The organism is Streptomyces sp. NPDC032721 (assembly GCF_055579625.1).
The window spans coordinates 900,843-958,513 of sequence record NZ_JBVIMX010000001.1 but is presented as its reverse complement, the minus strand read 5'-3'; the positions used below and the strand labels follow the sequence as shown (position 1 = coordinate 958,513).

Here is a 57,671-nt window from a genome sequence, read left to right as displayed (position 1 = left end):
CTCACCGCCCACTGCGAGGAGGTCCTGCGCGACGGCGACCGGCGGATCTGGCGGACCGGCGCGGTCAACCGCGACTGGGACGGCACCTGGACCCTGCTCGGCTTCTCGCTCCCCGAGGCCTGGCAGCGGCAGCGGCACGACCTGCGCTCGCGGCTGGTGTGGAACGGCTTCGGACCGCTGTTCAGCGGGCTGTGGATCGCCCCCGGCGAGGTCGACGTCGCCTCCCTCGTCGCCGAGCTCGGTCTGTCCGCCCACGTCAAGGTCTTCCGGGCGCACGCCGACGCCGGCACCGACATCGGCGCGATGATCGAGGAGGCCTGGCAGCTCTCCGAACTCGCCGCGCGTTACGAGGAGTTCGTACGCCGATGGCAGCCGTCGGGGCAACCGTCAGGGCGAGCGCCGGGGGAGGCGCCCACCCCGCCCGCCGACGGCGACGACGCGCTGGTGCGGCGGCTGCGGATGTCCACCGAGTGGCTGCGGATCATCCGCAGCGACCCGAGACTGCCGGTGAAGCACCTGCCCGACGACTGGCCGGCCGAGCGGGCCGAGCGGACGTACCGCACGGTGCACGCCCAACTCGACGCAGCGGCAACGGAGTCGGCGGCCATACTGCTCGACCTGGTACCGGTCCGCCCGGACCCGGACCCGGACCCGGAGGCCGAGCCGGACCCCGCCCCCAGTGCATGAAAGCCGCTACGCGTAAAAGCGCGACACGCTCTCCAGCACGCACGCCGGCTTCGCGCCGCCCTCGATCTCTATCGTGCCGCCCACGGTGATCTGTACACCGCCCGCGATGTCCGCGACCTCGGTCAGCCTCGCGACGAGCCGCAGCCGGGACCCCGCCGGGACGGGCGCGGGGAAACGCACCTTGTTCAGGCCGTAGTTGACCTTCGTGGCGACGCCCTCGACGTCGAGCAGCTCGGTGAAGAGCGGGATGAAGAGGGAGAGCGTCAGATAGCCGTGCGCGATGGGCGCCCCGAACGGGCCGTCCTTCGCGCGTTCCGGGTCCACGTGGATCCACTGGTGGTCGCCGGTCGCGTCCGCGAAGCCGTTGATGCGCTCCTGCGAGACGGTGATCCACTCACTGGCGCCGAGATCGCTGCCCGCGAGCTTCTTGAGGGCGTCGATGCCGGGAACGGTGTTCGTCATGAACGTGCCTTTCTCTTAAGTCTCTTGAGGTGAGTCGGGTTCCCGCACGGTGCCGGCCTGCGGTGTGCCGTACAGGGTCCGTACGCGAGGCTTGATGAGCTTTCCGGAGGCGGTGCGCGGCAGCTCCTCGGCCACCACCACCGACTTGGGGATCTTGTACTTGGCGAGCCGCCCGCCGAGCGAGCCGAGGATCTCCTCGGGCCCCGCCGTCGCCCCCTCCCGTACGACGACGACCGCGCGCGGCACCTCGCCCCACCGCTCGTCGGGGACCCCGATCACCGCGCACTCGACGACATCGGGATGGGCGAGCAGGGCGTCCTCGACCTCGGCGGGATAGACGTTCTCGCCGCCGGAGATGATCATGTCCTTGAGCCGGTCCACGATGGTGACGAAGCCGTCCTCGTCCACCCAGGCCATGTCCCCGGTACGGAACCAGCCGTCGTGGAACGCCTCCGCGCTCTCCTTGGGCAGCCCCCAGTAGCCGGGCATGACGTGCGGCCCGCACACATGGATCTCGCCCGCCTCGCCGACGCCGACCGGCGTGAGGTCCGGCCCGACCACGGCGACATCGCTGAAGAAGTGCGGGACCCCCGCCGAGCCCGCCTTCCCGACAGCGTGCTCCGCGTCGAGGAAGAGCGTGCCGGGCGCCGCCTCCGTCATCCCGTACCCCTGCTGGAAGCCGAGGCCCCGCTCCTGGTACGCGGCGATGAGCCCGGTCGGCACCGGGGCGCCGCCGCAGCTCAGATGGCGTACGGAGGACAGGTCCGCGCCGGGCCAGCGGGGGTGGCGGGCCATCCGGTCGTACATGGTGGGCACGCCGAACATGAAGGTGATGCGGTGTTCCTCGATCAGGTCGAAGGTGGCACCGGGATCGAAGGCCTCGGCGAGCACGCAGGCGCCGCCCTTGAGGAGGACGGGCAGGGTGAGCATGTTGAGGCCCGCGGTGTGGAACAGGGGAGCGGACACCAGGGCGCGCTCGTCGGCGGCCAGGTCCTGGTCGACCAGGACGTTGACCGCGTTCCAGACCAGGTTGGCGTGGGTGAGCATGGCGCCCTTGGGACGGCCGGTGGTGCCCGAGGTGTACATGATGATGCAGACGTCGTCCGGGGCGACGGGCTCGTCGATCGGGGCGGCCGAGGAGCCCAGGGCGCCCGGGGCCGCGGCGAGCGACTCCTCGTAGCGCGGGCCCACTTCGAGGAGGTCGACGGCGTGGGCGGGCCCGTTGTCAGTGGCGTCGTACAGACTGGGTGCGTGGACGAGGAGACGGGCTCCCGAGTCCGCGAGCTGGTAGGCGATCTCGGGCGCCGCCAGCCGGGTGTTGAGCGGGACGAAGACGGCGCCGAGGAGACCGGTGGCGAAGAGGGTCTCCAGGAAGGAGGGGTGGTTGGGTCCGAGATAGGCGACCCGGTCGCCGCGCCGCACACCACGGGTGTGCAGGGCGTGCGCGAGGCGGGTGGTGCGGTCGTGGAGATCGGCGTAACTGACCTTCTGCCGCTGGTGGATCAGTGCCGTGCGGTGCGGTGTCTTGCGGGCACGGCGCGCGGGCCAGGAGCCGATTCCCTCGTTGCGCATCGTTGCGTCCCCTTCATTGGGTGAGGTTCACGAGGTGCGGGTTCACGGGGTGAGTTTCACGGGGTGCGGGTTCACGAGGTGAGGCCGAGCAGTCGGGCGGCGTTGTCCTTGAGGATCTTCGGGCGGACCTCGTCCCTGATCCCCAGCTTGTCGAAGTCGGCGAGCCAGCGGTCCGGGGTCAGCACCGGATAGTCCGAGCCGAACAGGACCTTGTCCTTCAGGAGGGTGTTGGCGTACTGGACCAGCTGCGGCGGGAAGTACTTGGGCGACCAGCCGGACAGGTCGATGTGGACGCCCGGTTTGTGGGTGGCGACCGCGAGTGCCTCGTCCTGCCAGGGGAAGGAGGGATGAGCCAGGATGATCTTCAGGTGCGGGAAGTCGACGGCCACGTCGTCGACGTACATCGGGTTGGAGTACTTCAGCCGAATACCGCCCCCGCCCGGCACCCCGGCGCCGATGCCGGTCTGCCCGGTGTGGAACAGGGCGACGGCCCCGGCCTCCTCGATCACCTCGTACAGCTCGTAGGCGATCCGGTCGTTGGGGAAGAAGCCCTGGATGTTCGGGTGGAACTTGAAGCCGCGTACGCCGTACTCCTCGACCAGCCGGCGTGCCCGGCGCACCCCGGCCCTGCCCCGGAACGGGTCGATCGAGGCGAACGGGATGAGCACGTCCGCATTGGCCGCCGCCGCCTCGGCGACCTCCTCGTTGGGGACGGGCTCGGTGCCGGTGGCGTGCTCGGCGTCCACGGTGAAGACCACCGCGGCCATCCTCCGCTCGCGGTAGTACGCGGCGATCTCCGGGAGCGTGGGCTTGCGGTCGCGGCCCTCGACCTTGAAGTACGCGCTGGAGGTGTCGGCCAGGTCGTCGTCGAGGGAGGAGTTGCCCTTGGCGGAGACCTCGGCGTGGGTGTGCACGTCGATGGCGACGAGCTCGTCGACGTTCATGGCGGGCGTACGGGTCCTGTCGTCCGGTCCGGGCGTACGGGTCATGTCGTCACGCCCCCTTGCCGGACGGGGCGGCGGCGGGCACCTTCGGGGCCGGGATGCCGACCGTCTGCGGTGCGGCGCCCACCGAGGTGTGCCAGGACTCGGCGATGGACTCGGGGGCCCAGCCGCCGTCCGCGTACGCCACCGCGACCTCCTGCGGGTGCGACCACAGCGCCAGCTTGTCGCCGCCGATGCCGATGCACTGACCGGTGATCCCGCGCGCGGCCTCCGAGGCAAGGAACGGAACCAGTGCCGCGCAGTCCTCGGCGGTGCCGAAGCCCTCGCCCTTGCGCAGGAACCCGGGCAGCGGCTCGCCGCCGCGCAGCGCCTCGACGTACGGGGCGAAGGCCGGGATGGTCTCGGTCATCGCGGTCGCGGCGACCGGCACGATGGCGTTGACGGTGATGTTCGCGCGGCCCAGCTCCATCGACCAGGTGCGGGCCATCGCGGCGATACCGGCCTTGGCGGCCGCGTAGTTGGTCTGGCCGAAGTTGCCGCGCTGGCCGGCGGGGGAGCCGACCAGGATCAGGCTGCCGCCCTCGCCCTGTTCCCGCATGCGGACCGCCGCGGCCCGGGCGCAGGCGAAGGTGCCGCGCAGATGCACCCCGATGACGGTGTCGAAGTCCTCGTCGGTCATCTTCCACAGCACCTTGTCGCGCAGCACCCCCGCGTTGGTCACCAGGACGTCGAGCCGCCCGAACTCCTCGACCGCACGGCCGACCAGCCGGTCGGCCGCCTCGGTCGTACCCACCGCGGCCACCTCGGCGACCGCCGTGCCGCCCGCCTCCCTGATGGTCTTCACGGCCTGCTCGGCGACCGCCTCGTCCAGGTCGTTGACGACGACGGACGCACCGGCGGCGGCGAGCGCCCGGGCGTAGGCGAGCCCGAGGCCGCGTCCGCTGCCGGTGACGAGGGCGACCTTGCCGGTCAGATCGAGAGTGGGCACAGAAAGCTCCTTACGGAGTGGGTGGGTTGAGGGAGAACGCGGTGGGCGGGCCGGGCCGGGCGGACCCGGCAGCCCCCGCCAGATCGAAGCTAAGGACAATCATTGTTGTCGTCAATGGTTGTTGGCACATTCGATCTGCGTCATGCTGGGGCGCGTTCGTCATCGAGTTCGTATCGAGCCCTCATCGAGGACCCAGGGAGCACGCCATCAGCAAGTCATCGGCCCCGGCCGCCACTTCACCGTCGGAAGAGTCCATCGACGCGCACGAGCCCTGGATGCGCGGCCTGCACGCCGACACCGGCTACCTCCTGTACCGGCTCGGCCTGCGCTCCGGCCAGCTCTTCAACACCTCCCTCCAGGAGTCGGGCCTGCGGCTGCGCCACTACGCGCTGCTCCGCTTCCTGGCCGGCTCCGAAGGTGCGCTGCAACGCGAGTTGAGCGCCCGCCTCGGTTACGACCCGAGTGCGATCGTCGGCCTCGTCGACGACCTCGAACGCCTCGGGTTCGTCGAGCGAAGGCCGTCCCCCGGCGACCGCCGCAGCCGCGTCGTCGTACTCACCGACCCCGGCCGCGACTTCCTCCAGGGCAGCGAAACCGCAGGTGAGCGCGTGACCGACGAACTGCTCGCCCCGCTCGACGACGCGGAGCGGGAGACCCTCCACGCACTCCTGCGCCGGGTCGCGGAAGCGGGTCTCGCCTGATCGGTGCGGTGATCCATGTTGTGCAAAACATTGACGGCAATCACGAGGATGCCTACCTTCGCGGTGACATCGGCCCATCCTCAGGGAGCCCGTCATGCAGCCGTCCCGTACCTCGAACCGCCGGCCGTCAGACGGCCGAACCCCGCACGAAGCAAGGCAGTTGCGCCGCGTCGCGCTCTCCGGCCTGCTCGGCACCGCAGTGGAGCTCTATGACTTCCTCGTCTACGGCACGGTCGCGGCCCTCGTCTTCGGCGAGCTCTTCTTCCCGAAGGCCGACCCGGCCGTAGGCACCATCGCCGCCTTCGGCACCTTCGCCGCGGGCTACCTCGCCCGCCCCCTCGGCGGCATCGTCTTCGGCCACTTCGGCGACCGCGTCGGCCGTAAGTCGATCATGCTGCTGACCATGGTCATGATGGGCACGGGCAGCTTCCTCATCGGCCTGCTGCCCACCTACGACGCCATCGGCGTCTGGGCACCGGTCCTGCTGGTCACCCTGCGCGTCGTGCAGGGACTGGCGATCGGCGGCGAGTGGGGCGGCGCCACCCTGATGGTGGTCGAACATGTCGAGCACGCGGGCGGCAAGCGCCGGGGACTGTGGTCCAGCGCCACCCAACTCGGCGCCCCGCTCGGCTCGGTGCTCTCCGCGGGCGTCGTCACCCTCGTCTCCATGCTGCCCGACGACGACTTCCGCAGCTGGGGGTGGCGTGTGCCGTTCCTGCTGAGCGTGGTGCTGCTCGCCGTAGGCCTCTTCGTACGACTCAAGGTGACGGAGAGCCCGCTCTTCAAGGAGGCCCAGCGCGAGAAGGAATCCGCGTCCGCGGCCGCGAAGCTCCCCCTTTTCGAACTGCTCCGCGAGCCCAAGCCGGTGATCCAGGCCTGCTGCGTCGGGATCAGCGCGTTCACCGCCCAGTCGCTGCTGACCGGCTTCATGATCTCGTACGCCGTCACCCACGGCTACACCCGCTCCGAGGTGCTCACCGCGGTCACCCTCGCGTCCTGCCTCGCCCTGTTCGTCCTGCCCGCGGCATCCGCGCTCTCCGACCGGGTGGGCCGCCGCCCGGTCGTGATGGCCGGAGCGATCGCCTCCGCCGCACTGGCCTTCCCGGTCGTCACGCTCGTCGACTCCGGCTCGCCCGGCCTGCTGATCCTGGCGCTGTGCCTGGGGCACGGGGTCGCCCAGTCCACGATGTACGGACCGCTGGGGGCACTGCTCTCCGAGATGTTCGGCACCCGGGTCCGCTATACGGGCGCCTCGCTCGGCTACCAGGCGGCCACACTGATCGGCGCGGGCTTCTCACCGCTGATCGCGGGCAGCCTGCTCGCGGCGTACGACGGCAGCAGTACGCCGCTGGCGCTGCTGCTCTGTGCGGGGGCGGGCATCACCGTCGTCACGCTCTGGACCATGCGCGAAACGAGCAACGCGGCGCTGCCGGTGGACAGTTCACCGGTCGAGCCGCTCCCCGAGGGCGCGCAGCGCTGACGCCCTCCGCTTTCGGCAGCCCTCGGCACGCCTTTCCGGATGCCGGAACCGGCCTTGTCCGCCCCGGCGGGAATTCACGAAGCTGCGTGTGCGGGGCCGCTCGTCGCCGGCCCCGGCCCCACCCCGAAGGGAACCCACCCCGTGCCCCACCGCACCCCGTTCGCCCGGAACCAGTGGTACGTCGCCGCCCACGCCCACGAGGTCGGCCGGGAGCTCCTCGGCCGGACCTTCCTCGGCGAGCCCGTCGTCCTCTACCGCACCGAGGACGACCACACCCCGGTGGCCCTCGCCGACCGCTGTGTGCACCGCCGCTTCCCGCTCTCCGAGAGCCGGCTCGACGGCGACCGCATCGTCTGCGGCTACCACGGCTTCACGTACGACACGACCGGCACCTGCGTCTCCGTACCCGGCCAGAAACGCGTGCCGCGCACCGCGCGCGTCGCCTCGTACCCCGTCGTCGAACAGGACGCCCTGATCTGGATCTGGATCGGCGACGACCCGGCCCTCGCCGACCCGGCGGCCATCCCGCGCGCCCGCCACCTCGCCGACCCGGCCTGGACGACGGTTACCGGCATGGAGCCCATCGACGGCGACCACGGCCTGCTCGTCGACAACCTCATGGACCTCTCCCACGAGACGTACCTGCACGGCGGCTACATCGGTACGCCCGAGGTCGCCGACACCCCCATCACCACCGAGGTCGACGAGGGTGCGGGCGTCGTACGCGTCGGCAGGCACATGGACGACGCCGAATGCCCGCCCTTCTACGCCCGCTCCACCGGCATCGAGGGCCGCATCACCCGCTGGCAGGACATCGAGTACTCCGCCCCCTGCCTCTACCTGCTGCACAGCCGTATCGCCCCGGTCGGCGTGCTCCCCGAACCGGACGGCAGCGACCCGAACGCCTTCCACACCGAGATCACGTACGCCATCACCCCCTCCAGCGAGGGAAAGGTGTACGACTTCTGGGCGGTGTCGCGGGACTTCGCCACCGACGACCACGAAGTGACGGAATTTCTCCGGGAGTTCAACCACACCGTCGTCATGCAGGACGTGGACGCGCTCAACCTCCTCCAGCGCACCCTGGACACTGAGCCCCCCGGCCGCCAGGAACTGAGCATCAACATCGACACCGGCGCCCTCGCCGCACGCCGCATCCTCGCCCGCCTGGCGGAAGAAGGCACGAAACCACTGGAAACCATCCGGTGACCCCCGCATCCACCTCTGCTTCCACTCCCGCTCCAGCAGTGCCGGGCAGGATCTACCGCATCCACTGGCTCCCCGGCACCGACCGTCTCCACGGCACCTGCCACTGCGGCGCCGAGCACACCGCGCAGGACCCGGCCGCGATGTGGGACTGGCTGCTGGCGCACCCCGAAGGACACCGAGGACCGCAATGAGCACCCCGATCGACCACGCCGCCCTCCAACTCCGCGTCACGCACACCGAGTCGGCAGCCGAAGGCATCCTCGCCCTCACCCTCCAAGAGGCCTCCGGCGCCGAGCTCCCCGCCTGGGAACCCGGCGCCCACATCGACCTGATCCTCGACGCCGCCCGAGACCTGATCCGCTCGTACTCGCTCTGCGGCGACCCCGCCGACCGCCGCACCTGGCGCATAGCGGTGCTCAACGAGCCTGCGGGGCGCGGCGGTTCGGCGTATGTCCACCAGAACCTGACCCCCGGCACCCAGGTCGGCGCCCACGCCCCCCGCAACCACTTCCCTCTCCTCCCGGCCCCCCGCTACCGCTTCGTCGCAGGCGGCATCGGCATTACCCCGCTCCTCCCGATGCTGGTGGAAGCGGAGCGAAAGGGCGCCGACTGGACCCTCCTCTACGGCGCCAGGTCCCGCCAATCCCTCGCGTACGCAGGTGAACTGACGCAGCGTTACGGAGCGGACCGCATCCGCCTCGCCCCCCAGGACGAGACCGGCCTCCTCGACCTCCCCGCAGCCCTGGCCGACCCCACCCCCGACACCCTGATCTACTGCTGCGGCCCGGCCCCGCTCCTGGACGCGATCACCGCTCACCACGCCACCACCTGGCCCCCGGGCACCCTGCACATGGAACGCTTCCAGCCGAAGCCGAAAGCGGCTGAGATCGCTGAAATCCCGGACGAGTCCTTCGAGTTGACCCTCTCCAGATCATCCAAGACCCTGACCGTCGCCCCCGGAGTCTCCATCCTCAAGACGCTCCGCAAGGCAGGCGTGGACGTCCTCTACTCCTGCGGCGAGGGCACCTGCGGAACCTGCGAGACCGACGTGCTGGACGGCGTCCCCGACCACCGCGACTCGATCCTCAGCGACGCCGAGCGCGAAGCGGGCGAGACCATGCTGATCTGCGTCTCCCGCTGCAAGGGCCCACGGCTCGTCCTCGACCTCTGAGGCCTCTGGGACCTCTGGGACGCACACCCACGGAGGGCGCCGAAGTCGGCCAGCAGCGTGGCGAGTTACGGCAGCAGTCCGACCACCGCGTCGCGCAGCCCGGCCCGTTCCGTCGACATGAAACGGTGCAGAGTGCGCGAGCCGAAGGCGACCCGCTGTGCGCTGCGGCGCCGCTCCGAGTCGTACGCACCCAGGGCGCCCGGCAGGTCAGGACGGTCGGCGACGGCACGCGTCAAAGCCTCCGCGTCCAGGATCGCCGTGCACGCGCCCTGACCCAGGTTCGGGGTCATGGCGTGCGCGGCGTCGCCGACCAGCGCGACCTTCCCGCCGTGCACGAAGGTGGGCAGCGCGGGGTAGAGGTGCCGCATCTCGTACCGGATCCAGCGGTCGGGGGCGGTCTCGGCGAGCAGGCGCGGGATCGGGTCGTGCCAGCCCTCGAAGTGGCCGCGCAGCTCGTCGGCGGTGGTCGCGCCGGGAACGGTGGCGTACCAGTTGGTGCGTCCCGGCTCGACCGGGGTCATGCCGAAGAAGCGGCCCCGTCCCCAGGTCTCCCCGTACATCCCGGTCTCGAAGTCCGCGATGCCGATCCAGGCGACGGTGCCGATCTCCCGGGGCCCGCTGCGGGTGCCGAACGTGGCGGTGCGCACCCCGCTGCGGATCCCGTCCGCGCCGACCACCAGATCGTTCCCTGCGATCAGCGCGTGCACGGCGTCGGCGTCCCTGACGTTCTCGCCGAACTTCAGCGGTACGTCCCCGAACGCGGCCAGCTCGGCCAGCAGTGCCTGGATCAAGTACGGCCGGGAGACGAGCAGTTCGGGACGTCCCGCCTTCTTCTCGATGCGCTCCAGCGGAAGGGCCGCCAGTACCTTCCCGGCCGGATTGCGGATCTTCGCCCCCCGGTACGGGACCGCCCGGTCCCGCAGCACCCCGCCGAGCCCGAGCCGGTCGAGCGCGCCCTGTGCTTCCGGGTGGATGCCGAAGGCGGCGCCGTACTGCTCCAGGTCCGGGCGCCGTTCGAGGATCGAGACGTTCCACCCGGCGCGGCGCAAGCCGATCGCCGTGGTCAGGCCACCGATTCCCGCGCCCACGACCACTGCCGTTCCAGCCATGACGTACCCCCACTCATCGCCGTACCTCTTGCCGTGCCTTCATTAGTACCACAACTGTGGTACCACGGATGGGGTAGTCTTGGCCAGGTGAATCAGGATCGACGGGACAGGCTGCGCGACGCGGCCATGGCGGTACTGGCCGAAGGGGGCGGGCGCGGGCTGACGCACCGGGCGGTCGACACCGCCGCCGAAGTGCCGCCCGGCACCGCCAAGAACTACTTCCCCACCAGGGACGCGCTGCTGCGCGCGGTCGCCGAACGCTGCCTGGAGCAGTACCGCGAACTCGCCGCCCGGGCGGCGGGCGGCCCCCTGCCGACGAGCCGCGAAGCCCTGGTGGTGATGGGCGGCGCACTCCTGGGAGACGTCGCGGGCCCCGGCCGCAACCGCCTCCTCGCCTACCTGGAACTCCAGGCCGAGGCGGCCCGCCGCCCCTGGCTCGCGGCCATCCTCGACCCCATCGCCGCAGCCGACTTCGCGGGCCTGGAAGCGGCCCAGCGCGCCGCCGGACTCCCGGTCACCCCGCAACGCGCGGCCACGGTCACCCTTGCCCTGCACGCGGCCATCCCGCACCTCCTCATGGGCGGCACCGCCACGATCGAGGCGGCGGGCCTGGACGACCCGGACCGCTTCGTACGGGACCTGCTGGACGCGGTGTACCCGGCCCCGGACCTGGAACCGGACGCGAGCCCGAGCCCGGAATCGGACGCGAGCCCGAACCCGGAACCCGAACCGATCGGCGAGTGAACCACGACCGAGCCCTCCCGCAGACGCACAAGTGCCGCCGCACCCCCTGCCGACGCGTTTTCGCGCGGGTCAGGTGGGGTGCGGCGGCACCTGTCGACCGGTCGTCGCGGAGGGTCTAGATGTCGCGGAAGATCTCGATCTGCGCGCCCACCGAGTTGAGGCGCTCGGCCAGGTCCTCGTAACCCCGGTTGATGACGTACACATTCCGCAGGACCGACGTGCCCTCGGCGGCCATCATCGCGAGGAGGACGACCACGGCCGGGCGCAGTGCCGGCGGGCACATCATCTCGGCGGCGCGCCAGCGGGTCGGGCCCTCGACCAACACCCGGTGGGGGTCGAGGAGTTGGAGGCGGCCGCCGAGGCGGTTGAGGTCGGTGAGGTAGATCGCGCGGTTGTCGTAGACCCAGTCGTGGATCAGGGTCTGGCCCTGGGCCGTGGCCGCGATGGCCGCGAAGAAGGGGACGTTGTCGATGTTGAGGCCCGGGAAGGGCATCGGGTGGATCTTGTCGATCGGCGCCTCCAGCTTGGAGGGACGGACCGTCAGGTCGACGAGACGGGTACGGCCGTTGTCGGCGCTGTACTCGGCGGAGCGGTCGTGGTCCAGGCCCATCTCCTCCAGGACCGCGAGCTCGATTTCGAGGAACTCGATCGGCACCCGGCGGATGGTGAGCTCGGACTCCGTGACGACGGCGGCGGCCAGCAGGCTCATGGCCTCGACCGGGTCCTCGGAGGGGGAGTAGTCGACGTCGACGTTGATGTCCGGGACGCCGTGGACCGTGAGGGTGGTGGTGCCGACGCCCTCGACCTTGACGCCCAGCGCTTCGAGGAAGAAGCAGAGGTCCTGGACCATGTAGTTGGAGGAGGCGTTACGGATGACGGTCGTGCCGTCGTGACGGGAGGCCGCCAGCAGCGCGTTCTCGGTGACGGTGTCGCCGCGCTCGGTCAGCACGATCGGACGGTCCGGGCCCGCCGACTTCTCGACCTCGGCGTGGTAGATGCCCTCGGTGGCCGTGATGTCCAGGCCGAAGCGGCGCAGGGCGATCATGTGCGGCTCGATGGTGCGGGTGCCGAGGTCGCAACCGCCCGCGTACGGCAGCTTGAAGCGGTCCATGCGGTGCAGCAGCGGGCCGAGGAACATGATGATCGAACGGGTGCGGCGGGCCGCGTCCGCGTCCATCGCGGCCATGTCCAGGTCGGCCGGCGGGACGATCTCCAGGTCCTTGCCGTCGTTGATCCAGCGGGTGCGCACGCCGATGGAGCTCAGTACCTCCAGAAGGCGGTACACCTCCTCGATCCGCGCGACCTTGCGCAGGACGGTGCGGCCCTTGTTGAGGAGGGTGGCGCAGAGGAGTGCCACGCAGGCGTTCTTGCTGGTCTTGACGTCGATGGCGCCGGAGAGGCGGCGGCCTCCGACCACTCGCAGGTGCATCGGGCCCGAGTACCCGAGCGACACGATCTCGCTGTCGAGGGCTTCACCGATTCGGGCGATCATCTCAAGGCTGATGTTTTGATTGCCGCGCTCGATGCGGTTCACCGCGCTCTGGCTGGTGCCGAGGGCATCCGCGAGCTGCGTCTGTGTCCAGCCACGGTGCTGACGGGCGTCACGGATGAGCTTGCCGATGCGTACGAGGTAGTCGTCTGCCATGCGGGGCAGGCTATCTCAGATATGAGATGACAACCCACTCGGGTGGGCTGGAGGGGTGAGGGAGCTGGTGGGGCGTCAGGTCGCCGGGCGGGGACGGGTCGTGCCCACCCAGGAGCCCGGCCGAACGGCGCCGCGCCTGCGGCGGGCGATGCCCCTCCCCGCCCCTTCCCGCTGTGCTGGATTTGCGGCTGCCGCCGCGTGGCGCTGGCTGGTCAGGCGGTGTCGCGCCTGCGGCGGGCTTTGCCCCTCCCCGCCCCTTCCCTAGACCGCTGGCCGCGGGGCCGGGGGTGGGGATGTGCGGGCCGGTGGTGGGTTGCTCGCGCAGTTCCCCGCGCCCCCAGGTACTCGTGTCCAGCGCCGCATAGTTCCCGGCGCCCGTCAGCGACGAGTACTTCAGGGGCGCGGGGAACTGCGCGGCCAGCCACGAACAACCCGCACCTGACAACCGGCCGTGGCCGGGCCCGCCCCCTCTGTCCCACCGCGAGGGCCGGCAGCCCACCCACCCCCGCCCGGCCGTACGGGCCGGGGTCTGGGGCGGAGCCCCAGTTTCGGGAAGGGGCGGGGAGGGGAAACGCCCGCGCAGCGGACCCCCGCCTCGCCCCGCCCCCCTAAGTCAGCTCGACCCTCGCCACCCTCCCCACCTCCAACGCCACCCACAAAACCCCACCCACCCCCACCGCAATCCCATGCGGCTCCGCCCCCGCCGACGGCAAGTCGTACGAGTCGACGTGCGCGCCGTCGACCGTGATCCGGCCGATCCGACCCGCCCCCCACTCCGTGAACCACATCGCCCCGTCCGCCCCACCCACCAGCGCATGCGGCCGCACCCCCCTGTCCGGCAGCGGGAATTCCGTGATGCGGCCATCGGTGTCGATCCGGCCGATCTGGCCCGCGCCGATCTCGACCCACCACATCGCCCCGTCCGGGCCCGCCGCGATCCCCACCGGGCCCGCTTCGGGCGTCGGCAGCGGGTGGATCTCGATCGAGCCGCCGTCCAGGGCGATGGAGCCCACCGCGTTGGCCTTGTTCAGGGTGAACCACATCCGGTCACCGTCCGGCCCCGCCGCGATGGCCGACGGGAAACCCCCGGTGACCGGCAGCTCGTACTCCGTCACCTCGCCCCCGGTCGTGATCCGCCCGATCCGGTCGGTGTGGAACTCCGTGAACCACAGCGCACCGTCCCCGCCCACCGCGATCCCGTACGGCCCGGCCCCCGGCGTCGTCGGTGCGAAGGTGCTGACCGTGCCGTCCACGGCCACCCGCCCGATCCGGTTCCCCACGAACTCGGTGAACCACAGCGCCCCGTCGGGCCCCGGCACGATCACCGTGGGATTGCCGTCCGCGGAGGGGAGCGCGTACGTCGACACCTCGCCGCCCGTCACCGCGACCCGGCCGATGCTCCCCTCGTGCACCTTGGTGAACCACACCGCGCCGTCAGAACCGACGGCCACGCCGTACGGCCCGGCCTTTTCGTCGGAGACCTCGATCTCGGTGATCGTGACACTCGGGCGGCGGGACGACGGCGACGGCTCCGTGCTGGACTTTCCGGTACGTGATGACATGAAGAGGGAAGCTCCTTGTGAACTGAACTCGATTCCGGCGCATGGTAGTTGCCGGGCCGGCCCGGTCCGATCCAACCCGGTTGCCGTCGACCGGGGCGGCGGGCACCATGCCCGGATGCGTTTCTCCGTGAACATCCCCTGCTTCGGCGACTTCGCCGATCCCCGTAACGTCGCCGAGCTGGCCAAGGCCGCCGAGGAGGCCGGCTGGGACGGGCTCTTCGTCTGGGACCACGTCCTGCACCGCGCCCACGGCGACCGGCCCTTCGCCGATCCGTGGATGCTCCTCACCGCCGCGGCCCTTGCCACGCACCGGATCAAGCTGGGCACCCTGGTCACCCCGGTCGCCCGCCGCCGACCCCAGGAGCTCGCCCGGCAGGTCGCCACGCTGGACTCCCTGAGCAACGGACGGGTGATCTTCGGGACGGGGCTCGGCGGGCCGATCGAGGACGAGTACGCGAGCTTCGGCGACACCGCGCAGCCCGTCGAGCTCGCCGAACGGCTCGACGAAGGGCTTGGGCTTCTTCAGCGGTTCTGGACGGGGAGTCGAGTCGATCACGAGGGGCGGCACTTTGTCGCCCGCGATGTCACCCTGCTGCCCGCCACCGTCCAGCGACCCCGCCCACCGGTCTGGATCGCCGGATTCTGGCCGAGCCGGCCCCCGATGCGGCGGGCCGCCCGCTGGGACGGTGCCGTTCCGCTCTTCGCGTCCGCCAAGCACGGCCACGTACCCGACCTGGGGGAGTTCCGCGATCTGGTCGCCTACGTACGCAAGCTCCGGGTGACGGACGCCCCCGCCGCGCACCCCTTCGAGTTCGTCGTCGGCGGGGCGAGCCCCGCGGCGCCCGGTGCGGCGCGCGATCTGATCGGGCCGCTCGCCGACGCCGGGGCGACCTGGTGGGACGAGCGGCAGTACCAGCGCGACGCGGACCTCGACCGGCTCGGCCCCGTACTGCGCCGCGTCGAGCAGGGCCCGCCCACACTCTGAGCCGGGGCAGCGGAGCCCGGCACATCCACGGTCGGCCGCGCCCGGGCATGACCGTACTGCGGCCATGTACTAGAGTTATCTCGACATCGAGATATCTGCCCAGCGCGCCGCAGTCGCCACTTCTCGGTAAGGGTTACCTAACTAAGCCTTACCTTAGCGGGTCGGCCCGGAGTCGTGGCGGCAGGATTGCTGTATTGCGGTAGAACGCGCACTTTTTTGACTGAAGGAGACTGTCGTGTCGGCGAACAGCTTCGACGCCCGCAGCACGCTGCGCGTGGGTGACGAGTCGTACGAGATCTTCAAGCTGGACAAGGTCGAGGGCTCCGCGCGCCTCCCTTACAGCCTGAAGGTCCTGCTGGAGAACCTGCTCCGCACGGAGGACGGTGCGAACATCACCGCCGACCACATCCGTGCGATCGGCAGCTGGGACTCCCAGGCCCAGCCCAGCCAGGAGATCCAGTTCACGCCGGCCCGCGTGATCATGCAGGACTTCACCGGCGTCCCCTGCGTCGTGGACCTCGCCACCATGCGTGAGGCCGTGAAGGAGCTGGGCGGCGACCCGGCGAAGATCAACCCCCTCGCCCCGGCCGAGCTGGTCATCGACCACTCCGTCATCGCCGACAAGTTCGGCACCGCCGGCGCCTTCCAGCAGAACGTGGAGCTGGAGTACGGCCGCAACAAGGAGCGCTACCAGTTCCTGCGCTGGGGCCAGACCGCCTTCGACGAGTTCAAGGTCGTCCCCCCGGGCACCGGCATCGTCCACCAGGTCAACATCGAGCACCTCGCTCGCACGGTCATGGTCCGCAACGGCCAGGCCTACCCCGACACCCTCGTCGGCACCGACTCGCACACCACCATGGTCAACGGCCTCGGCGTGCTGGGCTGGGGCGTCGGCGGCATCGAGGCCGAGGCCGCGATGCTCGGCCAGCCGGTCTCCATGCTGATCCCGCGCGTCGTCGGCTTCAAGCTGACCGGCGAGCTCCCGGCCGGCACCACCGCCACCGACCTCGTGCTGACCATCACCGAGATGCTGCGCAAGCACGGTGTCGTCGGCAAGTTCGTCGAGTTCTACGGTGAGGGTGTGGCGGCCACGAGCCTCGCCAACCGCGCCACCATCGGCAACATGTCGCCGGAGTTCGGCTCCACCGCCGCGATCTTCCCGATCGACGACGAGACGCTGAAGTACCTGCGCCTGACCGGCCGCGACGCCCAGCAGGTCGCGCTCGTCGAGGCGTACGCCAAGGAGCAGGGCCTGTGGCTCGACCCGGCCGCCGAGCCGGACTTCTCCGAGAAGCTCGAACTCGACATGTCGACGGTCGTCCCGTCCATCGCCGGTCCGAAGCGCCCGCAGGACCGCATCGTCCTCGCCAACGCCTCGCAGCAGTTCGCCCAGGACGTCCGCAACTACGTCTCGGACGACATGGAGGCCGGCAAGGAGTCCTTCCCGGCGTCCGACGCCCCGGCCGTCTCCAACGGCGTTCCGTCCAACCCGGTCACCGTGACCGCCGCCGACGGTTCCACGTACGAGCTGGACCACGGCGCGGTGACGGTCGCGGCCATCACCTCCTGCACCAACACCTCGAACCCGTACGTGATGGTCGCCGCCGCGCTCGTCGCGAAGAAGGCCGTCGAGAAGGGCCTGACCCGCAAGCCGTGGGTCAAGACCACCCTCGCCCCGGGCTCCAAGGTCGTCACCGACTACTTCGACAAGGCCGGGCTCACCCCCTACCTCGACAAGGTCGGCTTCAACCTGGTCGGTTACGGCTGCACCACCTGCATCGGCAACTCGGGCCCGCTGCCCGAGGAGGTCTCCAAGGCCGTCAACGACCACGACCTGGCCGTGACGTCGGTGCTCTCGGGCAACCGCAACTTCGAGGGCCGGATCAACCCCGACGTCAAGATGAACTACCTGGCGTCCCCGCCGCTGGTCGTCGCGTACGCCATCGCCGGTTCGATGAAGGTCGACATCACCAAGGACGCCCTGGGCGTCGACCAGGACGGCAAGCCGGTCTTCCTCGCCGACATCTGGCCGACCGAGGCCGAGGTCAACGACGTCGTCGCCAACTCCATCGGCGAGGACATGTTCAACAAGTCCTACCAGGACGTCTTCGCGGGCGACGCCCAGTGGCAGGCGCTCTCGATCCCCACCGGCAACACCTTCGAGTGGGACAACGAGTCCACCTACGTGCGCAAGCCCCCGTACTTCGAGGGCATGACGATGGAGACGACCCCGGTCGAGGACATCGCCGGTGCGCGCGTGCTGGCCAAGCTGGGCGACTCGGTCACCACCGACCACATCTCCCCGGCCGGTGCGATCAAGGCCGACACCCCGGCCGGCAAGTACCTCACGGAGCACGGCGTCGAGCGTCGCGAGTTCAACTCGTACGGCTCCCGTCGCGGTAACCACGAGGTCATGATCCGCGGCACCTTCGCCAACATCCGCCTGCGCAACCAGATCGCGCCGGGCACCGAGGGCGGCTTCACCCGCGACTTCACGCAGGCCGATGGCCCGGTCTCGTACATCTACGACGCCTCGCAGAACTACCAGGCCGCCGGCACCCCGCTGGTCATCCTGGCGGGCAAGGAGTACGGCTCGGGCTCGTCCCGCGACTGGGCGGCCAAGGGCACCGCGCTCCTCGGCGTCAAGGCCGTCATCGCAGAGTCGTACGAGCGCATCCACCGCTCGAACCTCATCGGCATGGGCGTCCTCCCGCTCCAGTACCCGGAAGGCGCCACGGCCGAGTCGCTGGGCCTGACCGGCGAGGAGACCTTCTCCATCACGGGCGTCACCGGCCTCAACGACGGTGGCATCCCGGAGACCCTGAAGGTCAAGGCGGGCGACGTCGAGTTCGACGCCAAGCTCCGCATCGACACCCCCGGCGAGGCGGACTACTACCGCAACGGCGGCATCCTGCAGTACGTGCTGCGTTCGCTGATCCGCAGCTAGTGGCCAAGTAGCAGTAGCGGCACGTGAGAAGGGCCCCCGTTCCGGTCGGAGCGGGGGCCCTTCCCCGTGTGCCGCGGAGCGTCAGGACAGCAGTTCCACCTCCGCGACCGTCGCCGCCGGGGTCTCCGACACCAGCCGGTAGTGCTGGTACGTGCCCGGGGCCGACACCGTGAAGACCCGGGTCTGGCGGTCCCAGGCGAACGTCTCCCGGGTGCGCTTGTCCAGTACGTCCCACTTCTTGCCGTCCGTGGAGCCCTGGAGCACCCACCCCGTCGGGGCCTTGGCGTGGTCGGCCGAGGTCAGGGTGTACTGGACGGCACGGGCCGGGGCAGACACCGGGAGATCCGTCTCCGGCGCCAACTGGGCTTCCGTGGCAGAGGAGTTGTCGAAGAGCGGGCCCTGTGCGGCGAGGATGTCACCGCGCGGGTTCGGTGTCCTGTCGTCCTGGGTGATGGAGACGGGGGCGGCGCCCCGGCCCGAGCCCCAGGCGGACGGGCGGTCGCCCATCGCGAAGTCCAGGGTGCCGCCGCGCGCGAGGAGGTCGTGCGGGAGGGCGGTGGAGTTCCAGGGCTTGCCGTTCACCCGCAGGGACTGGACGTAGATGTTCTTGGCGCTGTTCTTCGGGGCGCGGACCACCAGGTCGCGGCCGTTCTCCAGGTGGACGGTGGCCTTGGTGAAGAGCGGGGAGCCGACCGCGTACTCGCCGCTTCCCATCACCAGCGGGTAGAAACCGAGCGCGGAGAACAGGTACCAGGCCGACTGCTCGCCGTTGTCCTCGTCGCCGTGGTAGCCCTGGCCGATCTCGCTGCCCGTGTAGAGGCGGGAGAGCACCTCGCGGACCTTGGACTGGGTCTTCCAGGGCTGCGAGGCCGCGTTGTACATGTACGTGGCGTGGTGGGCGACCTGGTTGGAGTGGCCGTACATGCCCATCCGTACGTCACGGGCCTCGGTCATCTCGTGGATGACGCTGCCGTACGAACCCGTGAACTCGGGGGCCGCGGTCTCCGGGGTGGTGAAGTAGGTGTCCAGCTTCTTCGCCAGGCCGGGGCGGCCGCCGTACAGGTTGGCGAGGCCGCGGCTGTCCTGCGGGGCGGTGAAGGCGTAGCCCCAGCCGTTGGTCTCGGTGTAGTCGTAGCCCCAGACGCGCGGGTCGTAGGCCGCCGACGGGACGCGCCAGTCGCCCTTGAGGTCGCGGCCCTGGAAGAAGCCGGCCTTGTCGTCGAAGAGCTTGACGTAGTTCTGCGCGCGGTTGAGGAAGTAGGCCGACTCCTCCTTGTAGCGGGCCTTCTTCGTCTTCTTGTGGAGGGCCTCGCCCATCTTGGCCAGGCCGTAGTCGTTGAGGTAGCCCTCCAGGGACCAGGAGAGGCCCTCGTGGGTCTTGGTGGAGGCGTAACCCAGGAAGGGTGAGGTGTCCATGCCCTTGCGGCCGACGCCGGAGAAGGGCGGCAGGACGGTGGCGTTCTTGAGCGCCGCCTCGTAGGCGGCCGCCGCGTCGAAGTCGACGCCCTTGACGTACGCGTCGGCGAACGCGACGTCCGAGGAGGTGCCGGTCATCAGGTCCGCGTAGCCCGGCGAGGACCAGCGGGAGATCCAGCCGCCGTCCTTGTACTGCTGGACGAAGCCGTCGACCAGCTTCCCCGCCTTCTTCGGGGTGAGGAAGGAGTACGCGGGCCAGGTCGTGCGGTAGGTGTCCCAGAAGCCGTTGTTGACGTACACCTCACCGTCGACGATCTTCGCGCCGGTGTGGGTGGGGGTGTCCGGGCCGGTCTGCGGCGAGAACGGGCTCGCGTACCTGGTCTTTCCGCCCACCTTCTCGTGACCGGAGTTGGGGTAGAGGTAGAGCCGGTAGAGGCTGGAGTAGAGGGTGGTCAGCTGGTCGTGGCTGGCTCCCTCGACCTCGACGCGGCCCAGGATGTCGTCCCAGGCGTCCTGCGCGCGGTCGCGGATCCGCTCGAAGCGGGAGCCCGCCGGGAGCTCGGCGGCCAGGTTCTGCTTGGCCTGGTCCACACTGATGAGTGAAGTGGCCAGGCGGAGGGTCACCTGCTTGTCGGCGGAGGGTTTGAAGCGGAGGTAGCCGGTGACGTCCGCGCCCCCGCCGCCGCTGAGCTTGCCGCTCGCGGTGACCGGCGCGTCGAAGACTCCGTACACGAAGAGCCTGGTGGCGCCGGTGGACAGGCCGCTCTTGACGTCGGAGAAGCCGGTGAAGGAGCTGGTGGCCGGGTCGAGGGTGAGGCCGCCGTCGTTGGAGACGTTGTCGAAGATGATGCTGGCGTCGTCACCGGGATAGGTGAACCGCATCATCGCCGCGTGGTCGGTCGGCGTCATCTCCGTACGGAGACCGTTCTCGAAGGTCACCCCGTAGTAGTGCGGCTTCGCCGTCTCCTTCTCGTGCCGGAAGGGCAGGGCGCGGGCCGTGCGCGAGGCGTCCGGGGTGCCGGCGGCGGCCGACGGCATCACCTGGAAGGTCTGCCGGTCGCCCATCCAGGGGCTCGGCTCGTGGCTCGCGCTGAAGGCCTGGAGGGTGGGGAGGTTGTCGGAGTTGTTGCCGCGCGCGTAGTCGTACAGCCAGCTCGTGGAGCCCGCGTTGGTCACCGGGGTCCAGAAGTTGAAGCCGTGCGGGACGGCGGTGGCCGGGATGTTGTTGCCGCGCGAGTAGGAGCCGCTGGAGTGGGTGCCCCGGGTGGTGTTCGCGTAGTCGGAGAGGTTCGCGAGGCGCTTCTCGGGGGCCTTCTCGGCGATCCGTACGTCGTCGAGCCAGCCCCGGAACCTGCCCGGACCCTTCGGGTTGTCGTACGCCACCAGGATCCGGTCGACCGTCTTGCCCGCCGCGACCGTGCCGATCCGCGAGGCCTTGTGGTTCCACTGGTTCGCGTACAGCGTCTTGGAGGCGCCCTGGCCCTGCGGGGAGAGCACCGCGCCGTGCTGGTCGAGGGCGCGCAGGTCACTCAGATAGGTGCCGTCGGTGAAGGCCAGGTCCACTGACACGTTCGTGGCGGGGTAGTTGAGGTCCGCGCCCTTCTCGTCGGTGGGCAGGGACGGGAAGACGCGGTAGGACAGCTCGGTGTTCCGGCCGACCCTCGTGTTCACGTCGAAGACCTTGTTGTACGAGTACGCCCGGCCCGCCGCCTTGTGCGTGCCCGCGTACCGCAGCGCCCGCTTGCCGGTGAAGCCCGCGCCCGACTTGGCGGTGGGGGAGCCCGAGGGGCCCCGGTCGACCTGGCTGCGCATGTCCTCGGGGGTCGGCGAGGAGGTGTCCCCGTTCGAGAACTGGACGTCCGCGAGCTGGAGGATCGGGGCGCCGCCGTTGCGGGTGATCTCCAGCCGGTAGTGCCGGTAGGCGGTGTCGTTGGCGAACTCGTACGACTTGGTCTGGAAGCGGGACGTGAAGGTCTCGTCCTTGCGGGTGTCCAGCGTCTTCCAGGTCTTGCCGTCGGTGGAGCCCTGGAGGGTGAAGTCCTTCGGGTCGCGTTCGGCGGCGTCATTGGCCGAAGTCAGGGCGTACGAGACGACTTTGACCGGTTCGTCCATGTCGAACTCGACCCAGCCCATGGGCAGGAAGGTCAGCCACTTGCTGCCCGGGGTGATGTCGACCAGGTTCTCCTTGACCTCGCCGCCCGCCGCGTTCTCCGCGCTGGCCCGCAGCGTGGTGACCCGGTCCGTGACATTGCCGGGGATGCCGACCACGTCCCCGCCGTCGACCCCGGAGGCCCGCTTGCGCCCCTGGCGATCCGTTTCGACGGTGTTCCGCCAGGTGGGTGCGGGCTCGTCCGCCTCGAAGGAAGAGCTGAACTCCTTTGTTGTGGGCGCCGGTCGGGCCGGGTCGCCGGGCGCGGCCAGGGCGGCCGTCGGCGCCAGTGCGGTCAGCGCCAGGGCTCCCGCCACAACGCTCGCGAGGGCCGCCGAAGCGCCTCCGCCGGGTCTGGTTCTCGGTCTCGGGCTGGGCTGCATCCCGCAGGCTCCCTTTACTCGGACAACGTTGTCATGAGCGTACGCACCACAAGTAGTGAGTCAAGTGTCCAGTGATGTCAAGGGTGTTGTGAAGGGACCCGTTGGACAAAAGTGGCCCGAGATATCCAAGAGGTCTCAACTCGGGAAAGATGGCTGCTCAACCTTGCTTTCGATCTTGCCCAGTTGGCGGGAAGTGGACTATACCTATCGGCGTCTGCACCGCCGGTGGAAACCGGCGCGGACCAGGGGGTACGGGGAACACGGGGGCGGCACGAGAGGCCTCTTCGCGCATCCCGTAATTTCCGCTGAACCATTTGAGTCGACCGACCGCGGTGGCGGGGCCCTTCGCCCGGGAACGCATTCTTGGGCGGGGCAACTCCCTTACACCGCCTGAGTCCTGAAGAGGGCGAGGACTTGAGCATGGGACCCACCAACGTCAACCGTCGTGACGTACTGAAGAGGACGGCAGCCGCCGGCCTGCTCGCGGTGCCCGGAGTCGGCGCACTCAGCTCCTGTGCGAGCGGTGGCGGCAGCGGCGAGGAGAAGGCCGAAAAGGGCAAGAAGTCGGAGAAGAACCCGCTCGCCGTGAAGGAGGACGCCGCACTGTCGGTGTACATCTTCAACGGCGGATACGGCGACAAGTACGCCCAGTTCGTCACCGACATGTACAAGAAGCAGTACCCGAAGGCCAAGGCCGAGCAGAAGTCCACGGAGAAGATCGCCACCCAGCTCCAGCCGAAGATCGTCCGGGGCAATCCGTCGGCCGACGTGATCAACAACTCCGGCGCCGACCAGATGAACATCAGCAAGCTGGTGCACAACAAGCAGGTCGCGGACTTCACCGAGCTGCTCGACGCCCCCTCCTGGGACGACCCCAAGGTCAAGGTCCGCGACACCCTCTCGCCCGCCATGCAGGCGATGGGCGCCTTCGGCACCGACGGCTGCTTCCAGCTGAACATCGCCATGACGGCGTACGGCAACTGGTACTCGGACCGGATGCTCAAGGAGACCCTGGAGGTCGAGTACCCCAAGACCTGGGACGAGATGATCGAGGTCTGCAAGAAGGCCAAGGCCAAGGGCATCCACGGCTGGAGCTACCCGGGCGGCCACCCCCGCTACATGCTCTTCTCGATGTACGGCATGTTCGCCCAGGCCGGCGGCCGTCCGGTGCTCGACGCCCTGGACTACCTGGAGCCGAACGCCTGGAAGCACGACGCGGTGAAGTCCGTCTTCGAGGCGTTCGAGGAGCTCGTCGCCAAGAAGTACGTCCTCACCGGCTTCGACGGCACCGAGGCCCACACCGAGATGCAGACCGCCTGGACCAAGGGCAAGTGCGTCTTCGTGCCCAACGGCTCCTGGGTGGAGAACGAGGCCAAGGACACCACGCCCAAGGGCTTCGAGATGCGGGTCGGCGCGACCCCCTCGCTCGGCAAGAGCGACGTCATGCCGTTCGGCACGCTGTACGCCCCGCCCGGCGAGCCCTTCATCGTCCCGGCCAAGGCCGCCAACCTCCAGGGCGCCCTGGAATGGATGCGGATGATGTACAGCAAGGAAGCCGCCAAGAACTTCTTCAAGGAAGTCGGCTCGATCCCCGCCGTCAAGGGCGGCGTCGACGGAATGCAGCTCCCGCCGGGCACCGACAGCGCGCAGAAGGCCATTGCCGCGGCCGGCGACAACATCGTCATCCCCTTCTTCAAGGAGTGGTACGGCGAGCTCTTCACCGAGGACTTCAACGGCGTGATGGGCAAGTTCATGATGGGCGACATGTCGACCAAGGAGGCCCTGGACACCATGCAGAAGGCCGCCGACCGGGTCGCCAAGGACCCCGACGTCACCAAGATCAAGAAGTCCTGAAGAACCGGAAGACAGCAGGATCGACGCGGACCCGGGTCTCGGCGGGTCCGCGTCGGAGTACCTGACCCGCGCCCCGGCGGCGCGGGTCCGAGCGGGTGAAATCGGAGCGGCATGAGTATTGAGACACGGGCCGAAAAGCCCCCCAACCGGCTGTTGTTCGTGCTGGCAGTTCTCCTGCCGCCCCGATTCACCCCCGAGCGGGTGCGTTACGACCGCAGATACCGCACCCTCGACAAGTACCGCTTCATCGCGGGCTTCCTGGCCATTCCGCTGGCCTTCTACGCGGTATTCGTCATCTCGCCCTTCATTCAGGCGATTTACTACTCGTTCACCGACTGGGCGGGCGGGCCGATCGCGAATTTCATCGGCTTCGACAACTACGTCAAGATGTGGAACGACGAGCGGTTCTGGGAGTCCACGACCACCAGCCTCACCCTGCTGGTCGTCGCCCCGCTCATCACCCTGATCCTGGGCATGTTCTTCGCCTACATGATCACGGCGGGCGGCCGGCACCGTAAGGGCCAGGCCATCGCGGGCGTCGCGGGCTCCTCGGTCTACAAGGTCGTCTACTTCTTCCCGCAGGTCCTCTCCGTCGCCATCATCGCGGTGGTCTGGGGCCGGGTCTTCAACACCAACAGCGGTCTGCTCAACGGCGGTCTGAACTCGGTCGGCATCAAGGGCCCCGCCTGGCTGGGCGGCGAGTACAGCCTCGCCCTGATCGCCACGCTCACCGTCATCTGCTGGAGCTTCGTCGGCTTCTACGTGGTGCTGTTCTCGGCCGCCATGGGTGCCATCCCCAAGGACATCTACGAGGCCGCGCTGCTCGACGGGGCGGGCCGGGGCACCACGTTCTTCAAGGTCACGCTGCCGCTGATCTGGGACACCGTACGCACGGGCTGGATCTACATGGGCATCCAGGCCCTCGACTCCTTCGCGATCGTCCTCGTGATGATGCCCAAGCACGCCATGAAGGTGACCCCGGTCTTCCTCTACGAACGCTTCCGGGACGGCCAGTTCGGCTACGCCACCTCCATCGGCGTCGTGCTCCTGGTCCTCAGCGTGGTGTTCTCCTTGATCATCATGCGGGTCGGGAACCGCGACCGGATCGAATACTGAGAAGCGAAGACCTGGGAGCCACAGCACCATGACGACACTCGACGCCGGGGCCCGGTCCGACGGATCCGCCGCACCCGCACCCGCATCCGCGCCCACGAAGCCGGTCCGCGAGGGCGCCACCCTCAACGTGTTCTCGCACGCCTTCCTCGTCCTGTGGGTGGTGATGGCGGCCGGCCCGCTGATCTGGGTCGCGATCACCGCGTTCCGCACCTCGGGCGACATCCTCAACGACCCGATGGGGCTGCCCTCCTCGCTGCACTGGGAGAACTTCGCCAACGCCTGGACCAAGGCACACATCGGGCAGTACGCCATCAACTCCCTGCTCGTCCTTGCCGGTTCGCTGACCGGGACCATGCTGCTCGGGTCGATGGCCGCCTATGTGATCGCCCGCTTCACCTTCCCGGGCAACCGGGTGGTCTTCATGCTCTTCGCGGGCGGCATGATGTTCCCGGTGATCCTGGCGCTGATCCCGCTGTTCGCGGTGATGGAGAACTTCCAGCTGCTCGACACCAAGCTGGGCCTGATCATCTCGTACATCGCCTACTCGCTGCCCTTCACCACCTTCTTCCTGACCTCCTTCTTCCGCACGCTGCCCACCGGCGTGCAGGAGGCGGCCATGATGGACGGCGCCTCCCACACCCGTACGTTCTTCCAGATCATGCTCCCGATGGCCAAGCCGGGACTGGTCAGCATCGGCATCTTCAACTTCCTCGGCCAGTGGAACCAGTACCTGCTGCCGCTCCTCCTCAACAGCGAGAACGAGACCAGTTACGTGCTGCCGCAGGGCCTGGCCTCGCTGGCCATCGCCCAGGGCTACCGGGGCGACTGGGGCGCGCTGTTCGCGGGTCTGACGATCGCGATGGTCCCGGTCCTGGTCGTCTACGCGGTCTTCCAGCGGCAGGTGCAGGCCGGACTCACCGCGGGCGCCCTCAAGTAGTCCGCGCGCCCTTCGCGTGCACGGCAGCGCTTGTCGGGCCTGCTCAGGGGCACTCCCGTACGGCCCCCGGGCAGGCCCGCGAGTGACTTGCGAAGGAACCTTTTTGAAGGCTCATTTCGGCTTGGACACGAAAGTGGTCTAGGCCTGTTGCGTCTTCGCGGAGCCTGAGTAGTGTCTGCGCCACGGAGCTGCGGGGGAGATCTTCCACCCGGGCCGGTGGGTCCGGGGCCGACCCCGGAAGAGACCGCAAGTCGACGCAGATGTCGAAGGGTTGGACAGCATGAGGAATCGGGTAATCACCGCCGGCGCGGCAACGCTCGTGATGGCGCTGGGACTTACCGCCTGCGGCGGCGACGGTGACGGCGGGGGCGGCGAGGGCAAGGGCAAGACCATCAAGGTCGTCGCCGCCGACTACGGGGACAAGGCCTCCAACGCCTCGAAGATTTTCTGGGACAAGGTCGCCAAGGACTTCGAGGCCGCCAACTCCGGTTACAAGGTGGATGTCCAGGTCATCAACTGGAACGACATCGACAAAAACGTAAAGAACATGATCTCGGCCGGGAACGAGCCGGACATCCTGCAGACCGGCGGCTACGCCGACAAGGTCGCCGACGACCTGCTCTACAAGGTCGACGACGTGCTGTCGCCCGCCACCAAGGCCAACATCGTCCCCGCCTTCGCCAAGGCGGGCGAGGCCAAGGGCGCCGCGTACGGCATCCCGTGGGTCTCCTCCAGCCGCGTGCTCTTCTACAACAAGAAGGTGTTCAGCGCGGCCGGCATCACCAAGCCGCCGACCACCTGGGCCGAGGTCGCCGAGGCCGCGAAGAAGATCAAGGACAAGAAGGCCGCGGACACCCCGTACGCCCTCCCGCTCGGGCCCGAGGAGGCCCAGGGCGAGACGATGATGTGGGAGATGGGCAACGGCGGCGGCTACACCGACGCGGCCGGCAAGTACACCATCAACAGCCCGGCGAACATCGAGACCTTCAAGTGGCTCCAGGACAACCTGGTCAAGCCCGGCCTCACCTACGCCAACCCCGCCTCCACCGACCGCAAGACGGCCTTCGCCGACTTCGCGGCGGGCAAGGTCGGCATGATGAACGGCCACCCGAGCGTCGTCCAGATGGCGCAGGAGGGCAAGGTCGAGTACGGCGTCACCACCATCCCCGGCAAGACCGGACCGCTGACCAACACCCTCGGCGTGGCCGACTGGACCATGGCGTTCAAGGACGGCAAGGCCGAGAAGGAGGCCGTGAAGAAGTTCCTCGACTTCACGTACACCAAGAAGAACCTGGTGGCGTTCGCCGAGATGTACAACTTCATGCCGGTCACCACGGACGCGGTCGCCGAGATGCAGGGCAACCCCAAGCACGAGTCGCTGAAGCCCTTCTTCGAGGCGCTGCCGACCGCGAAGTTCTACCCGGTCAACGACACCGCCTGGGACGTCATCTCCGCCGAGATCAAGAAGACCGGCGGCAAGGCCGCCAGTGAGGACCCGAAGGGCGTCCTGGACGACCTCCAGAAGAAGGCCGAGGACGCGGCGAAGGCCGCCAAGTAACGCGCTGACCAAGCCCGTTCACCTCGTACCTCGCACTCTCTCCCAGGAGAAACCGTGTCACTCAAGGCCCCTCCGTCCCCCGCCGAAACAGGCGGGGGACGGGGCGGGCGCGCCCCCAGGCCGGTGAGCCGCCGCAGCGGACTGGCCAGGCTCGGCCCGCTGCCCTGGATTGCGCCCGTCATCCTGCTGATCCTCTTCGTGGTCGTCTGGCCGGTCGTCGAGCTGATCCGCACTTCGTTCCTCAACATCTCGATCTCCGGCAAGGTGCGCGGCAGCGCCGGAACCGACAAGTACAAGAAGCTCTTCGAGGAGACCGACCTCGGGGCCGTCCTGGTCTGGACGGTGATCTGGACGGTCGTCGTCGTGGCCTTCACGATGCTGATCTCGCTGGCCCTCGCCCAGCTCTTCAACCAGAAGTTCCCGGGCCGTACGATCACCCGCTGGGCGCTCATCGCCCCCTGGGCCGCGTCCGTGCTGATGACCGCCGTCGGCTTCAAGTGGATGCTGAACCAGACCGCCGGTGTGCTCAACACGCTGATGATGGACCTCGGCCTGATCGACAAGCCCGAGGACTGGCTGGGCACCGCGTCGTCCGCCTGGCCGTGGATGATGGCCGTCGCCGTCTTCGTGTCGCTGCCCTTCACCACGTACACCCTGCTCGCCGGGCTCCAGACGATCCCCGGTGAGGTGTACGAGGCCTCGCGGATCGACGGCGCGGGGACCTGGCAGACGTACCGGCACATCACCCTGCCGATGCTGCGTCCGGCGTTCCTGATCGGCGTGGTCATCAACCTGATCAACGTCTTCAACTCCTTCCCGATCATCTGGGCCATGACCCAGGGCGGGCCGGGCTACGACACCTCCACATCGATGGTGTTCATGTACAAGCTCAAGGAGACCGACATCGGGGAGTCGGCGGCCATGTCGGTCGTCAACTTCATCCTGGTCGTGGTGCTCGTACTGATCTTCCTGAAGGTCAGCCGCTGGAACGAGGAGGACTGATGGCCACCGCTACGGCCGCCCGGCCGAAGACGACGGGCCCCTCCCTCAAGCGTCCGAAGCGCACCTTCCGGCCGCGCACCCTGGTGATCGCCGTGGTGGCCTGGGGGCTCGCCGCGCTGTTCCTGGCCCCGTACCTGGAAATGATCATCACGGCGCTGCGTCCGAAGTCGGAGCTGCGCGACCGCACCTATCTGCCGAGCAGCTTCGAGTGGTCGAACTTCATCGACGTCTGGAAGGAGTCCGAGCTCGGGCAGAACCTCCAGGTGACGCTGCTGGTCGCGGGCGGGGCGACGGTGCTGGTGCTGCTCGTGGCGCTGCCGGCCGCGTACTACACGGCGCGGATGAAGTTCCGGGGGCGGAAGTTCTTCCTGCTCCTGGTGCTGGTCACCCAGATGTTCCAGCCGACCGCGCTGCTGATCGGTCTGTACCGCGAGTTCTACCAGCTGGGCATGCTGAACTCGGTCTGGACGCTGATCATCACGAACGCCGCCTTCAACCTGGCCTTCGCGGTGTGGATCCTGACCGCCTACATCGGCTCCATTCCCCAGGAGCTGGAGGAGGCGGCGATGGTGGACGGCACCAGCCGCTTCGGCGCGATGATCCGGGTGACGCTGCCGCTGGCGCTGCCCGGCGTGGTGACGGCGCTCATCTTCACGTTCATCACGACGTGGAACGAGTTCGCGATGGGGCTGACCCTGACCACCGACCCGGCCAGCCAGCCGCTGACGGTGGGCATCAACAACTTCATCGGCGCCTACACGGTGCAGTGGAACTACCTGTTCGCCGCGTCCGTCGTGGCGATCGTTCCGGTCATCATCCTGTTCGCCTTCATAGAGCGGCACGTGGTCTCCGGACTGACGGCGGGTTCCGTCAAGTAGGGGACCCGCACAGTCAGTACAGACAGTGAGTACGGTACGAAATGCGCCTGTCGGCCACGGTCGGCAGGCGCTTTCGTGTGTGCGGGAGGTGAACGGGGGCGCGCAGTGCAAGCTCTTCGCTCAAGGTCTTGACGGGAGCGGGCGGCAAAGTCTCTGCTTAGGGTTCACATGTTGGAAGAACGGCGGGGCCCCACAGTCGCGGCCCCGGAGCGGACGGCCGTCGTGCCGCCCGCCGGGATCAGGAGTGGATGAGTCGATGGAGACTCCGGGATCGCAGACGTCCCTGCACCGGGCCAATCTTGAGCGGGTCGTGCGCGCGGTGCGCATGGCGGGCTCGCTGACCCAGGCGGAGATCGCGAGAAGCACCGGTCTCTCCGCCGCCACGGTCTCCAACATCGTGCGCGAGCTGAAGGACGGCGGGACCGTCGAGGTCACCCCGACCTCGGCCGGCGGCCGCCGGGCCCGCAGCGTCTCGCTGAGCGGGGACGCGGGCGTGGTCATCGGCGTCGACTTCGGCCATACCCACCTGCGCGTGGCGGTCGGCAATCTGGCCCACCAGGTGCTCGCCGAGGAGTCCGAACCGCTGGACGTGGACGCCTCCGCCGCCCAGGGCTTCGACCGGGCCGAGCAGCTGGTGAAGCGCCTGATCGAGGCCACCGGCATCACCCAGGACAAGGTCATCGGCGTCGGTCTCGGCGTGCCGGGACCGATCGACGTGGAATCCGGACGGCTGGGCTCCACCGCGATCCTGCCGGGCTGGCAGGGCATCAACCCGAGCGAGGAGCTCTCGGGGCGGCTCGGCGTTCCGGTGTACGTCGACAACGACGCCAACCTCGGTGCGCTCGGCGAACTGGTCTGGGGCGGCGGGCGCGGCGTGAAGGACCTCGCGTACATCAAGGTCGCCAGCGGTGTCGGCGCCGGCCTGGTGATAGACGGCCGGGTCTACCGGGGCCCCGGCGGCACGGCGGGGGAGATCGGCCACATCACGCTCGACGAGTCGGGCCCGGTCTGCCGCTGCGGCAACCGGGGCTGCCTGGAGACCTTCACCGCGGCCCGCTACGTGCTGCCGCTGCTGATGCCCTCGCACGGCCCCGACCTGACCATGGAGCGGGTCGTCCAGCTCGCGCGCGACGGCGACCCGGGCTGTCGCCGGGTGGTCGCGGACGTCGGCCGCCACATCGGCAGCGGGGTCGCGAACCTCTGCAACCTCCTCAACCCCAGCAGGGTCGTCCTCGGTGGTGCCCTCGCCGAGGCGGGTGAGCTGGTGCTCGGCCCGATCCGCGACTCGGTGTCCCGGTACGCGATCCCGAGCGCGGCCCGCCACCTGAGCGTGCTGCCGGGGGCGCTGGGCGGCCGTGCGGAGGTGCTGGGCGCCCTCGCTCTCGTACTGAGCGAAATGGGAGATTCCACGCTTCTGGACACCTCCCGAACGGCCAACTCCTTTGGTGCAGACCAGCGTTCAGCCCCCGCCTTCACTTAGATAACGAATGGCACCGTTGTCATCTCGTTAAGGGTTTACTCCTTGACGCTATGGCGACGCGCGAGTTGACTTCCAGACACCTCGGCCGCAACGACGCGGCCTCGTCAGGGAGGCAATCCACATGAACGCAATGACGCGTCGCGTCGTCATAGCCACGGCCGCCATCTCCATGGCCGTCTCGCTCTCCGCCTGCGGCAAGGCGGGCGAGGGCGACAAGGGCGAGGGCGGTGGCACGAAGGGCAGCGGCGGAGACGGCAAGACCATCGGTCTGCTGCTGCCCGAGAACAAGACCACGCGCTACGAGACCTTCGACCGCCCGATCATGGAAAAGAAGATCAAGGCGCTCTGTGCGGAGTGCGAGGTCAAGTACAACAACGCCGCGCAGGACATCGAGACGCAGAAGAAGCAGTTCGACGCACTGGTCACGCAGGGCGTCAAGGTGATCATCTTCGACGCGGTCGACTTCAAGGCCCCCAAGGCCTGGATCACCCAGGCGGCGAAGCAGGGCGTCAAGGTCGTCGCGTACGACCGTCTGAGCGAGGGCCCGATCTCCGCGTACGTCAGTTACGACAACGAGAAGATCGGCACCCTCCAGGGCCAGGCCCTGGTCAAGGCGCTCGGCGCCAAGGCCAAGGACTCCAACGTCGTCATGATCAACGGGTCCCCGACCGACCCGAACGCCGGCTTCTTCAAGAAGGGTGCCGAGGACGTCCTGAAGAAGGACACGAAGAAGATCGTCTACTCCCAGGACATCCCGGACTGGTCCCCGGACGAGGCGAACAAGAAGATGGGTGCCGCCATCGACTCGCTGGGCAAGGACGGCTTCCAGGGCGTCTACTCGGCCAACGACGGCATGGCCGGCGGCATCATCACCGCCCTCAAGAAGCAGGGCATCAAGGTCCCGGTCGGCGGCCAGGACTCCGAGCTCGCGGGTCTTCAGCGCATCCTGACCGGCGACCAGGCCTTCTCGATCTACAAGCAGATCAAGCCGGAGGCCGAGACCACCGCCGAGATCGCCGTGCGGATCCTCAAGGGCGAGAAGTTCGACGACCTGGCTCCGACCAAGGTCGACAGCATCTCCGGGGAGTTCAAGGGCACCCCGTCCAAGCTGTACGACGCGCAGGTCGTGACCAAGGAGAACATCGCGAGCACGGTCATCAAGGACGAGGTCTACAAGGCCTCCGAGCTCTGCACGGCCGACTTCAAGAAGGCCTGCGACGCGGCGGGTATCAAGTAACACCGCTTTCTGGTACGTGAGTTGAAGCGCGCAGCACGCTTCAGGCAATCCGTACCCGGCCGGTGGCCGGCCCCGCCCCCGCACGGGCGGGGCCTCCCGGCCCGCAAGCCCCCCACCCCCGCCAGCCCCCCTTGTGCACCACGCACCACCATCCCCGCCGGTCAGGCGGCGAAGGAGATGATTCACGTGTCCGCTACGCCCGTGCTGGCGTTGCGCGGAGTCTCCAAGCGGTTCGGCGCCGTCCAGGCGCTCACCGACGTAGACCTGGAGATCCAGCCCGGCGAGGTGGTCGCCCTCGTCGGCGACAACGGCGCCGGAAAGTCCACCCTCGTCAAGACGATCTCGGGAGTCCACCCGATCGACGAGGGCACCATCGAATGGGACGGCAAGTCCGTCCACGTCAACCGGCCGCAGGACGCCCAGCACCTGGGCATCGCCACCGTCTACCAGGACCTGGCGCTCTGCGACAACCTCGACGTCGTCGCGAACCTCTTCCTCGGCAGCGAGATCCGCCGCGGCTCCGTCCTCGACGAGATCGCGATGGAGAAGCGCGCCAAGGAACTGCTGGACACCCTGTCCATCCGGATCCCGAGCGTCCGCATCCCGGTCGCCTCGCTCTCCGGCGGTCAGCGCCAGGTCGTCGCCATCGCGCGCGCCCTGGTCGGCGACCCGAAGGTGGTCATCCTCGACGAGCCGACCGCCGCCCTCGGCGTCGAGCAGACCGCACAGGTCCTCGACCTGGTCGAGCGGCTGCGCGAGCGCGGCCACGGCGTCATCCTCATCAGCCACAACATGGAGGACGTACGCGCCGTCGCGGACAAGGTCGCGGTACTGCGCCTGGGCCGCAACAACGGTGTCTTCGACGTGAAGACGACCTCCCACGAAGTGATCATCTCCGCCATCACGGGGGCCACGGACAACGCCGTGACCCGTCGCAAGGCGCGTACGGCCGCGGCCACGAAGGAGGACGCGAAGTGAGCGACCTCGCCAAGACCCCCGAGAAGAAGTCCTCCGGGAACACCACCCCTCCGGAGGCGGACGCCGCGGCAGGGCCGGCGGCCCCGGCCGTCGACCCGCGCCTCCTCGTCCGCGAGGAGGGCTTCAAGGGCTACCTCTCCGAGTTCGGCCGCAAGGTGCGCGGCGGTGAGCTCGGCTCACTGCCCGTCGTCATCGGCCTGATCGTCATCGCGATCGTCTTCCAGCTGCAGAACAGCAACTTCCTCTCCGCCAGCTCCCTGGCCAACATCGCGGTCTACAGCTCCGGCATGGGCATCATGGCGGTCGGCATCGTCTTCGTCCTGCTGCTCGGTGAGATCGACCTCTCGGTCGGCTCGGTCGCGGGCGTCGGCGCGGCGATATGGGCGGTCCTCCAGGTCTCCAACGGCTGGAACGGCTGGCTCGCCATCGTCGTGGCGCTGCTCTCCGGCCTCGCCCTCGGTCTGCTGCACGGTTTCTTCTTCGCCAAGATCGGCGTCCCGGCCTTCGTCGTCACACTGGCCGGATTCCTCGGCTGGAGCGGTCTGCAGATCTGGCTGATGGGCAAGGAAGGCTCGATCAACACCCCGACCGGCAGCGTCGTCGAAAACCTGACGAACTACTACTTCGAGGACAAGTTCGCGGCCTACGGTCTGGCCATCGTCGCGATCGTGCTCTACGCCCTCTCGATGTTCCTGGACAGCAAGCGCCGCCGGGCAGCCGCCCTGCCGTCCCGTCCGAACAGCGAGATCGCGCTGCGTACGATCGTCGTCGCGGTGATGTGCCTGGTCGTCGCGTACTTCCTGAACGAGCCGGTCGGAGCCCGCGGCCTGCCGCTCGCCCTGGTCCTCTTCCTGGCCGTCCTGCTGGTCGCGGACTTCGTGGCCCGCCGCACCACCTTCGGCCGTCAGGTCTTCGCGGTCGGCGGCAACGCCGAGGCGGCCCGCCGCGCGGGCATCAGCGTCGACCGGATCCGGATCACCGTCTTCGGCATCTCCGGCCTGCTGGCCGCCTTCGGCGGACTCTTCCTGGCCAGCCTCTCGGGCGGCGCCACCAAGAGCCTCGGCGCGAACAACACCCTGATGCTCGTCATCGCCGCCGCCGTCATCGGCGGTACGAGCCTGTTCGGCGGCCGGGGCAAGGTCTGGTCCGCCCTGCTCGGCATGATCGTGATCCAGGCCATCCAGCAGGGCCTGAACATGCTCGGCATGGCGAGCGAGATCCAGTACATGATCACCGGCGCGGTCCTCCTCGCCGCCGTGGTGATCGACTCGGTCTCCCGCCGTACCCAGAAATCCGCGGGCCGCGCCTAGCCGTACACCCGGCCGCGCACGGAAATCCGCGGGCCGCGCCTAACAGTCCGGCCGCTTTGTGCCCGGCACCGACACCCGGTGCCGGGCACATCTGTGCCTTTGTGCACCCATTCGCGTGACACACATCGCACCGCCCGCTGACGGGCGCCGCGCGCGGAACATTAGACTCGTCAGATCGGCACGAACGTCCAAGCACTTCATGTGCATGTAAGCCAGTTCAACCGCTAGGAGGCACGGGTGGCCCTGCTGACCCGAATCACGGGACCGCGCGATCTGGACCGGCTGTCCCCGGAGCAGCTCGAACGGCTCGCCGCGGAGATCCGGACCTTCCTCGTCGACGAGGTGTCCAAGACCGGCGGACACCTCGGCCCGAACCTGGGCGTCGTCGAGCTGACCATCGCCCTGCACCGGGTCTTCGAGTCCCCCAAGGACAAGGTCCTCTGGGACACCGGCCACCAGAGCTACGTGCACAAGCTGCTCACCGGCCGCCAGGACTTCACCCGGCTGAAGATGAAGGGCGGCCTCTCCGGCTACCCGGCGCGCGCCGAGTCCGAGCACGACGTCATCGAGAACAGCCACGCCTCCACGGTCCTGGGCTGGGCCGACGGCCTCGCCAAGGCCAACGAGGTGCTCGGCAAGGACGACGCGGTCGTCGCCGTCATCGGTGACGGCGCCCTGACCGGCGGCATGGCCTGGGAGGCGCTGAACAACATCGCCGTCGCCAAGGACCGCCCGCTGGTCATCGTCGTCAACGACAACGAGCGCTCCTACGCACCCACCATCGGCGGCCTCGCCAACCACCTGGCCACCCTGCGCACCACCGACGGCTACGAGCGCTTCCTGGCCAAGGGCAAGGACCTCCTGGAGCGCACCCCGGTCGTCGGCAAGCCGCTGTACGAGACGCTGCACGGCGCGAAGAAGGGCCTCAAGGACTTCATCGCCCCGCAGGGCATGTTCGAGGACCTCGGCCTCAAGTACGTCGGCCCGATCGACGGACACGACATCGAGGCCCTGGAGTCCGCCCTCCAGCGCGCCAAGCGCTTCGGCGGTCCGGTCATCGTGCACTGCCTCACCGAGAAGGGCCGCGGCTACCAGCCCGCCCTCGCCGACGAGGCCGACCGCTTCCACGCCGTCGGCAAGATCCACCCCGACACCGGCCTGCCCATCGCCTCCTCCGGCGTCGACTGGACCTCGGTCTTCGGCGAGGAGATGGTCAAGCTCGGCAAGGAGCGCGAGGACATCGTCGCGATCACCGCGGCCATGCTCCAGCCGGTCGGCCTGGACAAGTTCGCCAAGGCGTTCCCCGACCGGGTGTACGACGTGGGCATCGCCGAGCAGCACGGTGCCGTCTCGGCGGCGGGCCTCGCCACCGGCGGCCTGCACCCCGTCTTCGCCGTCTACGCCACCTTCCTCAATCGTGCCTTCGACCAGGTCCTGATGGACGTCGCCCTCCACAAGTGCGGTGTGACGTTCGTACTGGACCGGGCCGGCGTCACCGGCACCGACGGTGCCTCGCACAACGGCATGTGGGACATGTCGATCCTCCAGGTCGTCCCGACCCTGCGGATCGCCGCCCCGCGCGACGCCGACCAGGTCCGCGCCCAGCTGCGCGAGGCCGTCGCGGTCGAGGACGCCCCGACCGTCGTCCGCTTCTCCAAGGGCGCGGTCGGCCCGGCGGTCAAGGCCGTCGGCAAGGCGGGCGGCATGGACATCCTGCGCAAGCCGGTCACCGACGTGGCCCGGCCCGACGTCCTGCTGGTCTCGGTCGGCGCCCTCGCGCCGATGTGCCTGGAGATCGCGGAGCTGCTCGACGCCCAGGGCATCTCCTCCACCGTCGTCGACCCGCGCTGGGTCAAGCCCGTCGACGAGGCGATGGCCCCGCTCGCCGAGCAGCACCGCGTCGTCGTCACCGTCGAGGACAACTCCCGCGTCGGCGGCGTCGGTTCGGCGATCGCCCAGGCGCTGCGCGACGCGGACGTCGACGTACCGCTCCGTGACTTCGGCATCCCGCCGGTCTTCCTGGACCACGCCTCCCGCAAGGAGGTCATGGCCGAGATCGGGCTGACCGCACCGGACATCGCCCGCCAGGTCACCGGCCTGGTCGCGAAGATCGACGGACGCCTGGAGAGCGCGACGGTGGACGCGGCGCGCGACTGACGCCCCGTACGACCGGACGCCCCGTACGACCTGCTGAAAAGGCCCTGACCGGGCGATAAAACCCGGTCAGGGCCTTTTCGTATGGCTTCGTCCTATTGGGTGAAACCCGAACGCACCCCTCGTGGTCCCGGATGAGTGATCACCATCATTGCGGAGACTCGCTCACTCAAGAGTTGGGCGACGGCCGACAGGCGGAGGTGCGCCGGTGAGCACAGCACAAGGACCCACCAGCAGAAACAGCAGCAGGAACCAGAACGGCGTCTTCCGGACCAAGACGGTCGAACAGTCGATCCGGGACACCGAAGAACCCGAACACGCACTCAAGAAGTCCCTCTCCGCCCTCGACCTCACGGTCTTCGGCGTCGGGGTGATCATCGGCACCGGCATCTTCGTCCTGACCGGCAAGATCGCCAAGGAAACGGCGGGACCCTCCGTCGCACTGGCCTTCGTCGTCGCGGGCGTCGTCTGCGGCCTCGCGGCGCTCTGTTACGCCGAGTTCGCGTCCACCGTCCCGGTCGCGGGCTCCGCGTACACCTTCTCGTACGCCTCACTCGGCGAACTGCCCGCCTGGATCATCGGCTGGGACCTGATCCTGGAGCTGGCGCTCGGCTGTGCGGTGGTCGCGGTCGGCTGGTCCGGCTATATGCGCTCACTGCTCGACACGGCCGGGTTCCACCTCCCGGACTTCCTGTCCGGCACCCACGACGGAAAGTTCGGCTTCGACCTGCTGGCGTGCATCCTGGTGCTGGTCATCACCGCGATCCTGGTCGCCGGAATGAAGCTCTCCTCCCGGGTGACCGGCATCATCGTCGCCATCAAGGTGACGGTGGTCCTCCTCGTCATCATCGTCGGCGCCTTCTTCATCACCGGCGCCAACTACAAGCCGTTCGTCCCGCCGTCCCAGGAGACCGAGGGCGGCACCGGGCTCACCGCCCCGCTCGTCCAGCTGATCTTCGGGTTCACCCCGACCAGCTTCGGCGTGATGGGCATCTTCACCGCGGCGGCCGTCGTCTTCTTCGCGTTCATCGGCTTCGACATCGTCGCCACCGCCGCCGAGGAGACCCACAACCCACAGCGCGACGTCCCGCGCGGCATCCTCGGCTCCCTGATCATCTGCACGCTGCTCTACGTGGCCGTGTCGATCGTCGTGACCGGCATGCAGAAGTACGACACGCTCTCGACGGACGCACCGCTCGCCGACGCCTTCAAATCGGTCGGCCATCCCTTCTGGGCGGGCCTGATCAGCTTCGGCGCGGCCGTCGGCCTGACCTCGGTCTGTATGATCCTGCTCCTGGGCCAGTCCCGGGTCTTCTTCGCGATGAGCCGCGACGGCCTGCTCCCCAAGACGTTCTCGCACGTCCACCCGCGCTTCGGGACCCCGTACCGCTCGACGATCCTGCTCGGCGCGGTCGTGGCCGTCGTCGCGGGCTTCACCTCCATCGACGAGCTCGCCGAACTGGTCAACATCGGCACGCTCTTCGCGTTCGTCGTGGTCGCGATCGGCGTCGTCATCCTGCGCCGCCAGCGCCCGGACCTGCCGCGCTCCTTCAGGACGCCGCTGGTCCCGCTGGTCCCGGCGCTGTCGGTGCTGGCGTCGCTGTGGCTGATGCTGAACCTGCCCGCGGAGACCTGGCTGCGGTTCGGGGTGTGGATGGTGATCGGGGTGGCCCTGTACTTCGGGTACGGGAAGAAACACAGCAAGCTGGGCGCCCTGCGGCGGGCGGAGCGGGGGACCGGCACACGGCCCCCGGTGTAGGCCTGCCGAGGCATTAGTACGACAACTCTCCGGCCCTGTGGACGCGCCCCGACGGCGATCCGCGGGGCCGGATACGTTGTGGGACATGAACACCACCCAGCCTCCGACGACCGGGACCGGGAGCGGCACCGGGACGTCCGCCACCGGCACCGGGGACGCGACCGGGGCACCCGCCACCGGCCCCGTCCGGGCCGCCGCCTACTGGCTGCGGCTCCTGCCGGTCCTCGCGCTGCTGGCGGTGCTCACCCGCATCCCCTCCTTCCTCCACCCGCTCTGGAATCCGGACGAGGGCTTCCTCGCCGTCCAGGCCCGCCAACTCGCCGCCGGCGGGACGCTGTACGACACGGTCGTCGACCGCAAGCCCCCCTTCCTCCCCTGGCTGTACGAAGCCGCCTTCGCGCTCTTCGGCGACGACTCGCTCCTCCCGCTCAAGCTCCTCGCGGTCCTGGCGCTCCTCACCACCGCCGCGCTCCTCGCCTCCCTGGCCCGCCACCGCTGGGGCGACCGTGCGGGGGCGGTGGCGGGAATCCTCTTCCTGCTCATCTCGGTGGGGATGCCGCCGGAGGACACCCAGGCGGCATCCTTCGGGCTGTTCATGCTGCCCTGCACGGCACTCGCCGTGTGGTGCGCGGACCGGGGGGCCTGGACCTGGGCGGGGGTGGCGGTGGCCGCCGCGTTCCTGACGAAACAGACGGGCGGTGCGGTGCTGCTGCCGGTGCTGTGGCTGCTCTGGACGACGGCGGGAGCGACCGGGCGGCCCGGGACCCGCCCGGGAGGGCGCTCGCCCGCAGGCGGGCGGTCCCTCGCCCTCCTGCGCACCGCCCTCGGCTTCGCCGTCCCGGTGGTGGCGGTGGCGCTGGCCACCGGTCCGTCCCGCTTCCTGTTCTGGGTGGTCACGGGCTCCGGCTCGTACGCGGACCTCGCCGGCTCCGGACTGCACGCGCTCGGCCGGGGCCTGGGCAACGCGCTGATCCTGGCCGGGGCGTGCATCGGCCTGCTCGTCCCGCTGCTGCGCCGCCCGAAGGCACCGGGCGCTGACCTGTGGCTCTGGCTGGCGGCCTCCGCGGTCGCCGTGACGACCGGCTTCCACTTCTTCGGCCACTACTACCTGCAACTGATGCCGCCGCTGGCCCTGCTGGCGACGGTCGCCCTGCACGACCTGCCCCGCCGCTGGACCACCACCGCGCTCACCGTCACGGCAGTCACCTGCGCGGCCTTCGTCACCTGGGGGTTCCTCGCCCCCCGCGCCGAACTGGTCCACGCGCAGCGCGTCGCCGAAGCCATCCGCACCCGCACCGCCCCGGCCGACCGCGTCCTGGTCTGGGGCATGCACCCCGAGACGTACTGGCTGGCCGACCGCACCCCCGCGAGCCGCTATCTCACCGCGGGCCTGCTCACGAACTTCAGCGGCGGCCGGGCCGGCGACGGCGCGACGGTCGGCGAACAGTACGGGGTCGAGGGCAGCTGGACCCACTTCCGCGCCGAACTCGCCGCACACCCGCCGAAGGTCATCGTCGACGACTCCCGGGGCAAGCCGTACGGCCCCGACCGGATACCGACCCTGCGCAGGATCCTCGACGACCGCTACGTACGGGTGGCGTCGGTGGGCGGCGCGGTGGTCTACCAGCGCCGGTAGTTCCGGTAGCTCCGGTCGGCCGGTGCGGTCCCGGTTCAGGCACCGCGCACGGTACGCGGGCCCACGCACCGGGCCCCGTACTCCTCGACCCGCCGCCGCAGTTCACGGTCGGCGGTGACCACCACGCACTCCTCGTGCTCGCGCTCCGCGACGACCTCGACGATGCGGTCGTCACCGCTGCCGGGCGCGGAAACCACCCGCACCCCCGCCACCGACTCCACACCCCGGGCCGCGCCCTCCACGACCAGCACGAGATCGACGGGCCCCGGCAGTCCGTCGATCCCCTCGGCCGCGTACACCGGCAGCCGGTCCCGCAGCCGCTCGGCCGCACCGCGCCGGTCCTTCCACCAGCCGTCGGGTACGGACCCGACGACATTGGCGGCGTCCACGACGAGGAGGGGCAGGGGCGGGGGCACGGATGTCATGCGGTCAGCGTCGCACAGCCCCCCGTACCCACCGGTGTCCGGAAACGCGAAAGCGGGCTGTACGGGAGATTCCCGTACAGCCCGCCCTCAGGCAGTGCTCAGTTCATCGCACCTACGCGGGCACGCTCGCCACGCCCGCCGCCAGGAACTTCTTCCCGGTGACGCGCTCCGAGTAGCCCTCGCGGTCCAGGTACGGCGTGATGCCGCCCAGGTGGAAGGGCCAGCCGGCGCCGGTGATCAGGCACAGGTCGATGTCCTGGGCCTCGGCGACGACGTTCTCGTCGAGCATCAGGCCGATCTCCTCGGCGACCGCCGACATGACGCGGTCGCGGACCTGCTCCTCCGTCAGGACGGTGTCGCCCTGCTTCAGGAGTGCGGCGACCTCGGGGTCCAGGACCGGGGCACCCGAGTCGTAGACGTAGAAGCCGCGCTTGCCGGCCTTGACCACGGCGGCCAGGTTCGGCGAGACGGTGAAGCGCTCCGGGAAGGCGCGGTTCAGGGTCTCCGAGACGTGCAGGCCGATGGCCGGGCCGACCAGCTCCAGCAGGACCAGCGGCGACATCGGCAGGCCGAGCGGCTCGACGGCCTTCTCGGCGACGGCGACCGGGGTGCCCTCGTCGATGACGTTCTGGATCTCGCCCATGAAGCGGGTCAGGATGCGGTTGACCACGAAGGCCGGGGCGTCCTTGACCAGGACGGCCGTCTTCTTGAGCTTGCGGGCGACGCCGAAGGCCGTGGCCAGCGACGCGTCGTCCGTCTTCTCGCCGCGCACGATCTCCAGCAGGGGGAGGATCGCGACCGGGTTGAAGAAGTGGAAGCCGACGACCCGCTCGGGGTTCTTGAGCTTCGACGCCATCTCGGTGATCGAGAGGGAGGAGGTGTTCGTGGCGAGGATGGCGTGCGCCGGGGCGACCGCCTCGACCTCGGCGAAGACGGTCTGCTTGACCGACATCTCCTCGAAGACCGCTTCGATGATGAAGTCGGCGTCGGAGAAGCCCTCGGCCTTGTCCAGGACGCCCGAGACCAGCGCCTTGAGGCGGTTGGCCTTGTCCTGGTTGATGCGGCCCTTGCCGAGCAGCTTCTCGATCTCGGAGTGGACGTAGCCCACACCCTTGTCGACCCGCTCCTGGTCGATGTCGGTCAGGACGACCGGCACTTCGAGGCGGCGCAGGAAGAGGAGCGCGAGCTGCGAGGCCATCAGGCCCGCACCGACGACGCCGACCTTGGTGACCGGGCGCGCCAGGTTCTTGTCCGGCGCACCGGCCGGGCGCTTGGCGCGCTTCTGCACCAGGTTGAACGCGTAGATGCCGGAGCGCAGTTCACCGCCCATGATCAGGTCGGCGAGCGCCTGGTCCTCGGCGTCGAAACCGGCCGACAGGTCACCGGACTTGGCGGCCTCGATGATGTCCAGGGCGCGGTACGCGGCCGGGGCGGCGCCGTGCACCTTGGAGTCCGCGATGAAGCGGCCGCGCGCGACGGCGGCGTCCCAGGCCTCGCCCCGGTCGATCTCCGGGCGTACGACCTCAAGCTCGCCGCGCAGGACCGAGGAGGTCCAGATCAGCGACTGCTCCAGGAAGTCCGCGCCCTCGAAGATCGCGTCGGCGATGCCGAGCTCGAAGACCTGCTTGCCCTTGAGCTGGCGGTTCTGGTTGAGCGAGTTCTCGATGATGACCGAGACGGCCTTGTCGGCGCCGATCAGGTTCGGGAGCAGCGCGCAGCCGCCCCAGCCCGGGACCAGACCGAGGAAGACCTCGGGGAGCGAGAAGGCGGGCAGCGACTGCGACACCGTGCGGTAGGTGCAGTGCAGACCGACCTCGACGCCGCCGCCCATCGCCGCGCCGTTGTAGTACGCGAAGGTGGGGACGGCCAGGCCCGACAGGCGGCGGAAGACGTCGTGGCCGCCCTTGCCGATGGCGAGCGCGTCCTCGTGGCGCTTGAGCAGCTCGACGCCCTTGAGGTCGGCGCCGACCGCGAAGATGAACGGCTTGCCGGTGATGCCGATACCGACGATCCTGCCCTCGGCGGCCTCCTTCTCGACCTGGTCGACGGCGGCGTTGAGGTTCGCCAGCGACTGCGGTCCGAAGGTGGTCGGCTTGGTGTGGTCCAGGCCGTTGTCGAGCGTGATCAGGGCGAAGTTGCCCGCGCCGCCCGGCAGGGCGAGGTGGCGTACGTGCGCCTGCGTGACGACCTCGTCCGGGAACAGCTCGGCCGCGCCCTTCAGAAGCTCAGTGGTGGTGGTGCTCACTTGTCGTCGCCTCCGTTGAAGTGCGGGTTCTCCCAGATGACCGTGCCGCCCATGCCGAAGCCGACGCACATGCTCGTCAGGCCGTAGCGGACGTGCGGCTGCTCCTCGAACTGGCGGGCCAGCTGCGTCATCAGGCGTACGCCGGAGGAGGCGAGGGGGTGGCCGAAGGCGATGGCGCCGCCGTACTGGTTCACGCGCGCGTCGTCCTCGGCGATGCCGAAGTGGTCGAGCATGGCCAGCACCTGGACGGCGAAGGCCTCGTTGATCTCGAACAGGCCGATGTCCTCGATGGACAGGCCCGCCTTGGCGAGGGCCTTCTCGGTCGCCGGGACCGGGCCGATGCCCATGACCTCGGGCTCGACGCCCGCGAAGGCGTACGACACCAGACGCATCTTGACCGGCAGGCCCAGCTCGCGCGCGACGTCCTCGGCGGCGATCAGGGAGGCGGTGGCACCGTCGTTCAGACCGGCGGCGTTACCGGCGGTGACGCGGCCGTGCGGGCGGAACGGCGTCTTGAGGCCCGCGAGGGACTCCAGCGTCGTACCCGGGCGCATCGGCTCGTCGGTGGTGGCCAGGCCCCAACCGGTCTCGCCCGCTTCGGCGTTGGTGCGGCGCACGGACACCGGCACCAGGTCGGCCTGGATCTTGCCGTCCGCGTACGCCTTGGCGGCCTTCTCCTGCGAGCGCACCGCGTACTCGTCGGCGCGCTGCTTGGTGATCGCCGGGTAGCGGTCGTGCAGGTTCTCGGCGGTCATGCCCATGAAGAGGGCGGACTCGTCGACCAGCTTGTCGGAGACGAAGCGAGGGTTGGGGTCCACGCCCTCGCCCATGGGGTGGCGGCCCATGTGCTCGACGCCGCCCGCGAGGGCGATGTCGTACGCACCGAAGGCCACGCCGCCCGCCACGGACGTCACGGCGGTCATCGCGCCGGCGCACATGCGGTCGATCGAGAAGCCGGGGACCGAGGTCGGCAGACCGGCCAGGATGCCGGCGGTACGGCCGAGGGTCAGGCCCTGGTCGCCGATCTGGGTGGTCGCGGCGATCGCGACCTCGTCCACGCGCGCGGGGTCGAGGTCCGGGTTGCGGCGCAGCAGTTCGCGGATCGCCTTCACGACGAGGTCGTCGGCCCGGGTCTCGTGGTAGATGCCCTTCGGGCCCGCCTTGCCGAACGGGGTGCGGACGCCGTCGACGAAGACGACGTCCCTGACGGTACGAGGCACGATTGGCTCTCCTCCGGGGTGCGGGGTGGTGCTGCTGCCGGTACGCGGATGCGCCGAGGTGGGCGCACCGCACAGCCCCATGCTACTTACGAGTAACCAAGCTGCCCACCCTTCTCGGCCCAAGCGGCGAAGGTCACATTCGCGGACCGGGCCGAGGGGGCCTCGCGACGACCCCCCGTGCCGGTCCCGTCACCTCCCGCGCGGCGTTCCCGTGACGGCCCCCGCGACGTCCCGCGCGATTTCCCGTGCCCCGCCCGTCGTCTCCGCCACGAAGCGCCGCCGGCCCACCCCCAGCCGTACCAGCGCGGGCCCGTGGTCCTTCGCCACCACCACGGCGGCGCCCGCCAGCAGCCCGCGCCAGCACCACATCACCGGCCCGCGTACCGGTCGCGGCAGCTCCGCCAGCGAGGCCCGCAGCCGGGCGCAGTGGAACGGAACGTGCCGTTCCTCGTCCGCCAGGATCCGTCCCGCCACCTCGGCCGTCAGCGTGTCGTCACTCCCGTCCCGCAGGGCCCGGTAGTACCGCAGCGCCACCACCTCCGCCACCATCAGCACCAGCAGCTCCATCCGCAGCCCGAGCAGCCGCCGCAGCCGTACGAACACGGTGTCCGTCCAGTGCGAGGCGATCGTCGGGGACCCGTCCGCCGCCAGCAGCAGCCCCAGCATCCGGGCGTGGTTCTGCTCCTCCGCGACGAACAGACGCACTGCCGCCGCGTACACCGGGTCGCCCGCGCCCACGGCCTTGGCGATCAGGTTCGCCCCGTCCCCGGACTCGCCGACCTGGAACCGCTGCACGCTGCGCCGTATCGCGGGAGGCAGCCTGGCGCCGCGCTCCCACGCGGGATCGCCGAGTACCTCGCGCCGCTGTGCCCGCTCCTCGAACTCCCGTATCCACGTGTCGTACGTGCTGACCGTCTTCATGGCGGCGAGTCAATCAGCGAGACACCTCGCGGCCACCGGGGAGGCGGCGGCTGTTTCAGGGGTGTGACGAGATCGGCCCGGTCGGGCGGCCCGTGCGCCCGCCCTCCAGGGGCTGCCCGTGGCGGAAAGTGTGCGCCGCTTCCGGTCCGGTATGCGGCGCCCGGCGGGCTTCGCGGGGTGTGCGGCCAGCGGATTCACCCGGCTCGAACTGTCGTTCCCCGCACGGGAATCGAGGCCTTCCGGTTCCCTTTTCCGGCTGGAAAATTGGTCTGGACCATACTCCTCGGTAGGCCTTAGAGTCGGCTCAAGATCGCGTGCCACTGGGCCGCGAAAACCCCCTCACCTCCTCTTTTCTGCTGTGCTGTGTCTGCTGATGGGAAAAGATCTTGCTCGACTTAGTGGTCGTTCTGAGGGCCGAGGACGCTGCCCTGGACTTCCTGTCCGTGCTCTCGGAAGCGGGCTCGGGCTCGGGTCCGGCGGGCGGCGAGGTCCGCGTGCTGTGCTGCGACACCGGACACTGGCTGACCCTGCCGCCCGGCGGCAGCCTCGCCGAGCGGCTCGCCGTGCTCGCCCCGCAGGTGCGCACCCCGGACGCCCCGGCGCTCTCGCCAGGACCGGAGAAACTGGCGGAACTGCTGACCGGGGCGGCGGACGGCCGGGAGGCCCGGGTGTGGACGCACTCGCCCGCCGACAACCGCCGTGGACGCGGCCGGGTCGGCCGGGACGTCGCCGCCGCCGAACACGGTCTGCCCGTGCGGCATGCCGTCGGCTACTCCCCGTACCTCCAGTTCGTCAGTGACGAGGACCGCCCGCTGGACCGGGACCAGGTCGCCGCGAAGCTCGACTTCGTCAACCGGTACTGCGGCGAGCTGCTGAGCAGCGACTCGCCCGAATTCATGATCTACACGGCCCGCGTCCCGGCCACCGAACGCTTCTTCACCACCGAGGGGCCGCGTGAACGGGAGGGCCTGTTCGCCCTGTTGGCCAGCCTCGACGAGGAGGCGGCGACGGTGGCCGACCCGTGGGAGTTCGACACCTCCGAGTACGAGAGGACCAGGCTCGACGCCACCACCGCCTGGGTCGCCCGGCACCGACTGCCCGGCGAGGGACCGCTGGTCGAGGTGGGCGCCTGCGAGGGAGCCCTCACCGTCCGCCTCGCCGCCAAGGGGTACGAGGTCGACGCGACCGAACCCAACCCACTCTTCCGCGACCGGCTCGCGGCACGGGTCGAGAACGGCCCGCAGGGCGAGGAGATACGGGTCCACCCGCACGACCTCGCGGACCTGGCGGACCGCACCGGGGAACCGGGGCTGCCGGGAGCCGCGTACCTGCTGATCGAGATGCTCTATTACGGGCAGGACCTCGCCCTCCTGGACGACCTGCCCACCGACCTGGTCCTCCTCGCCCTGGAACCCGCCGCCCTGGCGGAGCGCGTACGCCCGTGGCTGGCCACCACCCCGCACTGGGAACTCCTGGAAGAAACAGTCCTGGTAGCCCCTGCCCTGGAACCCGTCTGCGGCGCCCGCGCCTACCTGAGCAAACGAGGCAGCACAGCCCTGACCCTACGCCGCACCACCCCCTAACCCCTCCAACACGAAACCCCACCACAAGCCCCCGGGCACGGCAGCCCCGCCCCCTGCCTGGTGGGTCCGCTACGCCCTCCCTCGGTCGGCGGGCCGCTACGCCCCCGCCCCCTCGGTCGGCGGGCCGCCCCCCCGCCCTTCACGCGGCGAAGCCGCCTACGCCCCCGAGCCCCCTTGGGCGGCGGAGCCACCCCCACCCCCGAGCCCCCTTGGGCGGCGGGGCCGCCCCCCGGGGGCGGAACGGGCGGGCAAGGGGGCGGCCCCCGACGGAGCCGCACCCCTAGCCCCCGCCCCACCTCCGCCATGGCCCCGCACCCCCCGGCCGCCCAACCCCCACCCCCGCCCGCCCCCAAGTGGCCCCGGGAGCCCCCCGTACCCCCGCCCCACCCCACCCCACCCCCAACCCCTCCTCCTCCCAAAGGTGCACCCCCATGCCCCCAACCACCCCCCTCCCCACCCTCGTAAACGCCTGCCTCCTCCCCGCCTACGACGGCCGCACCCCACCCGACTGGATCAAACACGCCCTGGACCAGGGCCTGGCCGGCGCCGCCCTCTTCGGCACCAACCTCCTCCCCGCCGGCGGCCCCCTCCGCACCGACATAGTCGACCCCCTCCGCGCCGTCCGCCCCGACGCCCTCATCGCCCTCGACGAGGAAGGCGGCGACGTCACCCGCCTCGACTACCACCGAGGCAGCATCTACCCGGGCAACCACGCCCTCGGCGCCGTCGACGACCCCGCCCTCACCCGCCAAGTGGCCGAAGCCATCGGCGACGACCTCCGCGAGACCGGCATCAACCTCTGCCTGGCCCCGTGCGCGGACGTCAACTCCCGCCCCACCAACCCGATCATCGGCGTACGCTCCTTCGGCCCCACCCCCGACCTGGTCGCCCGCCACACCACCGCCTTCGTCGAAGGCCTCCAGAGCCGCCGAGTGGCCGCCACCCTCAAGCACTTCCCGGGCCACGGCGACACCGGCACCGACTCCCACGACTGGCTGCCGGACATCCCCCGCTCGCTCGACGTCCTGCGCGCCGTCGAACTGCCCCCGTTCGCCCAGGGGTTCGCCGCAGGCGCCAAAGCCGTGATGACCGGTCACATCCGCCTCCCACACCTCGACGACCTGCCCGCCACCCTCAGCCGCCGCGTCATCACGGGACTGCTGCGCGAGGAACTCGGCTACGACGGCGTCGTCATCAGCGACGCCCTGGAAATGGCCCCGATCCGCGACCGCTGGGGCTTCGGCGGAGCCGCTGTGCTGGCCTGGTCCGCAGGGGTCGACCTGGTCCTGTTGGGCGCGACGGACGGTGAGAAGATCCTCCCCGAGGTCTACGAAGCGGTCGAACGCGCGCTGCGCGACGGAGAGTTGACGATCGACCGCCTGGAGGAGGCCGCCGCCCGCGTCGCGGCCCTGCGCGCCTGGGCAACCCCCCAGGGCCCGCGACAAGGAACCACTCCCACCCCCATCGGCCTCACCGCCGCCCGCCGAGCCCTCGCCAAGGTCGCCCTCCCCGCCCTCCCACTGCCCGGCCCCGTCCACGTCCTGCGCCTCGGCGCGGGCACCAACATGGCCGTGGGGGAGGCCCCTTGGGGAATCGCCCCGAGCCTGGACCGCCTCGGCCGACTCGCCTCCACGGCGGAGGTGGAGCCGGGCACCGCCCCCGACACCATCCCCCTCCCCGAGGGGAACGGCACCGGCACCGAGCCCATGGTCGTGGTCGTGGTCGTACGGGACGCCGCCCGCGACCCCTGGCAGCAAGCAGCCCTGGAATCGCTCCGCGCCCGCCGCCCGGACCTGATCACGGTCGAAATGGGCCTGACCCCCGCCCCACTGCCCGTCGCCCCGACCCTCCTCACCCGAGGAGCGGGCCTCGCCAACGCCATGGCGGCAGCGGAACTCCTCACCGGCCTCCACTGGACCGGCCCCTTGCGCAACTGACGTAACGAGAACCCCACCCCCGCCCGAGACGGGACACCACATGCCCCCACCACCCCCGTACGACACCTGCGTCGGCCTCGGCTACCACTGCGAGTCCACCCACCAGATCCGCCGCATCACCGGCGACGAACGCGCGCACTTCTTCGACTGGCTCGACCTCGACTTCGAGTCCGTCCTCACCCTCCTGGACACCGACTTCAGGAACGTACTGCTGCCCGGCAGCACGGAACCCTTCAGCGACGGGCTCTGCGCGCACGACCGAGGCACCGGCATCCGCTTCTTCCACGAGTTCCACCCACAGCCCGGCCAGCCCCTCACTCCCACCGACATCGAGGATCAACTCCCCACGGTCCGAGCCAAGTTCACCCACCTCGCCGACCGTTGGCGCGACCTGACCGGCTCGACCCGACGGGTGCTGTACGTCCACCACGACGCCTTCGACGAACTCGCCGACACCGACCTGGCCCGACTCCACCACCTCCTCGCCCGCCGCCACCCCGGCCACCGCTTCGCCCTGCTCTGGCTGCGCCGCACCCCGCCGGGCAGCGTGGCCGCACTGCCGCCCGGCGTCGCCTGGGACACCGTCCCCGAAGTGCCGGGCCACTGGCAGGGCGACGACCACGCCTGGGACCGCGTCTTCGCCGCCCTGGACCCCCGCACGCTCTGGCCCTCCGCCCCAACCCCCTTACGGAGCAGCTGACATGACACCCACCCCGCCCCCGGCTCCCTGGGCCACCGTCGTCCTCTCCCCGCACCTCGACGACGCCGTCTTCTCCCTCGGCGGCCTGCTCGCCACGCTCCCGGGGCCGGTCGCCGTCGTCACCGTGCACGGCGGCGCCCCCGCACCCGAAGCGCCCGTCTCCTGGTGGGACGGCGTCTGCGGGTTCTCCTCAGCACGCGAGGCGCACACGGCCCGGGTCGCCGAGGACGCCGCAGCCTGCGCCCGCCTCGGCGTCACCCAGATCCTGCTCGACCACCCCGACGGCCCCTACGCGGACGGTGCCGAGCTCACCGAACTGGACGTCTTCCTCAAGGAACTCCCCTCCACCACACAGGTGTTGGTCCCCCTCGGCAGCAACCAGCCCGACCACGAGAAGGTGCGCGTCCGGGCCATGGACGTGCTCGCCGGGCTCGGCGCCCCGCTGCCCCAGGTGTACGCGGACCTCCCGTACACCGGCCACCTCCCCGAGTGGGCCACGGACGCCGCGAGTGGCGCCCTCGCCAAGAGTCCGATGTGCGGACTCGCGTACCAGGACCTGCTCCGCACCCACCGCACCACCGTCCGCCACGACCTCCGCCTGACGGACGCCCAGTGGTCCGCCAAACGCGAGGCCGTCCAGTGCTACGGCTCCCAGCTCGCCCCGCTCGCCGCCGACCACGGCAACTTTCTGGCCCGCACCGGCCCTCTGCGCGCCGAACTCGTCTGGTCGCTGGACCCGGCGGACCCGCTGGAACCGGCGGTGACCGCATGCTGACCCCCTCCCAGGACGACCCCCGCCCCCCGGTCCTCGTCGCGGACGCCCTCGTCAAGGAGTACGCACGCGGCCGCGCCGTAGACGGCGTCACGCTCACCGTCCGGGCCGGCGAGCGTCTCGGGCTCCTCGGCCCCAACGGCGCGGGCAAGACCACCACCCTCCTCATGTGCCTCGGTGCCGTCGAACCGGACGCGGGCAGCGTGGAGATCCTCGGCCACCGGCTGCCCGGCGCCAGGGCCCGCGCCATGCAGGGCGTCGGCTTCGTCGCGGGCTACCTGCCGCTGCCCGACCGGGTGCGGGTCAGCGAGTACCTGCGGCTGTACGCGGACCTCTACGGCCTGCGGGACCCGCACACCGCCGTCGCCGAGGCCCTGGAACGGTTCGGCATCGGCCACCTCGCCGCCGCCATCGGCACCCAGCTCTCCAGCGGCCAGCGCACGCTGGTCGGCATCGCCAAGGCCGCCCTGCACCGCCCCAGCCTGCTGATCCTGGACGAGCCGACCGCCTCCCTCGACCCCGACATCGCCCTGCGCGTACGCACCGCACTGCTCGCGCTCTCCGCCGAACGCGGCACCGCGCTCCTGGTCACCAGCCACGACATGACCGAGGTCGAGCGCCTCTGCGAACGGGTCGTCTTCCTGCACGGCGGCCGCATCGCCGCCGACGGGGCACCCGCCGAAGTGGCCCGCACCTTCGGCCGCGACGACCTCGAAGGCGTCTTCCTCCACCTGGCAGCCGAGCGCGACCGAGAAAGGGCGTCCACCCCGTGACCGCCACCGCCCCACCGCCCCTCGAAGCCCCCGCCCTGCGTACCCCCGCGGCCGCCTCGGCCCACCGCGTACTGGCCGTGGCCCGACGCCACTGGCTGGTGCTCAAGCGCAGCCCGCACCGCTTCTTCGACGTCCTGGTCTGGCCCCTGGTCGACACCCTGCTCTACGGCTCGATCGGCCTCTTCGCCGCCGAGGCCGCCGGTAAGGGCCCGTCCGCCACCACCACGGTCGCCGTCTACCTCCTCAGCGGCACCGTCCTGTGGCACCTCGTCCACCAGACGCAGATCTCCCTCGCCACCGGCTTCCTGGAGGAGACCTGGTCACGCAATGTGCTGGGCCTGCTGGCCACCCCGATGCGCGACTGGGAGTACCTCGCGGGCGTCGGCGTCTTCGCCCTGGCACGCACCGCCGCCAGCACCGTCGCCGTGGCCGCGCTCGCCTTCGCCGCGTACGCCTTCGACGTCACCAGGCTCGGCCTGGGACTGATCCCGGTGGCCGCCCTGCTGCTGGCCTCGGGCTGGGCGGTGGCCCTGCTGGTCGTCGGCCTGGTGCTCCGCTACGGCAGCGGGGCCGAGGCCCTCGTCTGGGGTGCGCTGTCGGTCGTGATGCCGCTGTCGGGCGTCTTCTACCCGATCACCACGCTGCCCACGGTGCTCCAGCCGATCGCCCAGATCCTGCCGACCACGCACGTCTTCGCGGTCGGCCGCACCCTCGCCTCGGGCGGACCCATGCCCTGGGGCCAACTCGCGCTCGCCGCCGCGGGCACCGGCGTACTCATCCTGCTCAGCCTGCTCGCCCTGCGCCGCATGCTGCGCACCTTCCGCAGGCGCGGCCTGGTGACCCGCTACTCGTGACGCCCCGAGGGTCCCGAAGGTTACGTCGCCGACCCGCGCCGCCGCACCCGGCGGCGCGGGCTCTCCGGGCGCGGGCCCACGAGGTGCGGGCCCGCCGACCCCGTACGACTCACCCTGCTCACTCCGACGAAGCCGGCACCGCCGTCGCCGTCGCCGTCAGCGCCTCCACCAGCAGCGGCGTCACCAGCTCGATCTGCCACTGCCTCGCCCCGTACCCGGCCAGCGCCTCGGCCACCTTCTCGGCGGTCGCGGGCTTCGGCGGCTCCCAGCACACCCGGCGCACGGTGTCCGGGGTGATCAGGTTCTCCTGCGGCATGTTGATCTCCTCGGCCTGCGCCGAGACCGCCGCCCGCGCCGCGGACAGCCGTGCGGCCGCCGCCGGGTCCTTGTCGGCCCAGGACCGGGGCGGCGGAGGGCCCGCCACCGCCTGGCCCGGCTGCGGCAGCTCGATGTCGGGCAGCGCCTTGGCCCGGTCGATCGCGGCCTGCCACTGCTCCAGCTGACGCCGCCCCATCCGGTGCCCGAACCCGGGCAGCGCGGCCAGCACGCTCACGTTCAGCGGTACGGCGAGCGAGGCCTCGACGATCGCGGCGTCGCTGAGCACCTTCCCCGGCGACACGTCGCGCCGCTGCGCGATCTTGTCCCGGGCGGTCCACAGCTCCCGTACGACCGCGAGCCTGCGCCGACCGCGCACCTTGTGCATGCCGGACGTACGACGCCACGGGTCCTTGCGCGGCGGTGCGGGCGGCGCCTCGGCGATCGCCCGGAACTCCTGGAGGGCCCAGTCCAGCTTGCCCTGCCGGTCGAGCTCCTTCTCCAGCGCGTCCCGCAGGTCGACGAGAAGCTCCACGTCCAGCGCCGCGTACCGCAGCCACGGCTCGGGCAGCGGGCGGGTGGACCAGTCGACGGCGGAGTGGCCCTTCTCCAGGGCGTATCCGAGGAGGTTCTCGACGATGGCGCCGAGGCCGACGCGCGGGATGCCCGCGAGACGTCCGGCCAGCTCCGTGTCGAAGATGCGGGTGGGGATCATGCCTATTTCGCGCAGACAGGGAAGGTCCTGGGTCGCCGCGTGCAGCACCCACTCCGCGTCCGCGATGGCCTCGCCGAGGCCGGAGAGGTCGGGGCAGCCGACCGGGTCGATCAGCGCACTGCCCGCACCTTCGCGGCGCAGCTGCACGAGGTAGGCGCGCTGGCCGTACCGGTAGCCGGACGCGCGCTCGGCGTCGACGGCCACGGGGCCGGTTCCGGCGGCGAATGCCGCGATCACTTCGTCGAGGGCCTCCTGCGTCGCCACGACGGGGGGAATGCCCTCCCGTGGCTCCAACAGCGGGATCGGCGCCGGTTCGACGTCGTCCGGGGGGCCGCCCCCGGTGGTTCGCAGGTCTGCTTCTGCTGCGGTCTCTTGGGCGTCGGTCACCTGCCAAGGGTATCTGTGTATGGCAGGAGCCCGACGACGGAACGTTCCGTCGTCGGGCTCCTGGTGCCCGGAGGGCCTGTCGCGAGGGCCGGGCCGGGTGCCTGGAGGAACGCCCGGTGCTGACTCTCGGTGACACTGCGGGGTGCTCAGTACGCGCTCGGTGCGTGCTCAGCGGGTGATCAGTAGGCGATCAGTAGGTGATCAGTACGTGGTCCGTACCTGATCAGTGGATGATGCCGGTACGCAGCGCTACCGCGACCATGCCGGCCCGGTCGCCCGTGCCCAGTTTGCGGGCGATGCGCGCCAGGTGGCTCTTCACGGTCAGGGCGGACAGGCCCATGGAGACGCCGATGGCCTTGTTGGACTGGCCCTCGGCGACGAGACGCAGGACTTCGACCTCACGGCCGGAGAGCTCGCGGTAGCCACCCGGGTGGCTCGGGGAACCCGGGGGGCGGCGGTGCATACGGGCTGCGGCGGCCCCGATGGGGGCGGAGCCGGGGCGGCCGGGGTGGTGGCCGACGGCATTGCGGGTGCCGGTGACGACGTAGCCCTTCACACCGCCCGCGAGGGCGTTGCGCACGGCGCCGATGTCGTCGGCGGCGGACAGGGCCAGACCGTTGGGCCAGCCCGCCGCCCGGGTTTCGGACAGCAGGGTCAGGCCGGAACCGTCGGGCAGGTGGACGTCGGCGACGCAGATGTCGCGCGGGCTGCCGACGCGGGGACGGGCCTCGGCGATGGAGGACGCCTCGATGACGTCACGTACTCCGAGGGCCCACAGGTGACGGGTGACGGTGGAGCGGACGCGCGGGTCGGCCACGACGACCATGGCGGTCGGCTTGTTCGGCCGGTAGCCGACCAGGCTTGCGGGCTGCTCAAGAAGAACGGACACCAGGCCTCCGGGGAAGTGACGGGAAGGCTCCGGCTGGGGGGATCAAGCCGGGCGAACCGTGCTGGAAGGGTCAATGACCTCTTCGGCAGCAACCCCGCCCGGCTTTAGGGAAAGATCACGAATTGATGAGTAACAATTCGGGCAAATCGGATGGGTGATCGATGAAGTCCCTGATGAGGGCGGTGGACGGAGGGCCCGTCAGGCCCCCGGCCACCCGTTCCTCAGGGCGTCTGCGGGCCGCGTCGCTGCGGCAGCGACACCACGCCGTGCAGACCCTGGAACCCGGACTCCTGCCCGGTCAGCGGGGCCGGCGGCAGCCCCGCGACCTGACACAGCAGATCGCACCAGGCGGCCAGGTACGACGCCGTGTCCGGTACGCCGCCCAATCCCTCGCGCGGAGTCCAGGAGGCCCGGATCTCGATCTGGGTGGCGGGCCGCCGGTCCGAGAGCCCGCCGAAGTAGTGCGAACCGGCCCGGGTGACGGTGCCGCTCGCCTCCCCGTAGGAGAGGCCGCGCGCCTCCATCGCGCCGGTCAGCCACGACCAGCAGACCTCGGGCAGCAGCGGGTCTGCGGCCATCTCCGGCTCCAGTTCCGCCCGTACGAGCGTCACCAGACGGAAGGTGCCCTGCCAGGCGTCGTGCCCGGCCGGGTCGTGGAGCAGTACGAGGCGGCCGTCCGCCAGGTCCTCGTCGCCGTCCACGGCCGCCGCCTCCAGCGCGTACGCGTAGGGGGCGAGGCGCTTGGGCGGCTTCGTCGGGTCGACTTCCACCTCGGGACGGAGCCGGGCGGCGCGCAGTGCGTCCACCGCCTGGCGAAACGGGAGCGGGGCGGTGTTCTCCTCGGTGCCTTCCCTGTCGTCTCTGCCGTGTGGGTGACTGTGCGCGTCATCTGAAAATCGTCCCTGAGCCGGAGCCATGCGGGGAAGGGTAGGCGGAAGGGGACCCCTACGCCGGGAGGGACACCCGGCCCGGGGCGAGTGCTTCCGCGCGCGTGCGAAGATTCTGGGCGTGAGTGCCAACCAGGCCGCGAAGGGCCCCGCGCAGAGCAAGACGTACGATTCCGCCTTCCTCAAGGCGTGCAGGCGCGAGGAGGTGCCGCACACCCCGGTGTGGTTCATGCGGCAGGCGGGGCGCTCGCTGCCCGAGTACCTCAAGGTGCGCGAGGGCATTGGGATGCTGGAGTCGTGCATGCGGCCCGAGCTGGTCAAGGAGATCACCCTCCAGCCGGTGCGCCGTCACAAGGTCGACGCCGCCATCTACTTCAGCGACATCGTCGTCCCGCTCAAGGCCATCGGCATCGACCTCGACATCAAGCCGGGCGTCGGCCCCGTCGTCGCCGACCCGATCCGTACGCGCGCCGACCTGGCCCGGCTGCGCGATCTGACGCCCGAGGACGTCTGGTACGTCACCGAGGCGATCGGGATGCTCGTCGAGGAGCTCGGCGAGACCCCGCTGATCGGTTTCGCGGGCGCGCCCTTCACCCTCGCGAGCTACCTCGTGGAGGGCGGCCCGTCCCGCAACCACGAGCACACCAAGGCCATGATGTACGGCGACCCGCAGCTGTGGGCCGACCTCGTGGACCGGCTGGCCGCCATCACCGGCGACTTCCTCAAGGTGCAGATCGAGGCGGGCGCGAGCGCCGTCCAGCTCTTCGACTCGTGGGTGGGCGCGCTGGCCCCCGCCGACTACGTGAAGTCCGTGATGCCGGCCTCGGCGAAGGTCTTCGACGCGGTGTCCTCCTACGGGGTGCCCCGGATCCACTTCGGCGTGGGGACCGGTGAACTGCTCGGCCTGATGGGCGAGGCCGGCGCTGACGTCGTCGGCGTCGACTGGCGCGTCCCGCTGGACGAGGCCGCCCGCCGGGTCGGCCCCGGCAAGGCCCTCCAGGGCAACCTCGACCCCGCCGTCCTCTTCGCCACGCCGGAAGCGGTCATGGCGAAGACGGACGAGGTGCTCGCGGCGGCCGAGCGCCTGGAGGGGCACATCTTCAACCTCGGGCACGGGGTGCTGCCGTCGATGGACCCGGACGCGCTGTCCCGGCTCGTCGAGTACGTCCACACGCGGACGGCCCGCTAACGGAGCGGTCGCGGGTTGCCGGGGGGCGGGCCGCGCTTGGCGGCCCGCCTTACTGGCTTACTGGTCCGCCTAGTGGCCCGCCTTGCGGACCGCCGCCACCGCCTTGCGGGCGGCGACCAGGACCGGGTCCCAGACCGGGGAGAACGGCGGCGCGTACCCCAGGTCCAGGGCGGTCATCTGATCGACCGTCATCCTGGCGGTGAGGGCGACGGCCGCGATGTCCACGCGCTTGCCCGCGCCCTCGCGGCCGACGATCTGGACGCCGAGCAGGCGTCCCGTGCCGCGTTCGGCGGTCATCTTGACCGTCATCAGCGAGGCCCCCGGGTAGTAGCCGGCCCGGCTCGTCGACTCGATGCGTACGGTCACGAACTGCAGGCCCTCCGCCGCCGCGTCCTTCTCGCGCAGACCGGTACGGGCGATCTCCAGGTCGCAGACCTTGCTGACGGCGGTGCCGACGACCCCGGGGAACGTGCCGTAGCCGCCGCCCACGCCGGAGCCGATGATCTGGCCGTGCTTGTTGGCGTGCGTACCCAGCGGGATGTGCCGGGGGCGGCCCGACACCAGGTCGAGGACCTCGATGCAGTCGCCGCCCGCCCAGATGTCGTCGTGGCCGCGCACCCGCATGGCCAGATCGGTGACCAGCCCGCCGGACGGGCCGAGGGGGAGCCCGGCCGCCTTCGCGAGGGTGGTCTCCGGCTCGACGCCGATGCCCAGGACGACGACGTCGGCGGGGTACGTGGCCTCCTCGGTGGCCACCCCGGTGACCCGGCCGTCCGAACCGGTCAGGATCTTGGTGACCTCGGCGTTCGTCACGGTGGTGATGCCCATGTTGTTCATCGCCTCGTGGACCAGGGCGCCCATGTCCGGGTCGAGGGTGGCCATCGGCTGCTCGCCCCGGTTCAGGACGGTCACCTCGTAATCCCGGTGCAGGAGCGCCTCGGCCATCTCCACACCGATGTACCCGGCCCCGACGACGACCGCACGCCGGCCGTCCGCGCCCTCCAGGCGTTCCAGGGTTTCGATCAGGGCCCGCCCGTCCTCAAGGTTCTGCACCCCGTGCACACCGGGGGCGTCGATGCCCGGCAGCGGGGGCCGGATCGGGCGGGCGCCGGTGGCGATGACGAGCTTGTCGTAGTCCGTCCAGGAGTCGTCGCCGGTGGCGAGGTCACGGGACTTCACACGGTGGTTGGCGGTGTCGATCTCGGTGACCTCGGTACGCATACGGAGGTCGATGTCGCGGGCGCGGTGCTCGGCGGGGGTACGGGCGATGAGGTCGTCGGCGGAGTCCACTTCCCCGCCCACCCAGTAGGGGATGCCGCAGGCGGAGTAGGAGGTGTAGTGCCCGCGCTCGAACGCGACGATCTTCAGCTGGGAGGGGGAGCGGAGGCGTCTGGCCTGGGAGGCGGCGGACATTCCGGTGGCGTCGGAGCCGATGACGAGGAGGGTTTCTTGGGGCGGGGTCATGGGGGACACGGTAGACAGGTGAGGCCCCGTCACAGGCCCTGACGGGCGAGCCACTGGGTTGCTGCCGCACCTGCGACGGTCGGGTGCCCCTCCCCGCTGCGCGGACGTGCGGCTGCCGCCGCGTGGCGCCCGAAGCCGTCGGGCGGCGTCGCGCCTGCGGCGGGCGAGTGCCCCTCCCCGCCCCTTCCCTAGACCGCTGGCCGCGGGGCCGGGGGTTCGTTACGTGCGGGCCGGTGTGTGGTTGCTCGCGCAGTTCCCCGCGCCCCTGAGTACTCAGGGGCGCGGGGAACCGCGCGGCCAACCACGTATTGCCCTCCCACGACCACCAGCCGTGGCCGGGGC

General features: G+C 70.2%; 45 protein-coding genes (1 of these 45 only partly in view). 29 read left to right on the top strand and 16 right to left on the bottom strand.

Features of this window, described 5'->3' with window-relative positions; all coding sequences use genetic code 11:
- On the top strand, positions 1-687 hold the 3' portion of the coding sequence (locus tag ACZ5PB_RS04080; RefSeq protein ID WP_468687573.1) for a PaaX family transcriptional regulator. 216 nt of this gene lie to the left of the window's left edge; the window shows 687 of its 903 coding nt (coding positions 217-903); the start codon falls outside the window, past its left edge; it ends in the stop codon at positions 685-687.
- Positions 688-693: 6 nt separating this feature from the next.
- On the opposite strand, the gene ACZ5PB_RS04075 is transcribed toward ACZ5PB_RS04080, so the two are convergent.
- From ACZ5PB_RS04075 to ACZ5PB_RS04060, 4 genes are all read right to left on the bottom strand, one after another.
- Positions 694-1,149: a MaoC family dehydratase gene (locus ACZ5PB_RS04075; protein ID WP_468687571.1), complete on the bottom strand. Its 456-nt coding sequence runs from the start codon at positions 1,147-1,149 to the stop codon at positions 694-696.
- Positions 1,150-1,164: 15 nt separating this feature from the next.
- The gene (locus ACZ5PB_RS04070) at positions 1,165-2,721 is read right to left on the bottom strand and encodes an acyl-CoA synthetase (protein WP_468687570.1); all 1,557 of its coding nucleotides are present in this window, start codon (positions 2,719-2,721) and stop codon (positions 1,165-1,167) included.
- A 71-nt stretch (positions 2,722-2,792) separates the two neighbouring features.
- Positions 2,793-3,665, bottom strand: a complete 873-nt coding sequence (locus ACZ5PB_RS04065; protein ID WP_468688271.1) for an amidohydrolase family protein — start codon at positions 3,663-3,665, stop codon at positions 2,793-2,795.
- A gap of 49 nt (positions 3,666-3,714) precedes the next feature.
- Positions 3,715-4,653: an SDR family NAD(P)-dependent oxidoreductase gene (locus ACZ5PB_RS04060; protein ID WP_468687568.1), complete on the bottom strand. Its 939-nt coding sequence runs from the start codon at positions 4,651-4,653 to the stop codon at positions 3,715-3,717.
- Between the two features lie 275 nt (positions 4,654-4,928).
- Between ACZ5PB_RS04060 and ACZ5PB_RS04055 the strand changes: the two genes are divergently transcribed.
- The 5 genes from ACZ5PB_RS04055 (at position 4,929) to ACZ5PB_RS04035 (ending at position 9,214) form a co-directional block, all read left to right on the top strand.
- On the top strand, positions 4,929-5,354 hold the full coding sequence (locus tag ACZ5PB_RS04055) for a MarR family winged helix-turn-helix transcriptional regulator (protein ID WP_468687566.1): 426 nt from the start codon (positions 4,929-4,931) through the stop codon (positions 5,352-5,354).
- A gap of 94 nt (positions 5,355-5,448) precedes the next feature.
- Positions 5,449-6,834, top strand: coding sequence for an MFS transporter (locus ACZ5PB_RS04050; protein WP_468687564.1), 1,386 nt, complete (start codon positions 5,449-5,451; stop codon positions 6,832-6,834).
- 141 nt (positions 6,835-6,975) lie between these two features.
- The gene (locus ACZ5PB_RS04045) at positions 6,976-8,043 is read left to right on the top strand and encodes a Rieske 2Fe-2S domain-containing protein (RefSeq protein WP_468687563.1); all 1,068 of its coding nucleotides are present in this window, start codon (positions 6,976-6,978) and stop codon (positions 8,041-8,043) included.
- Entirely contained in the window at positions 8,040-8,234 is a 195-nt protein-coding gene (locus tag ACZ5PB_RS04040) for a hypothetical protein (protein ID WP_468687561.1), read from the top strand. Before ACZ5PB_RS04045 ends, ACZ5PB_RS04040 begins: the two co-directional genes overlap by 4 nt.
- On the top strand, positions 8,231-9,214 hold the full coding sequence (locus tag ACZ5PB_RS04035) for a PDR/VanB family oxidoreductase (RefSeq protein ID WP_468687559.1): 984 nt from the start codon (positions 8,231-8,233) through the stop codon (positions 9,212-9,214). Before ACZ5PB_RS04040 ends, ACZ5PB_RS04035 begins: the two co-directional genes overlap by 4 nt.
- A 65-nt stretch (positions 9,215-9,279) precedes the next feature.
- On the opposite strand, the gene ACZ5PB_RS04030 is transcribed toward ACZ5PB_RS04035, so the two are convergent.
- Positions 9,280-10,323, bottom strand: coding sequence for an FAD-dependent oxidoreductase (locus tag ACZ5PB_RS04030; protein ID WP_468687557.1), 1,044 nt, complete (start codon positions 10,321-10,323; stop codon positions 9,280-9,282).
- 87 nt (positions 10,324-10,410) lie between these two features.
- Between ACZ5PB_RS04030 and ACZ5PB_RS04025 the strand changes: the two genes are divergently transcribed.
- The gene (locus ACZ5PB_RS04025; RefSeq protein ID WP_468687555.1) at positions 10,411-11,067 is read left to right on the top strand and encodes a TetR/AcrR family transcriptional regulator; all 657 of its coding nucleotides are present in this window, start codon (positions 10,411-10,413) and stop codon (positions 11,065-11,067) included.
- Positions 11,068-11,182: 115 nt separating this feature from the next.
- On the opposite strand, the gene ACZ5PB_RS04020 is transcribed toward ACZ5PB_RS04025, so the two are convergent.
- Both ACZ5PB_RS04020 and ACZ5PB_RS04015 read right to left on the bottom strand, forming a co-directional pair.
- Positions 11,183-12,712: a helix-turn-helix domain-containing protein gene (locus ACZ5PB_RS04020; RefSeq protein ID WP_468687553.1), complete on the bottom strand. Its 1,530-nt coding sequence runs from the start codon at positions 12,710-12,712 to the stop codon at positions 11,183-11,185.
- A 608-nt stretch (positions 12,713-13,320) separates the two neighbouring features.
- Positions 13,321-14,274 carry a Vgb family protein gene (locus ACZ5PB_RS04015; protein WP_468687552.1) on the bottom strand — a complete coding sequence of 318 codons (954 nt, stop codon included), beginning with the start codon at positions 14,272-14,274 and terminating at the stop codon, positions 13,321-13,323.
- 115 nt (positions 14,275-14,389) lie between these two features.
- Here ACZ5PB_RS04015 and ACZ5PB_RS04010 point away from each other — a divergent pair, with 115 nt between their 5' ends.
- Together ACZ5PB_RS04010 and acnA are read left to right on the top strand one after the other, a co-directional pair.
- Positions 14,390-15,259, top strand: coding sequence for an LLM class flavin-dependent oxidoreductase (locus tag ACZ5PB_RS04010; protein ID WP_468687551.1), 870 nt, complete (start codon positions 14,390-14,392; stop codon positions 15,257-15,259).
- 235 nt (positions 15,260-15,494) lie between these two features.
- Complete coding sequence (acnA, locus tag ACZ5PB_RS04005) at positions 15,495-18,206, top strand: aconitate hydratase AcnA (protein WP_468687549.1); 2,712 nt, start codon at positions 15,495-15,497, stop codon at positions 18,204-18,206.
- Between the two features lie 81 nt (positions 18,207-18,287).
- Here acnA and ACZ5PB_RS04000 read toward each other — a convergent pair whose 3' ends face one another.
- On the bottom strand, positions 18,288-22,154 hold the full coding sequence (locus ACZ5PB_RS04000) for a GH92 family glycosyl hydrolase (RefSeq protein ID WP_468687547.1): 3,867 nt from the start codon (positions 22,152-22,154) through the stop codon (positions 18,288-18,290).
- A 420-nt stretch (positions 22,155-22,574) separates the two neighbouring features.
- On the opposite strand from ACZ5PB_RS04000, the gene ngcE reads away from it, so the two are divergent.
- From ngcE to ACZ5PB_RS03935, 13 genes are all read left to right on the top strand, one after another.
- Positions 22,575-24,008 carry an N-acetylglucosamine/diacetylchitobiose ABC transporter substrate-binding protein gene (ngcE, locus tag ACZ5PB_RS03995; RefSeq protein ID WP_468687546.1) on the top strand — a complete coding sequence of 478 codons (1,434 nt, stop codon included), beginning with the start codon at positions 22,575-22,577 and terminating at the stop codon, positions 24,006-24,008.
- 111 nt (positions 24,009-24,119) lie between these two features.
- Positions 24,120-25,124, top strand: a complete 1,005-nt coding sequence (locus tag ACZ5PB_RS03990) for a carbohydrate ABC transporter permease (protein ID WP_468687544.1) — start codon at positions 24,120-24,122, stop codon at positions 25,122-25,124.
- A 28-nt stretch (positions 25,125-25,152) separates the two neighbouring features.
- On the top strand, positions 25,153-26,061 hold the full coding sequence (locus ACZ5PB_RS03985) for a carbohydrate ABC transporter permease (RefSeq protein ID WP_468687542.1): 909 nt from the start codon (positions 25,153-25,155) through the stop codon (positions 26,059-26,061).
- Between the two features lie 280 nt (positions 26,062-26,341).
- Positions 26,342-27,619 carry an extracellular solute-binding protein gene (locus ACZ5PB_RS03980; RefSeq protein ID WP_468687540.1) on the top strand — a complete coding sequence of 426 codons (1,278 nt, stop codon included), beginning with the start codon at positions 26,342-26,344 and terminating at the stop codon, positions 27,617-27,619.
- 54 nt (positions 27,620-27,673) lie between these two features.
- Entirely contained in the window at positions 27,674-28,621 is a 948-nt protein-coding gene (locus tag ACZ5PB_RS03975) for a carbohydrate ABC transporter permease (RefSeq protein ID WP_468687538.1), read from the top strand.
- Positions 28,621-29,499, top strand: coding sequence for a carbohydrate ABC transporter permease (locus ACZ5PB_RS03970; RefSeq protein ID WP_468687536.1), 879 nt, complete (start codon positions 28,621-28,623; stop codon positions 29,497-29,499). Before ACZ5PB_RS03975 ends, ACZ5PB_RS03970 begins: the two co-directional genes overlap by 1 nt.
- A 256-nt stretch (positions 29,500-29,755) precedes the next feature.
- A complete protein-coding gene (locus ACZ5PB_RS03965) occupies positions 29,756-30,979 on the top strand; it encodes an ROK family transcriptional regulator (protein ID WP_468687534.1) in 1,224 nt (407 codons plus the stop codon).
- Positions 30,980-31,100: 121 nt separating this feature from the next.
- Positions 31,101-32,216 carry a sugar ABC transporter substrate-binding protein gene (locus ACZ5PB_RS03960; RefSeq protein WP_468687533.1) on the top strand — a complete coding sequence of 372 codons (1,116 nt, stop codon included), beginning with the start codon at positions 31,101-31,103 and terminating at the stop codon, positions 32,214-32,216.
- A 177-nt stretch (positions 32,217-32,393) separates the two neighbouring features.
- Positions 32,394-33,194, top strand: a complete 801-nt coding sequence (locus tag ACZ5PB_RS03955) for an ATP-binding cassette domain-containing protein (RefSeq protein ID WP_468687531.1) — start codon at positions 32,394-32,396, stop codon at positions 33,192-33,194.
- Positions 33,191-34,504, top strand: a complete 1,314-nt coding sequence (locus ACZ5PB_RS03950) for a sugar ABC transporter permease (RefSeq protein ID WP_468687529.1) — start codon at positions 33,191-33,193, stop codon at positions 34,502-34,504. The genes ACZ5PB_RS03955 and ACZ5PB_RS03950 overlap by 4 nt, the downstream gene beginning before the upstream one ends.
- A gap of 237 nt (positions 34,505-34,741) precedes the next feature.
- A complete protein-coding gene (dxs, locus tag ACZ5PB_RS03945) occupies positions 34,742-36,661 on the top strand; it encodes a 1-deoxy-D-xylulose-5-phosphate synthase (RefSeq protein WP_468687527.1) in 1,920 nt (639 codons plus the stop codon).
- Positions 36,662-36,866: 205 nt separating this feature from the next.
- Positions 36,867-38,417, top strand: a complete 1,551-nt coding sequence (locus tag ACZ5PB_RS03940; protein WP_468687525.1) for an amino acid permease — start codon at positions 36,867-36,869, stop codon at positions 38,415-38,417.
- A gap of 85 nt (positions 38,418-38,502) precedes the next feature.
- Positions 38,503-40,053 carry a glycosyltransferase family 39 protein gene (locus tag ACZ5PB_RS03935; protein WP_468687524.1) on the top strand — a complete coding sequence of 517 codons (1,551 nt, stop codon included), beginning with the start codon at positions 38,503-38,505 and terminating at the stop codon, positions 40,051-40,053.
- Positions 40,054-40,088: 35 nt separating this feature from the next.
- On the opposite strand, the gene ACZ5PB_RS03930 is transcribed toward ACZ5PB_RS03935, so the two are convergent.
- From ACZ5PB_RS03930 to ACZ5PB_RS03915, 4 genes are all read right to left on the bottom strand, one after another.
- A complete protein-coding gene (locus ACZ5PB_RS03930; RefSeq protein ID WP_468687522.1) occupies positions 40,089-40,478 on the bottom strand; it encodes an NYN domain-containing protein in 390 nt (129 codons plus the stop codon).
- A gap of 112 nt (positions 40,479-40,590) precedes the next feature.
- On the bottom strand, positions 40,591-42,723 hold the full coding sequence (locus ACZ5PB_RS03925) for a 3-hydroxyacyl-CoA dehydrogenase NAD-binding domain-containing protein (RefSeq protein ID WP_468687521.1): 2,133 nt from the start codon (positions 42,721-42,723) through the stop codon (positions 40,591-40,593).
- Entirely contained in the window at positions 42,720-43,943 is a 1,224-nt protein-coding gene (locus ACZ5PB_RS03920) for a thiolase family protein (protein WP_468687519.1), read from the bottom strand. Before ACZ5PB_RS03920 ends, ACZ5PB_RS03925 begins: the two co-directional genes overlap by 4 nt.
- A gap of 189 nt (positions 43,944-44,132) precedes the next feature.
- Positions 44,133-44,864 carry a ferritin-like domain-containing protein gene (locus ACZ5PB_RS03915; RefSeq protein ID WP_468687517.1) on the bottom strand — a complete coding sequence of 244 codons (732 nt, stop codon included), beginning with the start codon at positions 44,862-44,864 and terminating at the stop codon, positions 44,133-44,135.
- Positions 44,865-45,250: 386 nt separating this feature from the next.
- Between ACZ5PB_RS03915 and ACZ5PB_RS03910 the strand changes: the two genes are divergently transcribed.
- The 6 genes from ACZ5PB_RS03910 to ACZ5PB_RS03885 all read left to right on the top strand — a co-directional run bounded on the left by ACZ5PB_RS03910 (position 45,251) and on the right by ACZ5PB_RS03885 (position 51,483).
- Entirely contained in the window at positions 45,251-46,447 is a 1,197-nt protein-coding gene (locus tag ACZ5PB_RS03910; RefSeq protein ID WP_468687515.1) for an SAM-dependent methyltransferase, read from the top strand.
- Between the two features lie 431 nt (positions 46,448-46,878).
- The gene (locus ACZ5PB_RS03905) at positions 46,879-48,384 is read left to right on the top strand and encodes a glycoside hydrolase family 3 protein (RefSeq protein WP_468687513.1); all 1,506 of its coding nucleotides are present in this window, start codon (positions 46,879-46,881) and stop codon (positions 48,382-48,384) included.
- A gap of 40 nt (positions 48,385-48,424) precedes the next feature.
- Complete coding sequence (locus ACZ5PB_RS03900; RefSeq protein ID WP_468687511.1) at positions 48,425-49,084, top strand: DUF1796 family putative cysteine peptidase; 660 nt, start codon at positions 48,425-48,427, stop codon at positions 49,082-49,084.
- A 1-nt stretch (position 49,085) separates the two neighbouring features.
- On the top strand, positions 49,086-49,859 hold the full coding sequence (locus tag ACZ5PB_RS03895; protein WP_468687508.1) for a PIG-L deacetylase family protein: 774 nt from the start codon (positions 49,086-49,088) through the stop codon (positions 49,857-49,859).
- The gene (locus ACZ5PB_RS03890) at positions 49,853-50,629 is read left to right on the top strand and encodes an ABC transporter ATP-binding protein (protein WP_468687507.1); all 777 of its coding nucleotides are present in this window, start codon (positions 49,853-49,855) and stop codon (positions 50,627-50,629) included. Before ACZ5PB_RS03895 ends, ACZ5PB_RS03890 begins: the two co-directional genes overlap by 7 nt.
- On the top strand, positions 50,626-51,483 hold the full coding sequence (locus ACZ5PB_RS03885) for an ABC transporter permease (RefSeq protein WP_468687506.1): 858 nt from the start codon (positions 50,626-50,628) through the stop codon (positions 51,481-51,483). The genes ACZ5PB_RS03890 and ACZ5PB_RS03885 overlap by 4 nt, the downstream gene beginning before the upstream one ends.
- A gap of 118 nt (positions 51,484-51,601) precedes the next feature.
- Here the strand turns inward: ACZ5PB_RS03885 and ACZ5PB_RS03880 are convergent, their stop codons facing one another.
- The 3 genes from ACZ5PB_RS03880 to ACZ5PB_RS03870 form a co-directional block, all read right to left on the bottom strand.
- On the bottom strand, positions 51,602-52,900 hold the full coding sequence (locus ACZ5PB_RS03880) for an HRDC domain-containing protein (protein ID WP_468687503.1): 1,299 nt from the start codon (positions 52,898-52,900) through the stop codon (positions 51,602-51,604).
- Between the two features lie 223 nt (positions 52,901-53,123).
- Complete coding sequence (locus tag ACZ5PB_RS03875) at positions 53,124-53,789, bottom strand: LuxR C-terminal-related transcriptional regulator (RefSeq protein WP_468687501.1); 666 nt, start codon at positions 53,787-53,789, stop codon at positions 53,124-53,126.
- 221 nt (positions 53,790-54,010) lie between these two features.
- The gene (locus tag ACZ5PB_RS03870) at positions 54,011-54,706 is read right to left on the bottom strand and encodes a DUF3000 domain-containing protein (protein ID WP_468687499.1); all 696 of its coding nucleotides are present in this window, start codon (positions 54,704-54,706) and stop codon (positions 54,011-54,013) included.
- Between the two features lie 91 nt (positions 54,707-54,797).
- Here ACZ5PB_RS03870 and hemE point away from each other — a divergent pair, with 91 nt between their 5' ends.
- Complete coding sequence (hemE, locus tag ACZ5PB_RS03865) at positions 54,798-55,865, top strand: uroporphyrinogen decarboxylase (RefSeq protein ID WP_468687498.1); 1,068 nt, start codon at positions 54,798-54,800, stop codon at positions 55,863-55,865.
- A gap of 69 nt (positions 55,866-55,934) precedes the next feature.
- Here hemE and ACZ5PB_RS03860 read toward each other — a convergent pair whose 3' ends face one another.
- A complete protein-coding gene (locus ACZ5PB_RS03860) occupies positions 55,935-57,329 on the bottom strand; it encodes an FAD-dependent oxidoreductase (RefSeq protein WP_468687496.1) in 1,395 nt (464 codons plus the stop codon).
- Positions 57,330-57,671: the final 342 nt, after the last annotated feature.

Coding starts and splice junctions, on each gene's coding strand:
- ACZ5PB_RS03965 (WP_468687534.1), top strand. CDS start 29,756: ATGGAGACTCCGGGATCGCAGACGTCCCTGCACCGGGCCAATCTTGAG.
- ACZ5PB_RS03955 (WP_468687531.1), top strand. CDS start 32,394: ATGATTCACGTGTCCGCTACGCCCGTGCTGGCGTTGCGCGGAGTCTCC.
- ACZ5PB_RS03970 (WP_468687536.1), top strand. CDS start 28,621: ATGGCCACCGCTACGGCCGCCCGGCCGAAGACGACGGGCCCCTCCCTC.
- ACZ5PB_RS03900 (WP_468687511.1), top strand. CDS start 48,425: ATGCCCCCACCACCCCCGTACGACACCTGCGTCGGCCTCGGCTACCAC.
- ACZ5PB_RS03890 (WP_468687507.1), top strand. CDS start 49,853: ATGCTGACCCCCTCCCAGGACGACCCCCGCCCCCCGGTCCTCGTCGCG.
- ACZ5PB_RS03990 (WP_468687544.1), top strand. CDS start 24,120: ATGAGTATTGAGACACGGGCCGAAAAGCCCCCCAACCGGCTGTTGTTC.
- ACZ5PB_RS04055 (WP_468687566.1), top strand. CDS start 4,929: ATGCGCGGCCTGCACGCCGACACCGGCTACCTCCTGTACCGGCTCGGC.
- ACZ5PB_RS04015 (WP_468687552.1), bottom strand. CDS start 14,274: ATGTCATCACGTACCGGAAAGTCCAGCACGGAGCCGTCGCCGTCGTCC.
- ACZ5PB_RS03905 (WP_468687513.1), top strand. CDS start 46,879: ATGCCCCCAACCACCCCCCTCCCCACCCTCGTAAACGCCTGCCTCCTC.
- ACZ5PB_RS03960 (WP_468687533.1), top strand. CDS start 31,101: ATGAACGCAATGACGCGTCGCGTCGTCATAGCCACGGCCGCCATCTCC.
- ACZ5PB_RS04030 (WP_468687557.1), bottom strand. CDS start 10,323: ATGGCTGGAACGGCAGTGGTCGTGGGCGCGGGAATCGGTGGCCTGACC.
- ACZ5PB_RS04070 (WP_468687570.1), bottom strand. CDS start 2,721: ATGCGCAACGAGGGAATCGGCTCCTGGCCCGCGCGCCGTGCCCGCAAG.
- ACZ5PB_RS04050 (WP_468687564.1), top strand. CDS start 5,449: ATGCAGCCGTCCCGTACCTCGAACCGCCGGCCGTCAGACGGCCGAACC.
- ACZ5PB_RS03860 (WP_468687496.1), bottom strand. CDS start 57,329: ATGACCCCGCCCCAAGAAACCCTCCTCGTCATCGGCTCCGACGCCACC.
- ngcE (WP_468687546.1), top strand. CDS start 22,575: ATGGGACCCACCAACGTCAACCGTCGTGACGTACTGAAGAGGACGGCA.
- ACZ5PB_RS03980 (WP_468687540.1), top strand. CDS start 26,342: ATGAGGAATCGGGTAATCACCGCCGGCGCGGCAACGCTCGTGATGGCG.
- ACZ5PB_RS04065 (WP_468688271.1), bottom strand. CDS start 3,665: ATGAACGTCGACGAGCTCGTCGCCATCGACGTGCACACCCACGCCGAG.
- ACZ5PB_RS03985 (WP_468687542.1), top strand. CDS start 25,153: ATGACGACACTCGACGCCGGGGCCCGGTCCGACGGATCCGCCGCACCC.
- ACZ5PB_RS04035 (WP_468687559.1), top strand. CDS start 8,231: ATGAGCACCCCGATCGACCACGCCGCCCTCCAACTCCGCGTCACGCAC.
- ACZ5PB_RS03895 (WP_468687508.1), top strand. CDS start 49,086: ATGACACCCACCCCGCCCCCGGCTCCCTGGGCCACCGTCGTCCTCTCC.
- ACZ5PB_RS03870 (WP_468687499.1), bottom strand. CDS start 54,706: ATGGCTCCGGCTCAGGGACGATTTTCAGATGACGCGCACAGTCACCCA.
- ACZ5PB_RS03915 (WP_468687517.1), bottom strand. CDS start 44,864: ATGAAGACGGTCAGCACGTACGACACGTGGATACGGGAGTTCGAGGAG.
- ACZ5PB_RS04075 (WP_468687571.1), bottom strand. CDS start 1,149: ATGACGAACACCGTTCCCGGCATCGACGCCCTCAAGAAGCTCGCGGGC.
- ACZ5PB_RS04010 (WP_468687551.1), top strand. CDS start 14,390: ATGCGTTTCTCCGTGAACATCCCCTGCTTCGGCGACTTCGCCGATCCC.
- ACZ5PB_RS04000 (WP_468687547.1), bottom strand. CDS start 22,154: ATGCAGCCCAGCCCGAGACCGAGAACCAGACCCGGCGGAGGCGCTTCG.
- ACZ5PB_RS03935 (WP_468687524.1), top strand. CDS start 38,503: ATGAACACCACCCAGCCTCCGACGACCGGGACCGGGAGCGGCACCGGG.
- ACZ5PB_RS03930 (WP_468687522.1), bottom strand. CDS start 40,478: ATGACATCCGTGCCCCCGCCCCTGCCCCTCCTCGTCGTGGACGCCGCC.
- ACZ5PB_RS04020 (WP_468687553.1), bottom strand. CDS start 12,712: ATGGCAGACGACTACCTCGTACGCATCGGCAAGCTCATCCGTGACGCC.